Annotated in this window: 49 protein-coding genes (2 of these 49 only partly in view); 21 read left to right on the forward strand and 28 right to left on the reverse strand. The window is 61.2% G+C overall.

Features of this window, described 5'->3' with window-relative positions; translation table 11 throughout:
- Nucleotides 1–366 carry the 5' portion of a molybdenum cofactor guanylyltransferase MobA gene (gene mobA / locus ASG55_RS17160; protein ID WP_056788518.1) on the reverse strand. 237 nt of this gene lie to the left of the window's left edge, so the window shows 366 of its 603 coding nt (coding positions 1–366); the start codon lies at nucleotides 364–366; the stop codon falls past the left edge of the window.
- Nucleotides 367–447: 81 nt separating this feature from the next.
- Here mobA and moaB point away from each other — a divergent pair, with 81 nt between their 5' ends.
- Together moaB and ASG55_RS17170 are read left to right on the forward strand one after the other, a co-directional pair.
- Nucleotides 448–987, forward strand: a complete 540-nt coding sequence (moaB, locus tag ASG55_RS17165) for a molybdenum cofactor biosynthesis protein B (RefSeq protein ID WP_016770598.1) — start codon at nucleotides 448–450, stop codon at nucleotides 985–987.
- Nucleotides 971–2,197: a molybdopterin molybdotransferase MoeA gene (locus ASG55_RS17170; protein WP_056788519.1), complete on the forward strand. Its 1,227-nt coding sequence runs from the start codon at nucleotides 971–973 to the stop codon at nucleotides 2,195–2,197. The genes moaB and ASG55_RS17170 overlap by 17 nt, the downstream gene beginning before the upstream one ends.
- A 59-nt stretch (nucleotides 2,198–2,256) precedes the next feature.
- On the opposite strand, the gene ASG55_RS27070 is transcribed toward ASG55_RS17170, so the two are convergent.
- Nucleotides 2,257–2,565: a hypothetical protein gene (locus ASG55_RS27070; RefSeq protein ID WP_172834003.1), complete on the reverse strand. Its 309-nt coding sequence runs from the start codon at nucleotides 2,563–2,565 to the stop codon at nucleotides 2,257–2,259.
- 315 nt (nucleotides 2,566–2,880) lie between these two features.
- Between ASG55_RS27070 and yegS the strand changes: the two genes are divergently transcribed.
- Complete coding sequence (yegS, locus tag ASG55_RS17180; RefSeq protein WP_041478444.1) at nucleotides 2,881–3,798, forward strand: lipid kinase YegS; 918 nt, start codon at nucleotides 2,881–2,883, stop codon at nucleotides 3,796–3,798.
- On the opposite strand, the gene ASG55_RS17185 is transcribed toward yegS, so the two are convergent.
- From ASG55_RS17185 to ASG55_RS17195, 3 genes are all read right to left on the reverse strand, one after another.
- On the reverse strand, nucleotides 3,782–4,441 hold the full coding sequence (locus ASG55_RS17185) for a response regulator (RefSeq protein WP_056788523.1): 660 nt from the start codon (nucleotides 4,439–4,441) through the stop codon (nucleotides 3,782–3,784). The two genes, yegS and ASG55_RS17185, sit on opposite strands and share 17 nt — an antisense overlap.
- Complete coding sequence (locus ASG55_RS17190; protein ID WP_024013690.1) at nucleotides 4,438–5,331, reverse strand: sensor histidine kinase; 894 nt, start codon at nucleotides 5,329–5,331, stop codon at nucleotides 4,438–4,440. Before ASG55_RS17190 ends, ASG55_RS17185 begins: the two co-directional genes overlap by 4 nt.
- 463 nt (nucleotides 5,332–5,794) lie before the next feature.
- Complete coding sequence (locus ASG55_RS17195) at nucleotides 5,795–6,265, reverse strand: hypothetical protein (RefSeq protein WP_056788632.1); 471 nt, start codon at nucleotides 6,263–6,265, stop codon at nucleotides 5,795–5,797.
- Between the two features lie 454 nt (nucleotides 6,266–6,719).
- Between ASG55_RS17195 and ASG55_RS17200 the strand changes: the two genes are divergently transcribed.
- Entirely contained in the window at nucleotides 6,720–7,655 is a 936-nt protein-coding gene (locus ASG55_RS17200) for a chemotaxis protein CheV (protein ID WP_016770829.1), read from the forward strand.
- Nucleotides 7,656–7,845: 190 nt separating this feature from the next.
- A complete protein-coding gene (locus ASG55_RS17205) occupies nucleotides 7,846–8,652 on the forward strand; it encodes an MOSC domain-containing protein (protein ID WP_056788525.1) in 807 nt (268 codons plus the stop codon).
- A gap of 73 nt (nucleotides 8,653–8,725) precedes the next feature.
- Here the strand turns inward: ASG55_RS17205 and ppnP are convergent, their stop codons facing one another.
- From ppnP to ASG55_RS17245, 8 genes are all read right to left on the reverse strand, one after another.
- Nucleotides 8,726–9,010: a pyrimidine/purine nucleoside phosphorylase gene (gene ppnP, locus ASG55_RS17210; RefSeq protein ID WP_039759849.1), complete on the reverse strand. Its 285-nt coding sequence runs from the start codon at nucleotides 9,008–9,010 to the stop codon at nucleotides 8,726–8,728.
- Nucleotides 9,011–9,081: 71 nt separating this feature from the next.
- Nucleotides 9,082–9,624 (reverse strand): exonuclease domain-containing protein, encoded by a 543-nt coding sequence (locus ASG55_RS17215; RefSeq protein ID WP_024013686.1) that lies wholly within the window; start codon nucleotides 9,622–9,624, stop codon nucleotides 9,082–9,084.
- A gap of 70 nt (nucleotides 9,625–9,694) precedes the next feature.
- On the reverse strand, nucleotides 9,695–11,656 hold the full coding sequence (locus ASG55_RS17220) for an acetyl/propionyl/methylcrotonyl-CoA carboxylase subunit alpha (RefSeq protein WP_056788528.1): 1,962 nt from the start codon (nucleotides 11,654–11,656) through the stop codon (nucleotides 9,695–9,697).
- A gap of 202 nt (nucleotides 11,657–11,858) precedes the next feature.
- The gene (locus ASG55_RS17225) at nucleotides 11,859–12,656 is read right to left on the reverse strand and encodes an enoyl-CoA hydratase/isomerase family protein (RefSeq protein ID WP_056788531.1); all 798 of its coding nucleotides are present in this window, start codon (nucleotides 12,654–12,656) and stop codon (nucleotides 11,859–11,861) included.
- Nucleotides 12,653–13,810 carry a citronellyl-CoA dehydrogenase gene (gene atuD, locus ASG55_RS17230; RefSeq protein ID WP_056788533.1) on the reverse strand — a complete coding sequence of 386 codons (1,158 nt, stop codon included), beginning with the start codon at nucleotides 13,808–13,810 and terminating at the stop codon, nucleotides 12,653–12,655. The genes ASG55_RS17225 and atuD overlap by 4 nt, the downstream gene beginning before the upstream one ends.
- A 30-nt stretch (nucleotides 13,811–13,840) precedes the next feature.
- Complete coding sequence (locus ASG55_RS17235; protein WP_056788535.1) at nucleotides 13,841–15,457, reverse strand: acyl-CoA carboxylase subunit beta; 1,617 nt, start codon at nucleotides 15,455–15,457, stop codon at nucleotides 13,841–13,843.
- 3 nt (nucleotides 15,458–15,460) lie between these two features.
- A complete protein-coding gene (locus tag ASG55_RS17240; RefSeq protein WP_056788538.1) occupies nucleotides 15,461–16,345 on the reverse strand; it encodes an SDR family oxidoreductase in 885 nt (294 codons plus the stop codon).
- 12 nt (nucleotides 16,346–16,357) lie between these two features.
- Nucleotides 16,358–18,142 (reverse strand): acyclic terpene utilization AtuA family protein, encoded by a 1,785-nt coding sequence (locus ASG55_RS17245; RefSeq protein ID WP_056788540.1) that lies wholly within the window; start codon nucleotides 18,140–18,142, stop codon nucleotides 16,358–16,360.
- Nucleotides 18,143–18,326: 184 nt separating this feature from the next.
- Here ASG55_RS17245 and ASG55_RS17250 point away from each other — a divergent pair, with 184 nt between their 5' ends.
- The 3 genes from ASG55_RS17250 to ASG55_RS17260 all read left to right on the forward strand — a co-directional run bounded on the left by ASG55_RS17250 (nucleotide 18,327) and on the right by ASG55_RS17260 (nucleotide 20,940).
- Nucleotides 18,327–18,950, forward strand: coding sequence for a TetR/AcrR family transcriptional regulator (locus tag ASG55_RS17250; RefSeq protein WP_056788543.1), 624 nt, complete (start codon nucleotides 18,327–18,329; stop codon nucleotides 18,948–18,950).
- Nucleotides 18,951–19,043: 93 nt separating this feature from the next.
- Nucleotides 19,044–19,841 carry a substrate-binding periplasmic protein gene (locus ASG55_RS17255; protein ID WP_041478456.1) on the forward strand — a complete coding sequence of 266 codons (798 nt, stop codon included), beginning with the start codon at nucleotides 19,044–19,046 and terminating at the stop codon, nucleotides 19,839–19,841.
- An 85-nt stretch (nucleotides 19,842–19,926) separates the two neighbouring features.
- Nucleotides 19,927–20,940, forward strand: coding sequence for a GNAT family N-acetyltransferase (locus tag ASG55_RS17260; protein WP_056788546.1), 1,014 nt, complete (start codon nucleotides 19,927–19,929; stop codon nucleotides 20,938–20,940).
- Between the two features lie 136 nt (nucleotides 20,941–21,076).
- Here ASG55_RS17260 and ASG55_RS17265 read toward each other — a convergent pair whose 3' ends face one another.
- Nucleotides 21,077–21,631 (reverse strand): RNA polymerase factor sigma-70, encoded by a 555-nt coding sequence (locus tag ASG55_RS17265; protein WP_008088195.1) that lies wholly within the window; start codon nucleotides 21,629–21,631, stop codon nucleotides 21,077–21,079.
- A 370-nt stretch (nucleotides 21,632–22,001) separates the two neighbouring features.
- Between ASG55_RS17265 and ASG55_RS17270 the strand changes: the two genes are divergently transcribed.
- The 3 genes from ASG55_RS17270 (at nucleotide 22,002) to ASG55_RS17280 (ending at nucleotide 37,241) form a co-directional block, all read left to right on the forward strand.
- Nucleotides 22,002–35,000 carry a non-ribosomal peptide synthetase gene (locus ASG55_RS17270; protein ID WP_056788548.1) on the forward strand — a complete coding sequence of 4,333 codons (12,999 nt, stop codon included), beginning with the start codon at nucleotides 22,002–22,004 and terminating at the stop codon, nucleotides 34,998–35,000.
- Between the two features lie 227 nt (nucleotides 35,001–35,227).
- A complete protein-coding gene (locus ASG55_RS17275; RefSeq protein ID WP_056788552.1) occupies nucleotides 35,228–36,040 on the forward strand; it encodes an alpha/beta fold hydrolase in 813 nt (270 codons plus the stop codon).
- A gap of 172 nt (nucleotides 36,041–36,212) precedes the next feature.
- Nucleotides 36,213–37,241 carry a ParB/Srx family N-terminal domain-containing protein gene (locus ASG55_RS17280; RefSeq protein WP_056788554.1) on the forward strand — a complete coding sequence of 343 codons (1,029 nt, stop codon included), beginning with the start codon at nucleotides 36,213–36,215 and terminating at the stop codon, nucleotides 37,239–37,241.
- A gap of 30 nt (nucleotides 37,242–37,271) precedes the next feature.
- Here the strand turns inward: ASG55_RS17280 and dsbG are convergent, their stop codons facing one another.
- The 4 genes from dsbG to ASG55_RS17300 form a co-directional block, all read right to left on the reverse strand.
- A complete protein-coding gene (dsbG, locus tag ASG55_RS17285) occupies nucleotides 37,272–38,042 on the reverse strand; it encodes a thiol:disulfide interchange protein DsbG (protein WP_056788557.1) in 771 nt (256 codons plus the stop codon).
- On the reverse strand, nucleotides 38,018–38,899 hold the full coding sequence (locus ASG55_RS17290) for a TlpA disulfide reductase family protein (RefSeq protein WP_056788560.1): 882 nt from the start codon (nucleotides 38,897–38,899) through the stop codon (nucleotides 38,018–38,020). Before ASG55_RS17290 ends, dsbG begins: the two co-directional genes overlap by 25 nt.
- Nucleotides 38,899–40,632, reverse strand: a complete 1,734-nt coding sequence (gene dsbD, locus ASG55_RS17295; RefSeq protein ID WP_056788562.1) for a protein-disulfide reductase DsbD — start codon at nucleotides 40,630–40,632, stop codon at nucleotides 38,899–38,901. The genes ASG55_RS17290 and dsbD overlap by 1 nt, the downstream gene beginning before the upstream one ends.
- A 97-nt stretch (nucleotides 40,633–40,729) precedes the next feature.
- Nucleotides 40,730–41,422 (reverse strand): hypothetical protein, encoded by a 693-nt coding sequence (locus tag ASG55_RS17300; protein WP_056788565.1) that lies wholly within the window; start codon nucleotides 41,420–41,422, stop codon nucleotides 40,730–40,732.
- A 253-nt stretch (nucleotides 41,423–41,675) separates the two neighbouring features.
- Here ASG55_RS17300 and ASG55_RS17305 point away from each other — a divergent pair, with 253 nt between their 5' ends.
- The 5 genes from ASG55_RS17305 to ASG55_RS17325 all read left to right on the forward strand — a co-directional run bounded on the left by ASG55_RS17305 (nucleotide 41,676) and on the right by ASG55_RS17325 (nucleotide 46,244).
- Nucleotides 41,676–42,356, forward strand: coding sequence for a response regulator (locus ASG55_RS17305; RefSeq protein ID WP_016770812.1), 681 nt, complete (start codon nucleotides 41,676–41,678; stop codon nucleotides 42,354–42,356).
- Nucleotides 42,356–43,678, forward strand: coding sequence for an ATP-binding protein (locus ASG55_RS17310; protein ID WP_056788566.1), 1,323 nt, complete (start codon nucleotides 42,356–42,358; stop codon nucleotides 43,676–43,678). The genes ASG55_RS17305 and ASG55_RS17310 overlap by 1 nt, the downstream gene beginning before the upstream one ends.
- 217 nt (nucleotides 43,679–43,895) lie before the next feature.
- Entirely contained in the window at nucleotides 43,896–44,381 is a 486-nt protein-coding gene (locus ASG55_RS17315; protein ID WP_056788569.1) for a GNAT family N-acetyltransferase, read from the forward strand.
- A gap of 142 nt (nucleotides 44,382–44,523) precedes the next feature.
- Nucleotides 44,524–45,936 carry an aspartate aminotransferase family protein gene (locus ASG55_RS17320; protein ID WP_056788570.1) on the forward strand — a complete coding sequence of 471 codons (1,413 nt, stop codon included), beginning with the start codon at nucleotides 44,524–44,526 and terminating at the stop codon, nucleotides 45,934–45,936.
- Between the two features lie 83 nt (nucleotides 45,937–46,019).
- Complete coding sequence (locus ASG55_RS17325; RefSeq protein ID WP_016770808.1) at nucleotides 46,020–46,244, forward strand: MbtH family protein; 225 nt, start codon at nucleotides 46,020–46,022, stop codon at nucleotides 46,242–46,244.
- Between the two features lie 176 nt (nucleotides 46,245–46,420).
- Here the strand turns inward: ASG55_RS17325 and ASG55_RS17330 are convergent, their stop codons facing one another.
- The 10 genes from ASG55_RS17330 to soxR form a co-directional block, all read right to left on the reverse strand.
- Nucleotides 46,421–47,326, reverse strand: a complete 906-nt coding sequence (locus ASG55_RS17330) for a metal ABC transporter substrate-binding protein (RefSeq protein ID WP_056788574.1) — start codon at nucleotides 47,324–47,326, stop codon at nucleotides 46,421–46,423.
- Nucleotides 47,327–48,226 (reverse strand): metal ABC transporter permease, encoded by a 900-nt coding sequence (locus ASG55_RS17335; RefSeq protein WP_007917717.1) that lies wholly within the window; start codon nucleotides 48,224–48,226, stop codon nucleotides 47,327–47,329.
- Nucleotides 48,226–49,077, reverse strand: coding sequence for a metal ABC transporter ATP-binding protein (locus ASG55_RS17340; protein ID WP_056788577.1), 852 nt, complete (start codon nucleotides 49,075–49,077; stop codon nucleotides 48,226–48,228). The genes ASG55_RS17335 and ASG55_RS17340 overlap by 1 nt, the downstream gene beginning before the upstream one ends.
- Nucleotides 49,074–50,003 (reverse strand): metal ABC transporter substrate-binding protein, encoded by a 930-nt coding sequence (locus ASG55_RS17345; protein ID WP_056788579.1) that lies wholly within the window; start codon nucleotides 50,001–50,003, stop codon nucleotides 49,074–49,076. The genes ASG55_RS17340 and ASG55_RS17345 overlap by 4 nt, the downstream gene beginning before the upstream one ends.
- Nucleotides 50,004–50,038: 35 nt before the next feature.
- A complete protein-coding gene (locus ASG55_RS17350; protein ID WP_056788582.1) occupies nucleotides 50,039–50,614 on the reverse strand; it encodes a DUF6162 family protein in 576 nt (191 codons plus the stop codon).
- A complete protein-coding gene (locus tag ASG55_RS17355) occupies nucleotides 50,611–50,952 on the reverse strand; it encodes a hypothetical protein (RefSeq protein ID WP_056788584.1) in 342 nt (113 codons plus the stop codon). Before ASG55_RS17355 ends, ASG55_RS17350 begins: the two co-directional genes overlap by 4 nt.
- On the reverse strand, nucleotides 50,949–51,491 hold the full coding sequence (locus ASG55_RS17360) for a hypothetical protein (protein ID WP_056788587.1): 543 nt from the start codon (nucleotides 51,489–51,491) through the stop codon (nucleotides 50,949–50,951). The genes ASG55_RS17355 and ASG55_RS17360 overlap by 4 nt, the downstream gene beginning before the upstream one ends.
- Nucleotides 51,488–52,687: a PepSY-associated TM helix domain-containing protein gene (locus ASG55_RS17365; protein WP_016770800.1), complete on the reverse strand. Its 1,200-nt coding sequence runs from the start codon at nucleotides 52,685–52,687 to the stop codon at nucleotides 51,488–51,490. The genes ASG55_RS17360 and ASG55_RS17365 overlap by 4 nt, the downstream gene beginning before the upstream one ends.
- 214 nt (nucleotides 52,688–52,901) lie before the next feature.
- Nucleotides 52,902–53,360 carry a VOC family protein gene (locus ASG55_RS17370; RefSeq protein ID WP_056788589.1) on the reverse strand — a complete coding sequence of 153 codons (459 nt, stop codon included), beginning with the start codon at nucleotides 53,358–53,360 and terminating at the stop codon, nucleotides 52,902–52,904.
- A gap of 111 nt (nucleotides 53,361–53,471) precedes the next feature.
- Complete coding sequence (soxR, locus tag ASG55_RS17375) at nucleotides 53,472–53,924, reverse strand: redox-sensitive transcriptional activator SoxR (protein ID WP_056788635.1); 453 nt, start codon at nucleotides 53,922–53,924, stop codon at nucleotides 53,472–53,474.
- A 102-nt stretch (nucleotides 53,925–54,026) separates the two neighbouring features.
- Between soxR and ASG55_RS17380 the strand changes: the two genes are divergently transcribed.
- From ASG55_RS17380 to ASG55_RS17400, 5 genes are all read left to right on the forward strand, one after another.
- Entirely contained in the window at nucleotides 54,027–54,389 is a 363-nt protein-coding gene (locus ASG55_RS17380; protein WP_056788591.1) for an antibiotic biosynthesis monooxygenase, read from the forward strand.
- A 101-nt stretch (nucleotides 54,390–54,490) separates the two neighbouring features.
- Nucleotides 54,491–54,760 (forward strand): hypothetical protein, encoded by a 270-nt coding sequence (locus ASG55_RS17385; protein ID WP_056788593.1) that lies wholly within the window; start codon nucleotides 54,491–54,493, stop codon nucleotides 54,758–54,760.
- A gap of 101 nt (nucleotides 54,761–54,861) precedes the next feature.
- The gene (locus ASG55_RS17390) at nucleotides 54,862–55,476 is read left to right on the forward strand and encodes a LysE family translocator (protein WP_041478477.1); all 615 of its coding nucleotides are present in this window, start codon (nucleotides 54,862–54,864) and stop codon (nucleotides 55,474–55,476) included.
- 206 nt (nucleotides 55,477–55,682) lie between these two features.
- Entirely contained in the window at nucleotides 55,683–56,849 is a 1,167-nt protein-coding gene (locus ASG55_RS17395; protein WP_056788596.1) for an aminotransferase class V-fold PLP-dependent enzyme, read from the forward strand.
- Nucleotides 56,850–56,917: 68 nt separating this feature from the next.
- Nucleotides 56,918–57,671: the start of an aminopeptidase P family protein gene (locus tag ASG55_RS17400; protein WP_056788600.1), read on the forward strand. The gene runs 1,055 nt beyond the window's last position; only the first 754 of its 1,809 coding nucleotides appear in the window; the start codon lies at nucleotides 56,918–56,920; its stop codon lies off the right edge, out of view.

The following is a 57,671-nucleotide window of genomic DNA, read 5'->3' on the forward strand; positions in this document are numbered from 1 at the left end:
CAGATCGGCAGTGGTCAGCATGGCTTCCAGCAACGCCGTGTCGATTCGCGGCACATCGCATGGCAACACCAGCAAATGCGCATGGCGCGCCGCTTTCAGTCCAGCACGAATACCGGCCAGCGGCCCGGGGAAATCGCCTTCATCATCCATTACCAACTGATCGGCAAACCCGGCATAACGCTCGCGATTGCGGTTGCACGAGATGATCAGATCGTCGGTCAGCGGCCGTACCTTGCGCTGGAGATGCGCGATCAACGGCTCGCCCAGCCACTCGATGAGGCCCTTGTCCTGACCGCCCATGCGTTGACCGCGTCCACCGGCCAGAAGCAGGACGGAGCAGGGTGGCAACGGCTTGTTCGAGGGCATGACGACTCTCCAGAGGGGCGGCGGAAAAATGAGCCGCTGTGATATAACACCGGGCTGTTTCCCCTACAACTGGAAGAGCCTATGAAAGCCAAGGCTGATGTACCTTTCGTGCCGCTCAATATTGCGGTGCTGACTGTCAGCGATACCCGAACCCTGGAAACCGATACCTCCGGCCAGGTCTTCGTCGATCGCTTGATCGCGGCCGGTCACGCGCTGGCCGAGCGTGTTTTGCTTAAAGATGATCTCTACAAAATTCGCGCGCAAGTCGCCAATTGGATTGCCGACGATGTGGTCCAGGTTGTGCTGATCACCGGCGGCACTGGCTTTACCGGGCGTGACAGCACGCCGGAAGCGGTGGCTTGCCTGCTCGACAAACAGGTCGACGGATTCGGCGAACTGTTCCGCCAGATCTCCGTGGCCGATATCGGCACTTCGACCGTGCAGTCCCGGGCCTTGGCTGGTCTGGCCAACGGCACGCTGGTGTGCTGCCTGCCGGGTTCGACCAATGCAGTGCGCACCGGCTGGGACGGCATTCTCGCTGAGCAACTGGACGCCCGTCATCGTCCGTGCAACTTCGTCACCCACCTGAAGCAGGCGGCGCCGTGTGAATCCCGTGGGTAAGCCGGGCAAGACCGGCAGTCTGCTGCCTGTCGAAACGGCGCTCGAGCGTTTGCTGGCCATGGCCGATGCGTCGCGCATTGTCGAGCGCGAATACTTGCCGCTGTCTCAAGTCGAAGGGCGGGTGCTGGCTGAAGATCTGATCTCGACGCTGGATCTGCCGCCGTGGCCGAACAGCGCCATGGACGGCTACGCCTTGAACCTGGCTGATTGGCAGGGCGAGCCGCTGCCGGTCAGTCAAAAGGTGTTTGCCGGGCAATCTCCGCAGTCGTTGGAACCAGGTACCTGCGCACGCATCTTTACCGGGGCGCCGTTACCGGCGGGCGCTGACTGTGTCGAGATGCAGGAAAACGCCGAAGTTCAGGCCGACGGCCGAGTGCGCTTTCTTGAGCCTTTGAAGGCCGGGCAGAACATTCGTCCGCAGGGCCAGGAAACCACGGTCGGTGAATTGGTGCTGCAAGCTGGAACCCGGCTCGGACCGATTGAGCAAGGCCTGGCTGCTTCGCTTGGCTGTGCCGGGGTTAACGTCGTGCGCAAGCCGCGGGTCGCGGTTCTGTCCACTGGGGACGAACTGGTTGAACCCGGTCAGGCATTGGGGCCGGGCCAGATCTACAACAGCAATCGCGTACTTCTGTGCAGCTGGCTGCAGCGTCTGGGCTGCGAAGTCATCGATGGCGGAATTCTTCCGGACGATCTACCCGCGACGCGGGCGCGGCTGGGCGAGCTGCAAAATGTCGATCTGATTCTGTCTACTGGCGGTGTCTCGGTCGGTGAAGCGGATTTTCTCGGCATTGCCTTGCGAGAGAAAGGCGAACTGGCCTTGTGGAAGCTGGCCATCAAGCCTGGAAAACCGTTGACGTTCGGTCATTTCCGCAACGTGCCGGTGATTGGCCTGCCCGGCAATCCCGCCTCTACGCTGGTGACGTTCGCCTTGCTGACGCGGCCTTATCTGTTGCGACGCCTGGGTGTGCAAGATGTCGAGCCGCTCAAGTTTGCAGTGCCAGCAGGCTTTGTCTGGCCGGTGGCCGGCAACCGTCGTGAATATCTGCGCGGGCGCTTGGAGCAGGGGCGGGCGATCATTTACCGCAACCAGAGTTCGGGTGTGCTGCGTAGCGCGGCGTGGGCCGACGGATTGGTGGAAATCCGAGAAGGCCGCACGCTGAGCGAGGGTGATGAAGTGAGCTTCATTCCCCTCAGTGACCTTCTGGGGTAGAGCATCTCGCCCATGCACGCGTCGGCTGATACGCACGGCGCGTGCAACGAATGATTCGGTCAGTTGCTGATCAATGTCACCAACTGGTCGAATCGGCTGTTGGCCACCCATCCCAGCAGTCCGAGGATGACAGCGGTGGCACCCGCCGAATACGCCAGGCGGTGTTTGATCGTCCGGACATCATTGAGCACTTCGTCCATATCGCGGCGCATGTATTTGAAGTGAGTCTCCAGCTCGCTGACTCGGGGTTCCATATCAAACTCTCCAGGGGTCTTGGCGCTGTTACAGAAGTCTGGTTTCTTGCTGGCACGACTTTCGGCGAGAGCGGCGACCGGGCTCACCGGTGCCTTGGTTTCATGGTTGTGCATGGAAGTTCTCGCCGATCGTATCAACTGCACGCTTGCTGGTTTTGCCATTGCTCGATTCATGGAAATAAATCGGGGGGTATCCGTTCATTACCGGCACATCCTTGTGTTAATGGGTTGAAGGTTGATGCTGCTGGCACACGGTGACCCAATGGTCGGACGGGGTCAATTAAGCCGATTCCTCTTGTTTCGTAAGAAAAAATACCGCTGTGTAGGACGCCAGCAGTTGGACGAAGAATTAATTGCCAGCGCGGTGGCTTTTTTAAGGCGCACAGTGGTCAAGATGTTTCAATCGATTTCAATTCTTGGAGTGACGTTATGAGTGAACGCCGGGCACTGCTGATCTTGCATGGCAAACAGGCACTCAACGAGGATGTCCGCGCTGCCGTCGAAGCCAAGCGTGAGCAAGGCTGGGAGCTGGCTGTGCGAGTGACCTGGGAGGCCGGCGACGCCCAGCGTCTGGTCGAGGAAGCGTTGGCGGCCGGCTACAGCAAAATCATCGCCGGTGGCGGTGATGGCACGTTGCGCGATATTGCCGAGGCGCTGGCTCAGCATCCGCAAAAAGCCAGTCTTGTGTTGCTGCCGCTGGGAACCGCCAACGATTTCTCCCGCGCCGCCGGTATTTCCCTGGAGCCTGCCGAAGCCCTTGAGCTACTGGATGTTCAGCCCTCGGATATCGATCTGGGCGAAGTGGGCGGGCAGATTTTCCTGAACATGGCGACCGGCGGATTCGGCAGCCAGGTGACCGCCAATACTTCGGAAGATCTGAAAAAGGTCTTGGGCGGCGCCGCGTATCTGTTTACCGGCCTGACCCGGTTCAGCGAACTGCATGCCGCTTACGGCGAGTTGCAAGGCCCGGATTTCCATTGGCAGGGTGAGCTGCTGGCGCTGGGTATCGGTAACGGGCGGCAGGCGGGTGGCGGCCATGTGCTGTGCCCCGAGGCACAGGTCGATGATGGTTTGCTGGACATCAGTATCCTGCCGGCACCGCAAGAACTGGTCGGCACGCTGAAGAATCTGCTGAGCGAGGGCTTCGGCCTCGACAACATGTTCGTGCGGGCGCGATTGCCGTGGGTCGAGATCAAGGTCGCCGAAGGGCTGAGCATCAATCTCGACGGCGAGCCACTGGAAGGTGACAGTCTGCGTTTTGTTGCGAAACCCGCAGCGTTGCAGGTGCACTTGCCAAAGGACTCGCCGCTATTGAGTCAACTGACGCCAGTCAGTCATCAAGACTGATGATCTGCTCGCGCACGGCGAACAGCACCAGGCCCGCCACGTCATAGATCTGCAGGCGCTTCATGATCTGTGCGCGGTGGGTTTCCACGGTCTTGACGCTCAAGCCCAGGCCGTTGGCGATTTCCCGGGTCGATTTGCCGCGCACGATCAGGCGAAGGATTTCCAGCTGGCGCGCGGTCAGATTGTGCGAATCGGCGATGTCCGGCTGGCTTTTCTGGTTGCGGGTCAGTGCCTGATTGATCACGGTGTGAGCGATGGCCGGGCTGAGATAGCGTTCGTTGTTGCGCAGGGCTTCCAGCGCGTGCTCGAGCTCGGTGGCCGTGGTGTCCTTGAGCAGGTAGCCATGGGCACCGGATTCCAGCGCCTGCATGATCAGCGCCGGATCGGTGTGCATCGACAGAATCAGCACTTTGCTCTGCGGCCGCACACGCTTGAGGCGTTGCAGCGCTTCCAGGCCACCGGTTTCCCGCATCGAGATGTCCAGCAATACGATGTCGGGGCTCAGTTGCTCGACCATTTCGAGCAATTGCGAACCATCACTGGCTTCGCCGACTACCGCGTAACCGGGAATATCCAGAACCAGAGCACGCACGCCGGCTCTGATCAGCGAGTGGTCATCCACCAGAAGTAAGTTACAAGTCAACGCATAACCTTATTCGTACTGGCCCGTTCGAGCGCTCGCGGCGCCCACGGGAAAAGTGCTTCGATTCGAGTGCCTTTGCCCGGCTCGCTGATAACGCTCAATGTGCCGCCCAACTGTTCGATGCGCTCGGCCATTCCGGCCATGCCGCGTTGACCTTCTCTGGCCGGGTCGGCCGCCGGGGCAAAACCCAGGCCGTCATCACTGATCAACAGCGTCAGACCTTGCGGCAATCGCTGTACCCGAATCAACAGGTTTTTTGCCTGTGCGTGGCGCAGGATGTTGGTCACCGCTTCCTGGGCGATGCGAAACGCGGCGACGGCCATTTCCTCGGGGATGCCGTTGAGCCGCTGCTGGCAATCGAGACTCCAGTTGACCGGCGTGTTGGCCAGTGTTTTGAGCAAATGCGCACGCAGGCTGGCTTCGAGTCCCAGGCTGGTCAATTGACGTGGATTGAGAATCGCCGAGACGTCACGCACCTTGGTCAGGGTTTCATCCAGTGTGTCACAGAGCACCTTGCATTGTTCCTGCAGATCCTCCGGCAGGCGGCGTTTGAGCCAGTCACTTTGCAGCTTGGCGGCAGTGAGCAACTGGCCGATATCGTCGTGCAATTCCCGGCTGAGGCGATGGCGCTCGTTTTCCTGAACTTGCAACAGTCGATCAGCCAGCTCTTGTGGTTGAAACTTGATCGATTTGCGCGACAAGCGATATTGCACCCAGACGCACGCGGTGGCGGCGATGTCGAGCGCCAGCAATCCCAAAGGAAGGCGTGCGGAAACAACATACGCCAGCAGACTGCCCAAGGTCGCCAGAACACACAGAACAAGTGTGAAGCGCCGGGCGTTTTCCCGAGAAGGTGGCCATGTAATGAGTGACTTGAGACTGGCGTACATAACGGATGGAGCCAATGGATGTTCGCTGCGGGCAGACCGACCGGTGACTGGCGGATCTCTGTGTGGAAATACTGTCATTTATGTTATTGATTCAAACCGCATTCATTAAGCGATCATTGACCGGCAATAACATCGAAAAGGTAACACTGAAGTCAGTATGCCATTAACCGGCAGGCAACTAACCGGCGGCATAATACCACTTAACATACCGTTGGTCGCGGTTGCTATATATGTCTATTCAGTCAGGAAATATCGGATCGTGGACGCAAGTTCCATATTGGAAAAAGCTGGAGTTGTTGTATTTGGGCCACTTCGATTTGCCTGGAAGTGTCGCTCGGTGGGCACAGGGAAAACCCTGATGGCGGCACCTGAAAATTAGCCGTTGGTCGGGCTGATTATTTGCCCCGGATTGTCGCTTTCAGGCACGAAGTATTCATTTACGACAATATCGCGACTTACCGGCTCAAGCCTGGCGCGCGGTAAAGGATGAAGAGAGCAAACGTTTGCTCACCATCTTGGGCTCGAACGAGGTTTGGCCCATTTGTGCCGCGAAGGCCTCGAGCAGATCAGTCTGTTCGCTTTTATCCAGGGTCAGCTGCCCGGTCCTGGGATCGACCAGCTCGAGCTGCCACGCCATCAAGGTCAGGCAGTCACGTAACGCATCGAGGGCCTGCTCGTGCAGATCTACGTGATCCTGCTGCAAATTGAGCAGGCTGTAGATGTGCAGGGAAAACTCGGAGATCGCTTCCAGCGCCAGTGCTTCGGCCCGGCCGGCCAGCTTCAGCAGAGTGCCGAGCATGCAGTCGATGGCATCCTTGTCATTGCTGATCAGTTGCAGATGGCTCAGGCATTCTTCGGACTTGGCGAGAAGCGTTTCGGCCTCGACCAGAAATTCGGGGAAGCGTTGCGCCCAGTCTTTACGGTCGATTGGCATGTTCATCTCCACCACGTCGTGTTGGTTGACGGATGGCCGTGTGTGGCGACGATCGTGAATCGTCGGCAGATCGCGCCCGGCGGTGCAGGTGCACGGACCGAAGGGTTCCAGAGGGTGGGTTGCCACTGAATTGCGATCGCACACAATAGCCTGACTCCGTTCATGCAATGAGAATGGCGTCACAGTAATGGCTATTGGAAATGGCGAATATCAGGTTGGGCCTGATTGATCCTAGGGGAATCCCTTAGGCGCGGGAACCTAACGTGCAAACCGAGGTCGCGCCGCAATGAATCTAGCAGATGAAATCACGATTGCCAGTAAAGCATGATGTCAGTGTGACATCAATGGCCATTTATGGCATTTTTAGCGGCGCGCTTTACAGCAATCAAGATTAGCTGAATGCAGCCGATAAACCCCCATAGTGAATTCATCAGAACAAGCCCAGGAGTCATTGATGGCCGGCATTCTCGACACGGTAGACCAACGCACGCAACTGGTGGGTGAGAATCGCCTGGAAATCCTCATGTTTCGCCTGGCCGGACGCCAGCTGTTCGCGATCAACGTGTTCAAGGTTCAGGAAGTGCTGCAACTGCCCAAGCTGACCCTGATGCCGCAGCGTCATCCCTTCGTCTGCGGCGTGGTCAATCTGCGTGGCCAGACATTGCCGGTGATCGACCTGTCCCAGGCAATCGGCATGCGCCCACTGGTGCCGGGCCCGAACAGCACGATCATCGTCACCGAATACAACCGTTCGGTGCAGGCCTTCCTCGTCGGCGGTGTCGACCGCATCGTCAACATGAACTGGGAAGCCATTCTGCCGCCGCCGACCAGTGCTGGTCGCCAGCATTATCTGACCGCGATCAGCAAGGTCGACGATCAACTGGTGGAGATCATCGACGTCGAGAAAGTCCTCGCTGAAATCGTCCCGTACAACGCCAAGGTCTCGCGGGAGAAACTCGACGATCCGGTTCTCGAGCGCGCCCGTGGCCGCGAAGTGTTGCTGGTGGACGATTCCAACGTAGCGCTTTCGCAATTGCGCGACACCCTCGGCCAGCTCGGGGTGAAAATGCACATCGCCAGCGACGGTTTGAAAGCCTTGAACATGCTCAAGGCCTGGGCCGATACCGGCGTGCACATGACCGACAAACTGCTGATGATCTTCACCGATGCGGAAATGCCGGAAATGGACGGCTATCGCCTGACCACGGAAATTCGCAACGACCCTCGCCTGCGTGGCTTGTACGTCGTGTTGCACACCTCGCTTTCCGGCAGTTTCAACGACTCGATGGTGAAGAAGGTCGGTTGCGACAACTTCCTCTCCAAATTCCAGCCGGACAAATTGGTTGATGTGGTGCGCCAGCGTCTGATGCTCGACGCTGTGCCGGCCTGAAACACGCACATCTTGCTTCCTGTGGGAGCGAGCCTGCTCGCGAAAGCGCAGGGTCGGACACATTGATGGTGAATGTGCCGGCCTCTTCGCGAGCAGGCTCGCTCCCACAGAAGTGTATTTACATTAATGACGGCTTTGATTCGGTATTGAAGCTCGTATAGGGTGGCGTTTTTCCATCAGGAAGCTGGCCATGCTGCGTCTGAGCGCGCTTTATCGTTACCCGTTGAAATCCGGCAAGGGCGAAATCCTGCAAAGCATCGAGCTGGACAAGCTCGGGCCGGTGGGCGACCGACGCTGGATGCTGGTGGACGAGGCCAGCGGGCGCTTTCTGACCCAGCGTGCCGAAGCGAAGATGAGTCAGTTGTCGGCGTTGTGGAATGTCAGCGGCGGTCTGACCCTGAGCGCTCCCGAGCAGGGTTCTATCGAAGTCGCGCTGCCCGCGGCCGACGCCGAGCTGCGCGGTGTGACGATCTGGCGTGACACCCTGCGTGTGCCGGACGCCGGTGATCTAGCCGCGCGGTTTGTCAGCGACTTCCTCGGCAAGCCGACACGTCTGGTGCAAATGCCACTCGAGCGGGCGCGCACCACGCAGTCGGGTTTCGGCAAGGATGACGATCAAGTGGCGTTCGCCGACGGTTATCCATTGCTGCTCATTGGCGAAGCCTCGCGGCTGGCACTCTCGGAAACGGTAGGGCGAGAGCTGGAGATGCTGCGCTTTCGCCCGAATCTGGTCATCGAAGGCAGCGCGCCTTACGCCGAGGACAACTGGAAACGTATTCGCATCGGCGATATCGAATTCCGCGTGGTCAAGCCGTGCGCGCGTTGCATCATGACCACTGTCGACCCGCAAACCGGTGAGCGTAGCGCCGATCGCGAGCCGTTCGCGACGTTACAGAAACATCGCTCAACCGCCGATGGCGCGATGTTCGGGCAGAATCTGGTCAACGACGGCAACGGCCGCCTGGAAGTCGGCATGCCGGTGGAAATCCTCGAATAGGTTGTCGCTGAAACGAAAAATGCCCGGGTCTTTTGGACGCGGGCATTTTTTTTGCGCAGTGAAACCGGCGGGATCAGCCGCGGTATTCGCACAGGTAAGCGGTATCAACGGCGACTTTCAGTTGGAACTTGCTGTTGGCCGGGACGTTGAACTGGCTGCCGGCGGCGAAGGTTTCCCAGTCGCTGCTGTCTGGCAGTTTTACGCTCAGCGCGCCGGAAACCACATGCATGATCTCGCGCTGGCTGGTGCCGAATTCGTATTCGCCCGGGGCCATGACGCCAATGGTCGCCGGACCTTCAGCGGTGCCAAAGGCGATCGACTTGACGGTGCCGTCGAAGTACTCGTTGACTTTAAACATGGGCGGATTCCTCGAAAAGGGCTTAAAAGGGGGCGGCCAGTATGCACAAGGCTTTTCGCGCCGTCACGCGTCTAAAGCGGCAGGACCAGCGGCAATAACCGTGCAGTATTGCGGGCATCTTCCAGCGCGCGATGTTGTTGGCCGTTGAACTGCATGCCCGCCAGTTGCAACGCGCCGTTGAGCCCCAGCGGTCGTTCCAGGCGCCGGGCCTTGGCGAAGCGCTGTTTGAGGTTCATGTGCGGGACTTTGCTCAGGCCGCTGTCGATGTTCAGGCGCTGCCACTCCTGGAGCAACTGCTGGCGATCGTAACCGCCCCAACTGGCCCAGCCTTCAAGGCGAGCCTGATGCTGCGCCAGCCAACGCTCAAAGGCCGGCCAGACTTCGCTCAGCGGTTGCGCCGAATCGATGTTGGCCTGAGTGATGTGCGTCAGCTCCCGACAGAATGGCGTCAGCAATGGCCGGCGGGTCGGTTTGACGAAGCGCTGGAAGTGATCCTGCTCGCGCCCGGCGCGGTCGACCAGGGTCGCACCGATCTCGATTATTTCCATCTCCGTGACCGGCCAGCCACCCTCGTCTGTGGTGGCTTCCAGATCTATGACCAGCCAATGGGGCATCGCAGGGTTCCTGATTTCCGCGTTCTGATTTATCAGAGCGTAGTCAAACCCCGCGCTTGTGCCCGGGCGACTACTCGACCTGCAACAGAACCTGACGATTTTTTACCTGATCGCCGACCTTCACTTGCACCCGTTTGAGCACGCCATCGATGCCGGCCTTCAACGGATGCTCCATTTTCATTGCCTCCAGTACCACCAGCAATTGACCCTTGCTGACGGTACTGCCTTCGCTGACCAGCACGTCGACAATAGCACCGTCCATCGGCGCTTTGAGGGTGCCGGAAGCGACGCTGGTCTGACTGTCGATCGGCGCATGAGTTCGATCCTCCAGGCGCAGGCTGCCCGGATGGGTGAACAGCCACAGCTGCCGATCGTGCAGACGATAGGCGTGGCGTTGGCGCAGGCCGTCGATTTCCATGGTTACCGATTGCGCGGTGTGCTTGATGATTTTCAACTCTAGCGTGCGTTCGCCCAGCTGCACGACACATTCGCCGGATTTGCGCGCCAGCACCGACAGCGTCCAGTCCTGCTCGTCACTGCCGAGTCGATAGTGCAACGGCACGCTGGCGTTGTTGCGCCAGCCGGTCAGCGGGGCGCGATGGGGCAGGGCGCTGGCCTGATAGAACAACACCACAGCAATCGCCAGTTGCTCCGTCGTCGGCACATAAGTGTTGAGGCTGGCATGGCTGGAAAAATGGTGCTGGATGAAGGCGGTGCTGAAATCGCCGCTGATGAACTGCGGATGTTGCAGCAGGCCCTCGAGCAAACGTTGATTGCTTTGCACGCCGAGCAGCACGGTGTCCTGCACCGTACGCAACAGCTTGCGCCGCGCCTCTTCGCGGGTGGCGCCGTGTGCGATCAGTTTGCCCAGCATCGGGTCGTAGAACGGGCTGACCGACTGACCTTCAAGCAGACCGTGATCGATCCGTGCGCCGTGATCAGAAGCCGGCTGCCATGCGGCAATTCGGCCGGTTTGCGGGAGAAAATCCGCAGCGGGATCTTCAGCGTAGAGGCGCACTTCCATAGCGTGACCGTCGAGACGGATCTGCTCCTGGGTCAGCGGCAGCGGCTGGCCCTCGGCAACCAGCAGTTGCCACGCGACCAGATCGAGGCCGGTGATCAATTCCGTCACCGGATGCTCGACCTGCAGACGGGTGTTCATCTCCAGAAAGTAGAACTGCCCGCGCGCGTCGAGCAGGAACTCCACGGTGCCAGCGCCGACGTAATCCACCGCGCGCCCGGCCTTAAGCGCCGCTTCGCCCATGGCCTGGCGCAGCTCGGCGGTCATCACCGGGCACGGCGCTTCTTCGATGACTTTCTGATGGCGGCGCTGGATCGAGCAATCACGTTCGCCGAGATAGACCAGATGCCCGTGCTGGTCGCCGAACAGCTGTACTTCGACATGGCGTGGCTCGACCAACGCTTGCTCGAGAATCAACTCGTCACTGCCGAAACCGTTCATTGCTTCGGACCGCGCGGTACGCAGTTGCGCCGCCAGTTCGCTGGCCTCGTGCACCAGACGCATGCCGCGTCCGCCGCCACCGGCGCTGGCCTTGATCATCAGCGGATAACCGATCCGCGCGGCTTCGGCCAGCAGCGTCGCGTCGTCCTGCGCTGCTCCTTGATAGCCGGCAATGCATGGCACGCCCGCGTCGAGCATGGCAATTTTCGACAGGCGTTTGCTGCCCATCAGTTCGATGGCTTTGACGCTGGGGCCGATGAAAATCAGCCCGGCTTCGGCGCAGGCGCGGGCGAAATCGGCGTTTTCCGAGAGGAAGCCGTAGCCGGGGTGAATTGCATCGGCGCCGGCGCGTCGGGCGGCGTCGATGATCGCCGCGATGTTTAGGTAAGACTGCTGCACCGGCGCCGGGCCGATGTGCACGGCCTGATCGGCCATTTGCACGTGTAGCGCATCGGCGTCGGCGTCGCTGAACACGGCGACGGTGCGATAGCCCAGCGCCTGGACCGTGCGCTGGATGCGGCAGGCGATTTCACCGCGGTTGGCGATCAGGATTTTGTGGAGGGTAGGCATGGTGGGGTTCCTGAAATGATAGCGGTGAAAGGGATGGCCTCTTCGCGAGCAGGCTCGCTCCCACATTTGGAACGCATTTCAACCGCGAATTCGGGCGCTCCTGAGTTTTGGGCGGCGAAGGTGCGGGCCTCTTCGCGAGCAGGCTCGCTCCCACATTTGGAAYGCATTTCGACCTGTGGGAGCGAGCCTGCTCGCGAAGCTTTTAGCTGACCCACCGAGGGTTACGTTTCTGCATAAATGCCATGGTCCCCTCGATTCCTTCGTCTCCGGTCACCGCCGCGCTGAACCACTGCGCCGCCTCATCGAGCAATGCGCTCGACGGCTGTCCGGCACTCGCCAGCAACAATTTTTTCGTCATCGCATTCGCTTCCGGTGCGCAGCGCAGCACCTGTTGCAACACCTCATCCAGTCGCTCGGCCAACGCTTGCGCATCCTGTTCAACGAAATGCACCAGCCCCAATCGCTGCGCCTCGGCGCCATCGAAACGCGCCGCCGTCAGCGCGAGTCGGCGGGTTTCGGTCAAGCCGAGCCGTTGCACCACAAACGGTGCGATTTGCGCCGGGATCAGGCCAAGGCTGGTTTCCGGCAAGCCGAACTGCGCCTTGTGACCGCTAATCGCAATATCGCTGACGCAAGCCAGGCCGAAGCCGCCGCCGAGCACGGCGCCTTGCAGCACAGTGATCAGCACTTGCGGCGCATGTTGGGCTTGTTCCAGCAGCGCGCCAAACGCCCGGTTCAACTCGCGGTAAGCGTCCGCGCCCTGAGCCCGGGCATTGGCCATGTCCTTGATGTCGCCACCGGCGCAGAAGTGCCCGCCGGCACCGCTGAGCACCAAGGCCCGCACTGAGCGGTCATCACGCACCGCCGCCAGCACCGCGCGCAGTTCGGCGACCATTTGCAGGCTCATCGCGTTGCGGCTGTCCGGGCGGTTGAGGGTGATGTGCAGCACGCCACCATGCAGCTCCAGCAACAGCGTCTGGCAATCGGGCAGGCCGCTCATTTCTTTTTCCCCGGCAGGATGCCCATCAGTTTGCAGATGATCCCCAGCATGATTTCGTCGGCACCGCCGCCAATCGAGACCAGGCGCACATCGCGATAGGCGCGGGCCACCGGGTTGTCCCACATGAAGCCCATGCCGCCCCAATATTGCAGGCAGCTGTCGCTGACTTCACGGCCGAGGCGTCCGGCCTTTAGCTTGGCCATCGACGCCAGGCGCGTTACGTCCTGACCTTTGATGTATTGCTCGGTGGCCTGATAGACCAGGGCGCGCAGGCATTCGATTTCGGTCTGCAATTCGGCGAGGCGGAAGTGGATCACCTGGTTGTCGATCAGCGCGTTGCCGAAGGTCTTGCGCTCCTTGCAGTACTCGATGGTGCTGTCGATGCAATATTCCAGGCCCTTGATCATGTTCGCCGCGCCGAACAGACGTTCTTCCTGGAACTGCAGCATCTGCATCATGAACCCCGCGCCTTCATGGCCGATGCGGTTGCGCTGGGGCACGCGCACGTTGTCGAAGAACACCTGCGCGGTTTCCGAGCTGCGCATGCCGAGCTTGTCCAGGTGCGAACTGAGGCTGATTCCCGGGGTGTTCATCGGCACCATGATCAGCGACTTGTTGATGTGCGGCTTGTCGTCCGAGGTGTTGGCCAGCAGGCAGATGAAATCGGCGCTCGGCGAGTTGGTGATCCACATCTTGCTGCCGTTGATCACGTAGTCATCGCCGTCCTTGCGTGCCGTGGTTTTCAGCCCGGCGACATCGGAGCCGGCGCCGACTTCGGAAACGCCGATGCAGCCGACCTGTTCGCCGGTGATGGCCGGCCGGAGGAACTCTTCGCGCAGTTCATCGGAGCCGAAGCGCGCCAGCGCCGGGGTGCACATATCGGTCTGCACGCCGATCGACATCGGAATCCCGCCGCAATGAATGGTGCCGAACTCTTCGGCGGCGACGATCGAATAGCTGTAATCGAGGCCCATGCCGCCGAATTTTTCCGGCTTGGAAATGCCCAGCAGGCCCAGCTCACCGGCCTTGCGGAAAATTTCGTGGATGGGAAAACGTCCGGCCTTTTCCCACTCTTCGACGTGCGGGTTGATCTCGTGCGTGACGAACTGGCGGACGGTGCGGCGCAGGGCTTCGTGTTCCGGGGTGAAAATCATTGTTGTTGTTCTCCGTAGGATCCGTGGCGGTCAGAAGCGGCTGACGCCGAAGCTGTTGGGTTGCAGCGTACGCCTGTCGGCTTCGTGGCATATATCCAGCAAGTAGCCAAGCAGGGTGCGGGTGTCGCGCGGGTCGATCAGGCCGTCGTCCCACAGGTTGGCGCTGCCGTACAGTGCGGTGGACTGGCTGTCGAGTTTCTGCGCGGTCATCTGTTCGAGCATGTCGAGCATTTTCGGATCGGGCTCGATGCCGTCCTTGAGCTGTTTGGCCTCAGTGACGATGCGCAGAACCTTGCCGGCCTGAGCGCCGCCCATCACCGCTGTGCGGCTGTTGGGCCAGGCGAAAATGAAACGCGGATCGAGCCCGCGTCCGCACATGGCGTAGTTGCCGGCGCCGTAGGAGCCGCCGACGACGATGGTCAGTTTAGGCACCCGTGCGTTGGCCACCGCCTGGATCAGTTTCGAGCCGTGCTTGATCACGCCTTGCTGTTCCGATTCGGTGCCGACCATGAAACCCGTGGTGTTGTGGAAAAACAGCAGCGGCGTCTGGTTCTGGTCGCACAACTGGATGAACTGCGCCGCCTTGCTCGCACCTTGCGGGGTGATCGGGCCGTTGTTGCCGATGAAGCCGCAGGCGCGGCCCTGGATTTTCAGTTGGCCGCAAAGGGTTTGCTGATCGAACTCGCCTTTGAATTCGAGAAAGTCCGACTCGTCAGCAATCCGCGCGATGATTTCGCGCACGTCGTAGGGTTTTTTTGCATCATCCGGGATCAGCCCGAGCAGTTCGTCGATGGGGTAGAGCGGTTCTTTGAATTGCGGCTCCGGCAGCCACGGCAACTGCTCGTTCCATGGCAGCATGCGCATGATGTCGCGGACTTGGCGTATGCCGTCAGCGTCGTTTTCAGCGAGATATTCGGCAGTGCCGGCGACTTGCGCGTGCATTTCGGCGCCTCCGAGTTCTTCATCGGTGGCCACTTCGCCGGTCGCCGCTTTGAGCAACGGTGGGCCAGCGAGAAACAGCTTGGCCTTGCCGCGCACCACCACCACGTAATCCGACAACCCCGGTTGATAGGCGCCGCCTGCGGTGGCCGAGCCGTGCACCACGGTGATCTGCGGCAAACCCATCGCTGACATGCGCGCCTGATTGGCGAAACTGCGCGCGCCTTCGACAAAAATCTCCGCCGCGTAGTTGAGATTGGCACCGCCGCTTTCGGCGAGGGTGATCATCGGCAGTTTGTTTTCCCGAGCGATCTGTTGCAGGCGCAGGGATTTTTTCAGGCCGCTCGGCGAGATCGTGCCACCCTTGATCGCGCTGTTGTTGGCGACCACCATCGCGCGGATGCCGCAGACATAACCGATGCCGGCAATCAGCCCGCCACCGGCCGAACTGCCGTCCTTGTCGTCATGCAACTTGTAGCCGGCGAGGCTGGCCAGTTCGAGGAACGGCGCGCCGGGGTCGAGCAAAAGGTTCAAGCGCTCGCGGGGCAACAGTTGCCCGCGTTTGCTGAATTTTTCTTTGGCTTCGGCGGCCTTGTTCAACAGGTTCTGTTCAAGCTGCTGCACCTGCTCGATGGCGGCGAGCATGGCCGCGCGGTTGCGCGCGAACGCTTCGCTGTGCGGATCGAGTTGCGACTGAATCTGCGCCATGGCTTATTCCTTGTCCTTGAGCACGTCGGGACGCAACACTTCTGGTAAATACGCGCGGTGGAAACCATTGAACGATTCGCTGTGGCTGGCCTTGTGCAGCGGCCAGGCGCGACTGCCGAGGCTGGCGGCGCCGTCGATTTTCACTGTGGTGCCGCTGATGAATGCCGCCGCCGGGCTGAGCAGAAACACGATCGCCGCACTGACTTCCGATTCGGTGCCGATACGCTTGAGCGGCACATGCTCGCGCAGGGTCGGAATCACCGCTTTGAATGCGCCCTCGTAAGTGTCCATGCCGCTGGACGCAATCCAGCCCGGCGCCACGGCGTTGACCCGGACCCCGGCGTAACCCCACTCGAACGCGGCGGTCTTGGTGAAATTGTCCATGCCCGAACGCGCTGCCCCCGAGTGGCCCATGCCGGGCATGCCGCCCCACATGTCAGCGAGCATGTTGACGATGCTGCCGCCGTGTTTGCTCATCGACTGGTTGAACACTTCGCGGGCCATCAGAAAGCCGCCGACCAGGTTGGTCCGCAGCACGGTTTCAAAGCCCTTCTGATTGATCGAGGCCAAGGGCGACGGGTACTGGCCGCCGGCATTGTTGACCAGACCGTGGATCGGCCCGTGTTCGGCGATCAGCTCTTTGACCAGTTGCTTGACCGCTTCTTCATCGCGGATATCGCAGGCCTTCCAGTGCGCGCGGCCGCCGTCGTCGGTGATTTCGGCGGCGACTTTTTCCAGCTTTTCCGGCTTGCGCCCGACCAGCAGCACATTGGCGCCGAGGGCCGCCAGTTCATGGGCGGTGCAGCGACCGATGCCGCTGCCGCCACCGGTGACAATCAGGTTCTGGCCGCTGAACAGATCGGCGCGAAAAATCGACGCGTAAGCCATGCACACCATCCTCTAGTCGAGCTGTTCGGCGATGCTCTGCGGCACCGGGATCTGGATTTCCAATAATTGCTGAGCGAAGGCTTTGCCTTGCGGGTCGATGCGCAGACTGGCGACACCGCCACCGCCGAGGGCGTTTTCCAAAAGGAAGTTGAGGCTGTGGGTGCCGGGCAGATACCAGCGTTCGACACGCCCGAGAAGCGGATCGAGGACGTGGCGCATCCAGTCGACCACCACCGAAGGGGTCAGCGCTTCGGCGATCCACGGCAGGTAATCGGGATGGCGCGGCATCACGCCGATGTTGCTGTGGTTGCCCTTGTCGCCGGAGCGCGCCACCGCCAGTTTCACCAGCGGCACACTGGCATCGGCGCGGCCCTGGGGTTTGGGTGGCTGATGGGCGATCGGCAAATCTGCGCTGTCGAGGGCCACTGGGTCGGGGAGGGCGCACGGATGGCGCTCACCGGCCATATCGATTTGCAGGGTGCAGGCGCTTTTATCGATGAGGAAAGAGAACAGACGGATGAGGGGGTATACGGTCGGACGACCGCCGACGATGCCGGTCAAACCCGGCGCCATGCCGGTCGCGGCCTGGGCGATCTCTCTGGAAAACAGTACCAGCGCGCGTTTGTCAGGATGGCGCACGGCGATTTTGATCACCACTTCACGGCTGTCGCGGCGCTGGCCGTGGGGGCCGTAGGTGGCTTCGCTGCCGAGCAGTTCGACATGGGTTTCGCTGTACGGCGCCCAGCCGCGCAGGCTGAACATCTCGGCGGTCTTGTCGATGATTGCCTGACTGACCCGCCGTGCCTTGTCCACTGCGTCGATGCCGGCCATCAGGCAACTGGCGGTGCAGCGAAAACCGTCCGGGTACGTGGCGCTGACCTTGTATTTATCGGTAGGCGGCAGGCCTTTGGCACCGTGCACGTGCACGACGTTTTTGCCTTGTTGCTGGAGTTTGACCTGGCTGAAATCGCAGATCACGTCGGGTAACAGATAGGCCTGCGGATCGCCGATTTCGTAGAGCATCTGCTCGCCGACCGTCAATGGCGTGACCAGTCCGCCGGAGCCTTCGGGTTTGCTGACGAGGAACTGGCCATCGGCGCTGACCTCGACGATCGGAAAACCGATGTGCTCGTAATCCGGCACCTCGCGCCAGTCGGTGAAATTACCGCCCGTGCACTGCGCGCCGCATTCGATGATGTGCCCGGCCAGTGCGGCCTGGGCGAGTTTGTCGTAGTCATGCCACGACCAGCCGAATTCGTGAACCAGCGCCGCACTGACCACGGCGCTGTCGACCACCCGGCCGGTAATGACGATGTCGGCGCCCAGGCGCAAAGCTTCGACGATCCCCGGCGCGCCGAGGTAGGCGTTGGTCGACACGCACATCCGCGGAAGTGGCGCACCGCTGAACATTTCGCGGATGTCGGCGGGGCTTTTGAGCTGTCCTTGCAGGTCATCGCCGAGCAACACGGCAATCTTCAGCTGGACCCCAGCCTGGTCGCAGGCCGCTTGCAGGGCCGCCGCGCAAGCCTGCGGATTGACCCCGCCGGCATTGCTGATCACGCGGATCTTCTGTTCGGCCAGTTGCGTCAGCAGCGGCGCCAGCACTTCAACGAAGTCACCCGCGAACCCGGCCTGTGGGTCTTTAAGACGCGCACCAGCCATGAGCGACATGGTGATCTCGGCCAGATAATCGAACACCAGATAATCCAGGTTTCCGCTGGAGACAAGCTGGGCGGCAGCGGTGGAGGTGTCGCCCCAAAAGGCACTGGCGCAGCCGATACGCACGGTGGTTGGCATTTTTATCTCCGACTCAGGGACCTGCGACAGAAGTGTCTGGAGGCTACCAAGCAAGCGCTTGGTTTGTAAACAGGCGAAACATTCTTCTGCCCAAGCGCTTGCTTGGTGCCCGCGCGCGGCTTAAATTGCGCGCAACCCTGCGGTTACAGGGGGCAACACACTGATCGACTGTAGGAGAGAACGGGTGGACGAGCAAAAAGCCCTGCGGGTCATGCGCGAACTGGTCGACCAAGGCCAGTTGACCGACCCGGACAGCGCCCGTGGCAAATTGCTGCAAGTGGCGGCTCACCTGTTTCGCAACAAAGGCTATGAGCGCACCACAGTGCGTGATCTGGCCAGTGCTGTGGGCATTCAGTCGGGCAGTATTTTTCATCACTTCAAAAGCAAGGATGAAATACTCCGCGCGGTGATGGAGGAAACCATCCGCTACAACACCGCGTTGATGCGCGCAGCCTTGGCCGAGGCGAGCAATGTGCGCGAAAGGGTGCTGGCACTGATTCGTTGCGAGTTGCAGTCGATCATGGGCGGCAGTGGCGAGGCGATGGCCGTGCTGGTGTACGAATGGCGCTCATTGTCCGAGGACGGCCAGGCTAAAGTCCTCGCTTTGCGTGATGTTTATGAAGACATCTGGCTGCAGGTTCTGGGCGAGGCCAAGGACGCCGGCTTTATTCGCGGCGACGTTTTTATTACCCGACGTTTCCTTACCGGCGCACTGTCCTGGACCACCACCTGGTTCCGTGCCGGCGGCAGTTTGAGCCTCGATCAACTCGCCGATGAAGCGTTGATTCTGGTCCTCGAAGCGCGTTGAACGGTTGTCGGACCGGCCGGGAAACTGGCTAAGTCGGCGAAACCGCCTAGCTTGAATGCATTGATCGCTATTTTTTTCGGGGAGTGGGGTGTTTTGAAGTCTTCGCCAATTCGGACAGCCGCCGGGCTGCTGCTCGCTGCGCTGGCTGCGTTATGGGTATTGCCCGCTCAGTCAGCGCAATTGGTCCGGGTCGGCGCCGCGCATTTCCCGCCTTATACGATTCGCCCGGAAAACGGCGCCGACACCGGCCTGTTGCCGCAATTGGTCGAGGCGCTGAACCGCTCGCAGAGCGATTATCAATTTGTCCTGGTGCCGACGTCGATCCCGCGCCGCTTCGGTGATTTCAAGCAAGGCCGCATCGATATGGCGATCTTCGAGAACCCCGAGTGGGGCTGGAAGGACATTCCCCACGACGACGTCGACATGGGCCTGGAAGACGCCGAGATTTTTGTCGCGCAACGCGAAGACGGCCGCCAGCAAAACTACTTCTCGAGCCTGTCGGGCAAACGTCTGGCGCTGTTCAGCGGTTATCACTACGAATTCGCCGACTTCAACGCCGACCCGAAATATCTCGCGAAAAACTACAACGCGACGCTGACCTATTCCCACGACAGCAACCTGCTGATGGTCCTGCGCGGGCGCGCCGACATTGCCCTGGTCACCCGTTCCTATCTGTTCGATTACCTGCTGCGCAACGAGAAGGTCCGCGATGAGCTGTTGGCGTCGCAGCGTACCGATCAGATCTATCACCATTACGCGATTCTGCGGCCAAGCGCTCCTATCACCGGCGAAGCCTTCGGCAACCTGTTGCAGCGTTTGCGCGACAACGGCGAATTGCTGAGGATTTTCGAGCCCTACAGGATTGCCGTGATGCCGGCGCCTCATCACTGAAGCGCTAATTGCCTCTCGCGCTTAAATTTCCCCTCCCGGCTCACGTCACTTCGTTGAACTGTCGACGATTACGTGAGCCCGACCCATGTCCAATCTGAATGACCTCACTGCCCTGGCATTGCCCTCGGGCAGTCGATTGATCGCTGATGCTACCGAGAGCCGGCTGAGCCTGTGCCTGGACGGGCAACCGCTGATTCGGCTGCGCCTGGACCGCGAGGCCAATGGCCCGATCCAGCTTGATGAGCGTTTTGCCCTGCCGCCCGGCCAAGCCTTGTGGGCGGCCTGTTATTGGCTGTTCGCCCGTGATCCGGCATGTCAGCAATTGACCTGGCAACTCGATCAGCCACCAACCGAAGCCTTGCGCAGTGGTTTGCTGATCAACACCGAAGTCGCCGGCGAATATCGCTGCGAGCGCACGCTGTTCTGGCAATTGCCGCAGCCGTGGCTGGGCACTTCACTGACCGGCAGCTATCCGCAGCAAATGGTCATCAGCCACGGCAGGCGCCATCCGCTGCGACCGGTGAAACCGCGCGGTGAAGTCTACCGGCGTTTCGATGCGCGGCTCGGCGCATGGATTTCCTTGCGAACGCTGGAAATCGAAGAAGATCTGTCGCGCTTCAATCGCTGGCAGAACAGCCCGCGCGTGGCGAGTTTCTGGCAGGAGGAGGGCAGCCTTGAGCAGCATCGCGAATACCTCGGCAAGCTCGAGGCCGATCCGCACACGCTGACGCTGATTGGTTGTTTCGATGACCAGCCTTTCGCTTACTTCGAAGCCTACTGGGCCAAGGAAGATCGCATCGCGCCGTTCTACGATGCCGGCGATTACGACCGTGGCATTCACATGCTGGTCGGCGAGGAAAGTCATCGCGGCCCGCATAAAGTGGCGAGCTGGTTATCGGCGCTGGTGCATTACCTGTTTCTCGATGATCCACGCACCCAGCGCGTGGTCGCCGAGCCGCGTGCCGACAACGCGAAGATGATCGGACATATGCACAACCAATGTTTTCACTGCGAGAAGGAATTCGATTTTCCGCACAAGCGCGCGGCGCTGATGATTCTGGGGCGGGAGCGGTTTTTTGATCGGTGCCGGTTGGCCTGATGTGTTCGGCCTCGGAATTTCGTTGGGTCTGAGGCCGCTTTCGCGAGCAGGCTCGCTCCCACACTGGGTTTGTGTCGTTGATCAAACCCTGTGGGAGCGAGCCTGCTCGCGAATGGCTTGACGCAGAATCCGGATCCTAACGACGACCCGCAATCACCGCATCCCGCCGACTGCCCGAGACCTTGCGGCAGTGCACCAAAGCATCACGAATCATGAAGTTGACCAGGGTGGGCGATACGCCCAGTTCCTTGGCGATGTCTTTCTGCGGCACGCCGTGCAGACGGTACATCTCGAAGGCATAGCGGGTGCGGCTGGGCAGCTCGGTCAGCGCATCGGCGATGTGTTCCAGAGTCGAGAAGTTGATGTGCGAAGTTTCCGGCGAAGCGCCCTGAATCACCACGTTCAAGCCTTCCTCTTCCGGGCCTGAGTATTTCTGTTCGAGCGCCTGCTTGCGGTAGTGATCGATGGCGAGGTTGCGCACGATCTGGAACAGGTAGCTCAGCTGAGCCTTGATCGACGACGTGATCGGCGGCGCCGATTGCAGTCGGAAAAACGCATCCTGAACCACGTCTTCGGCACGAGACCTGCAACCGGTAATGCGGGCTGCAATCTTGACCAGAATCAGTCGATTGTCGACGAATGCCTGAAGTAGCGGTGAATCGCACCTGCTTGTGGATACTTGTTCCGTCATGGAAATCACCTTGCTGCCAATAGGTTAGTGGGAGGGCCTCGGGGGACGGCGCCGTCCTACACATCGAGCGACAAATTATGTTGAATGATAATGATTGTCAAATGAGAAAGAGAAGTAGTGCTGTGAGTCGATGTGTTTTGCGAACTGCGACACGCCGCCGCACCCCAGCCCCGCTGGACGTCGCGCCTGCCGACTAATTATTTCCCCACTCCATCCGTTCTCATTGGTGAATGGCCCGGGTGCAGATCCCCGGCCTCAGCGCATTCCGATGCCTTGCGCGGTCGGCACAGACCGCGCCCCGCACGCCTCTCGACAGGTGTGACGCAGCCACCCGATTCCACTTGCAAGCCGAATTCAGGCAGGAAACCTCATGACCGACGCGTTCGAACTCCCCAGCACCCTGGTCCAAGCCCTCAAGCGTCGCGCAGCCCTGACGCCGGACCGACTGGCCTTGCGTTTTCTCGCCGAAAACCCGGAGCAGGCTGTGGTGCTCAGCTATCGCGAACTGGATCAACGCGCGCGCACCATCGCCGCTGCGCTGCAGGCCGAGGCCGGATTCGGTGAGCGTGCGGTGTTGCTGTTTCCCAGCGGCGCGGATTACGTCGCGGCGTTTTTCGGTTGCCTGTACGCCGGTGTGATTGCGGTACCGGCCTATCCGCCGGAATCCGCGCGTCGTCATCATCAGGAGCGTTTGCTGTCGATCATCGCCGACGCCGAGCCCAAGCTGCTGTTGACCAGCGCCGATCTGCGCGATGCCTTGCAACAAATCGACGGCGCGCCGCCGCTGTTGTGCGTCGACACTCTGGACAGCGCACTGGCCGAACAGTGGGTTGAGCCGCCACTGCCGCCCGAGCACATCGCCTTCCTGCAATACACCTCCGGCTCCACCGCGCTGCCCAAGGGCGTGCAGGTCAGCCATGGCAATCTGGTCGCCAATGAACTGCTGATCCGTCACGGTTTCGGCATCGACGTCAACCCGGACGACGTCATCGTCAGCTGGTTGCCGCTGTACCACGACATGGGGCTGATCGGTGGTCTGCTGCAACCGATTTTCAGCGGCGTACCGTGCATTCTGATGTCGCCGGCGTACTTCCTCGGCCGGCCGTTGCGCTGGCTGGAAGCGATTGCCGAATACGGCGGCACCATCAGCGGCGGCCCGGATTTCGCCTACCGTTTGTGCAGTGAGCGGGTCAGCGAGTCGGCCCTTGAGCGCCTCGATCTCAGTCGATGGCGCGTGGCCTATTCTGGCTCCGAGCCGATTCGCCTCGACACCCTTGAACGCTTCGCGGAAAAGTTCGCTGCTTGCGGTTTCAGCGAAAACAGCTTCATGGCTTCGTACGGTCTGGCCGAGGCGACCCTGTTTGTCGCCGGCACGCCGCGCGGCACCGGCATCCCGGCACTGCGCGTGGACGATCAGGCGCTGGCGCAAAACCGCGCCGAGCCGGGCGACGGCAGCGCGATCATGAGCTGCGGCATCAGTCAGCCTGAGCACGCGGTGCTGATTGTCGATCCCAACACGCTCGAGGAACTGACCGACAATGCCGTCGGTGAAGTCTGGGCCGCCGGCCCGAGCATCGCCCACGGTTACTGGCGCAACCCCGAAGCCAGCGCCAAGACCTTCGTGCAGCACGCCGGCCGCACCTGGTTGCGCACCGGCGATCTGGGTTTTATCCGTGACGGCGAACTGTTCGTGACCGGGCGCCTGAAAGACATGCTCATCGTCCGTGGCCATAACCTGTATCCGCAGGACATCGAGCAGACTGTCGAGCGCGAAGTCGAAGTGGTGCGCAAGGGGCGTGTGGCGGCGTTCGCGGTCACTCACAACGGCGAAGAGGGCATCGGCATCGCTGCGGAAATCAGCCGCAGCGTGCAGAAAATCCTTCCGCCAGATGCGCTGATCAAAGCCATTCGCCAAGCCGTGGCCGAGGCGTATCAGGAGGCGCCAAGCGTGGTGGTGCTGCTCAATCCGGGCGCGTTGCCGAAAACCTCCAGCGGCAAACTGCAGCGCTCGGCGTGCCGCAATCGTCTGGCTGATGGCAGCCTCGACAGTTACGCGCTGTTCCCTTCGATTACAGCGGCAACGGAAACCGCGACCAGCAGCACTTCGGATCTTGAAGCGTTGATCGGGCAAATCTGGGCCGAGCAACTCAACGTCAAGCAGGTCAGTGGCGACGACCATTTCTTCCTGCTCGGCGGCAACTCGATCGCCGCCACGCAAGTGGTTGCGCGGGTTCGCGAAGCACTCGATGTGGAGCTGAGCCTGCGCCTGCTGTTCGAAGCGCCAACCTTGTCCGCCTTCGCCGCCGCCGTGGCGCAGCAGCAACAGACTGGCGGCAGCGCCCAAGGTGCAATCAGCACGTTGCCGCGCAGTGAGCCGATGCCGCAGTCGCTGGCACAAAATCGTCTGTGGATCACTTGGCAACTCGATCCACAGAGCAGCGCCTACAACATTCCCGGTGGTCTGCGCCTGCGTGGCGAACTCGACGAAGACGCCGTGCGCAAAAGTTTCCAGCAACTGATCGAACGCCATGAATCACTGCGCACACGTTTCTTCGAGCGTGACGGCGTGGCATTGCAGCAAGTGCTCGCTGATGCCGAATTCAACCTGCAACTGATCGACATCAGCGACCTGCCAATGTCCGAGCGTGAAGCCCGTGCCGAGCAGATTCGCGAAGACGAGGCGCGCACCCGGTTCGATCTGGAAAAAGGCCCGTTGCTGGCGGTGACACTGGTGCGTCTCGATGACGAAGAACATCAACTGCTGGTGACCCTGCACCACATCATCGCTGACGGCTGGTCGCTGAATATCCTGCTCGACGAATTCTCGCGTCTCTACGCGGCGGCAACCCAAGGGACGCCGGCGACACTGGCAGCGCTGCCCACGCAATACGCCGATTACGGCAACTGGCAGCGGCAATGGCTGGCGCAAGGCGAGGGCGAGCGGCAACTGGCGTACTGGCAAGCGCAACTGGGCGAGGAACATCCGCCACTGGAACTGGCCACCGATCACCCGCGCTCGGCCAGACACAACCACAGCGCCGCGCGCCACAGCGTGCGCTTGAGTACCGAACTCAGCGAGGCGATCCGCCAGACTGCGCAGGCCCACCAGGCCACGCCGTTCATGCTTCTGCTCGCTGCCTTGCAAAGTTTGCTGCACCGCTACAGTGGTCAGCGCGACATTCGCATCGGCGTGCCCAACGCCAACCGTCCGCGCCTGGACACCCAAAGCCTGATCGGCTTCTTCATCAATACCCAGGTGTTGCGTGCGCAAATCGATTCGCGCCTGACATTTGCCGAGCTGCTGAACCAGACCCGCCAGGCCGCACTCGGCGCCCAGGCCAATCAGGATCTGCCCTTCGAACAACTGCTCGAAGCTTTCCCGCAGGCCCGCGAACAGGGACTGTTCCAAGTCATGTTCAACCATCAGCAGCGCGACCTCAGTGCGCTCAAGCGCCTGCCGGGTCTGCTCGCCGAAGAACTGCCGTGGCACAGTCGCGAAGCCAAGTTCGATCTGCAGTTGCACAGTGAAGAGGATCGTAACGGGCGCCTGAGCCTGTCGTTCGACTACGCCAGCGAGCTGTTCGACGCCGCGACCATCGAGCGCCTGGCCGAGCATTTCCACAATCTGCTCAGCGAGGTCTGCGAACGGCCTCAGCAGGCCATTGGCGATCTGCGCTTGCTGACCGCCAGCGAGCAGAATCAGCAGAAAGACTGGAGCGTGGCCCCGTGCAGCCCGGCGCAACAATGGCTGCCGGAACTGCTCGAGCAACAATCGCGCAAAACCCCGCAACGCACCGCGCTGGTGTGGGACGGCGGTACTCTGGATTTCGCCGAGCTGCACGCGCAAGCCAACCGGCTCGCCCATTACCTGCGCGACAAGGGCGTCGGCCCTGACGTGTGCGTGGCCATTGCCGCCGAGCGATCGCCGCAACTGCTGATCGGCCTGCTGGCGATCATCAAGGCTGGCGGCGCCTATGTGCCGCTTGATCCGGATTATCCGGCCGAACGTCTCGCGTACATGCTCCGCGACAGCGGCGTCGAACTGCTCCTGACCCAGACGCAATTGCTCGAGCGTCTGCCGGCCAGCGATGGCGTCAGCGTGATCGCCATGGATGCGCTGCACTTGGATAAATGGCCGAGCCAGGCACCGGGACTGCGAGTGCACGGCGACAACCTCGCCTACGTGATTTACACCTCGGGTTCCACCGGGCAACCGAAAGGCGTCGGCAACACTCACGCCGCGCTGGCCGAGCGCCTGCAATGGATGCAGGACACTTACCGCCTCGACGAAACCGACGTGCTGATGCAAAAAGCGCCGATCAGCTTCGACGTCTCGGTGTGGGAATGCTTCTGGCCGCTGATCACCGGCGCGCGGCTGTTGCTTGCCGCGCCCGGCGAGCACCGTGACCCGTATCGCATCGCGCAACGGGTCCAGCAATACGGCGTGACCACGCTGCACTTCGTGCCGCCGCTGCTGGCGCTGTTCATCGATGAGCCGCTGAGTGCCGAATGCACCAGCCTGCGCCGGGTGTTTTCCGGCGGTGAAGCCTTGCCCGCCGAGCTGCGCAATCGGGTACTGGCGCAACTGCCGGCGGTGCAGTTACACAACCGCTACGGCCCGACCGAAACCGCGATCAACGTCACCCATTGGCATTGCAGTGCCGCCGATGGCGAGCGCTCGCCGATTGGCCGGCCGTTGGGCAATGTGATCTGCCGCATCCTTGATGCCGATCTCAATCCAGTGCCGGCGGGCGTGCCGGGCGAGCTATTCATCAGCGGTATTGGTCTGGCTCGCGGTTACCTGGGTCGTCCAGCGTTGACCGCCGAGCGTTTTGTCGTCGATCCACTGGGCGAGCAGGGCGCCCGTTTGTACCGCACCGGCGACCGTGCGCGCTGGTCCTCGGATGGCGTGATCGAATATCTCGGCCGTCTCGATCAGCAGGTCAAGCTGCGCGGCTTTCGCGTCGAACCTGAAGAAATCCAGGCGCGACTGCTGGCGCAAAATGGCGTCGCCCAGGCCGTGGTCCTGGTGCGGGAAACCGCTGCCGGCGCGCAACTGATCGGCTACTTCACGGCGAGCGATGCGCATGAGAATGCCGATGAGCAAATCATTCGGCTGAAAGCTGCCCTCGCTGCCGAGCTGCCGGAATACATGGTGCCCGCACAATTGCTGCGCCTTGATACGATGCCGCTGAGTCCCAGCGGCAAACTCGACCGCCGCGCCTTGCCCGAGCCGCAATGGCAGGTGCGTGAACACGTCGAACCGGTCAGCGAACTGGAGCAACAAATCGCCGCGATCTGGCGCGAAGTGCTGGGTCTGAAGCGGGTTGGCCTGCGTGATGATTTCTTCGCCCTCGGCGGTCACTCGCTACTGGCCACGCAAATCATTTCGCGCACACGTCAGGCCTGTGACGTCGAACTGCCGCTGCGCACATTGTTCGAGCACAGCGAACTGGGCGATTACGCCGAACAGATTCGCCTGATCCAGGTCAGCGGCCGCACCAACCCCCAGCTGCCGATCAGCAAAGTCGACCGCAGCCAAGCGGTGCCGTTGTCCTATTCGCAGCAGCGCATGTGGTTCCTCTGGCAGATGGAACCGGACAGCCCGGCGTACAACGTCGGCGGCATGGCGCGCTTGCGCGGCGTGCTGCACGTCGAGCATTTCGAGGCGGCGTTGCAGGCACTGATCCTGCGTCATGAAACCCTGCGCACTACGTTCCCCAGCATTGACGGCGTCGCCCGCCAACAGGTGCATGCCGAGACCGGCGTGCGCATGGGCTGGAAAGATTTCTCCAGCCTGCCGGCAGAAGTCCGGGAGCTACAAGTCCAGCAACTGGCCGATGCAGAAGCGCACCAGCCGTTCGATCTGGAAACCGGTCCGCTGCTGCGCGCCTGTCTGGTCAAGACCGCCGAGCACGAGCATTACTTCGTCCTGACCTTGCACCACATCGTCACCGAAGGCTGGGCGATGGACATCTTTGCCCGTGAACTCAGCGCGCTGTATGAAGCGTTCGTCTATGAGCGCGCCTCGCCGCTTGAGCCGCTGCCGGTGCAATACCTCGACTACAGCGTCTGGCAGCGCAACTGGCTGGAGTCCGGCGAGCGCCAGCGCCAGCTCGATTACTGGACTGCGCAACTCGGTCGCGAACATCCGCTGCTGGAACTGCCCGGCGACCGTCCGCGTCCACCGGTACAGAGCCATCAGGGCGAGCTGTTCCGTTTCGATCTGAGCGACGATCTCGCCGCGCGGGTGCGGGCGTTCAACGCGCAAAACGGTCTGACCCTGTTCATGACCATGACCGCCGCGCTCGCCACGTTGCTGTACCGCTACAGCGGCCAGACCGACCTGCGCATCGGCGCGCCGGTGGCGAACCGCATTCGCCCGGAAAGCGAAGGGCTGATCGGGGCGTTTCTCAACACCCAAGTGCTGCGTTGCCGGCTCGACGGGCAGATGTCGGTCGGCGAACTGTTCGAGCAGGTGCGCCACACCGTGATCGAGGGCCAGTCCCATCAGGATCTGCCGTTCGATCATCTGGTCGAAGCCTTGCAGCCGCCACGCAGCGCGGCTTACAACCCGCTGTTCCAGGTGATGTGCAACGTGCAGCGCTGGGAATTCCAGCAGAGCCGCACGCTCGCTGGGATGACCGTCGAGTACCTGGCCAACGATGCGCGGGCGACCAAGTTCGATCTCAATCTGGAAGTCACCGACCTCGACCATCGCCTCGGCTGCTGCCTGACTTACAGCACCGATCTGTTCGACGAGCCGACCATCGAACGCATGGCCAGGCACTGGCGCAACCTGCTTGAAGCGTTGATCGCTGATCCGCAGCAACGCCTCAGTGAACTGCCGCTGCTCGATAAGCCTGAGCAACAGCAGCTGCTCGACAGCCTCGGCATCGAGCCGGGCGAGCATCGTCTCGATCAGTGCATCCATCATCTGTTCGCCGAACAGGCACTGGCGCGCAAAGACGCACCAGCACTGACTTTCGCTGGGCAGACCCTGAGCTACGCCGAACTCGATGCCCGTGCCAATCGTCTGGCCTGGGCGCTGCGTGAACGCGGGGTCGGCCCGCAAGTGCGGGTGGGTCTGGCGCTGGAGCGTTCGCTGGAAATGGTCATCGGCCTGCTGGCGATTCTCAAGTCGGGCGGCGCCTATGTGCCGCTGGATCCGGAATACCCGCTCGACCGCCTGCATTACATGATCGAAGACAGTCGCATCGGCCTGCTGCTCAGCGATCGGGCGATGTTCGAAGCCCTCGGTGAGTTGCCGCCAAGCGTGGCGCGCTGGTGTCTGGAAGATGACAGCGCCGGGTTGGCCGACTACCCGGCCAGCGAGTTGCCGTTTATCAGCCTGCCGCAACATCAGGCTTATCTGATTTACACCTCCGGCTCGACCGGCAAACCGAAAGGCGTGGTGGTCTCCCACGGTGAAATCGCCATGCACTGCCAAGCCGTGATCGAGCGCTTCGGCATGCGCCCGGACGACTGTGAACTGCATTTCTATTCGATCAACTTCGACGCTGCCACCGAACGTCTACTGGTGCCGCTGCTCAGCGGTGCGCAGGTGGTACTGCGGGCGCAAGGGCAGTGGGACGCGGAAGAAATCTGCGGCTTGATTCGCACGCATCGAATCAACGTCCTCGGTTTCACGCCGAGCTACGGCAGCCAGTTGGCGCAGTTCCTTGCCACGCAGAATGAAGTCCTGCCGGTGCGCATGATCATCACCGGCGGTGAAGCGCTGACCGGCGAGCATCTGCAGCGCATTCGCGCGGCATTCCAACCGGCGCAGTTTTTCAATGCTTACGGCCCGACCGAAACCGTGGTCATGCCGCTGGCCAGTCTGGCGCCGCAGGTGCTGGAAGAGGGCGCGGGCAGTGTGCCGATCGGTAGCGTGATCGGGTCGCGGGTCGCCTACATTCTCGACGCCGATCTGGCCGTGGTGCCGCAAGGCGCGACCGGTGAACTGTTCGTCGGTGGCGCCGGTCTGGCCCAGGCCTATCACGACCGTCCGGGCATCAGCGCCGAGCGTTTCGTCGCTGACCCGTTTGCCGCTGATGGCGGACGCATGTACCGCACCGGCGACCTGGTGCGCCAGCGTGCCGATGGTCTGGTCGAGTATCTGGGGCGGATCGACCATCAAGTGAAAATCCGGGGCTTCCGCATCGAACTGGGCGAAATCGAAACGCGCCTGCTCGATCACCCTTCGGTCCGCGAAGCAGTGGTGCTGGCGCTGGATGCGCCGAGTGGCAAGCAGTTGGTGGGTTACCTCGTTACGGAGGTCGCCGGACACGGCGAAGCGCAACAGGCTGAACTGCGCGAAGCGCTCAAGTCGCACCTCAAGGCGCAACTGCCGGATTACATGGTGCCGACTCACCTGCTGCTGCTGGCGAGCATGCCGCTGACCGCCAACGGCAAACTCGACCGCCGCGCCTTGCCGGCGCCGGATCTGGAGCTCAATCGTCAGGACTATGTCGCGCCAAGCAACGAGCTGGAACAGACCCTGGCGCAGATCTGGTGCGATGTGCTTAACGTCAGGCAGGTCGGCCTCAACGACAACTTCTTCGAACTCGGCGGCGACTCGATTCTGTCGATTCAAGTGGTCAGCCGCGCGCGTCAGCAGGGCATTCATTTCAGTCCGCGCGACCTGTTCCAGCACCAGACCGTGCAGACCCTCGCCGCAGTCGCCAGCCGCACCGAGCAGGTGATGGCCGAGCAGGGCCTGGTGGATGGCGAATCGCGCCTGACACCGATTCAGCACTGGTTCTTCGATACGGACATTCCCCAGCGTCAGCACTGGAATCAGGCGCTGTTGCTGGAACCGACTGTGCGCCTTGAGCCGCAACGATTGCAGCAAGCCTTGCTGGCAGTGATCGAACAGCACGATGCGCTGCGTCTGCGTTTCACTGAAACCGATGATGCATGGCAAGCGACGCATCAAGTGCTGTCGAGTGATGATCTGCTCTGGCAGTTCAGCGTCGAGTCGCTGGACCGGTGCGAAGCCCTGTTCGCCGACGCGCAACGCAGTCTGCATCTGCACAACGGCCCGTTGCTGCGCGCAGTGCTGGTCGATGTAGCGGATGTTCAGCAACGCCTGTTCATCGCCATCCACCACTTGGTGGTCGACGGTGTTTCCTGGCGCGTGTTGCTGGATGATCTGCAAACCGCGTATCGCCAACTCGACGCTGCGCAGCCGCTGAAACTGCCGGCGAAAACCAGCGCCTTCAAGGACTGGGCCGCGCGTTTGCAGGCCTACGCCGGCAGCGAATCGCTGCGTGAGGAATTGAGCTGGTGGCAGGCGCAACTGGCCGGGCCGAGCGCTGATCTGCCTTGCGAAAACCCGCAGGGCGGCAGGCAGAATCGCCATGCGCAAACCGTCAGCGTACGGCTCGATGCCGAGCGCACCCGACAGCTGCTGCAACAGGCACCGAGCGCTTATCGCACTCAGGTCAACGACCTGCTGCTGACCGCGCTGGCCCGTGTGCTGTGCCGCTGGAGCGGCCAGCCCTCGGCACTGATTCAACTGGAAGGCCACGGTCGCGAAACCCTGTTCGACGAGATTGATCTGACCCGCACCGTCGGTTGGTTCACCAGCGCTTATCCGCTGCGCCTGACTCCGCACAATGTCGAAGAGGCCGCCGGGCAGGGCGCTTCGATCAAGGCGATCAAGGAACAACTGCGCGCCGTTCCGCATAAAGGTCTCGGTTATGGCGTGTTGCGTTATCTGGCCGATGACGGCTGCCGCCAGAGCATGGCCGCGCTGCCACAGGCGCCGATCACCTTTAACTACCTCGGCCAGTTCGACCAGAGCTTCGGCGCCGATGCGCTGTTCCGTCCGCTGGATGAAGCGGTCGGTGCCGCCCACGATCCGCAGGCGCCGTTGCCCAACGAGGTGAGTGTCGACAGTCAGATTTACGGTGGTGAATTGCTGCTGCGCTGGACCTTCAGTGATGAGCGTTACGAGGCGCAAACCATTAACGATCTGGCCGCCGCCTACCTCGGTGAGTTGCAAAGCCTGATCGCCCACTGTCTGCAAGACGAGGCCGGCGGCCTGACACCGTCGGACTTCCCGCTGGCGAAACTGACTCAGGCACAACTCGATGCCTTGCCGGTGCCGGCCGCGCACATCGAAGATGTCTACCCGCTGACGCCGATGCAGGAAGGCATGTTGCTGCACACCTTGCTCGAGCCGGGCACCGGTCTGTACTACATGCAGGATCGATATCGCATCAACAGCGAGCTCGATCCCGAGCGTTTCGCCCAGGCCTGGCAAGCGGTGGTCGCTCGCCATGAAGCATTGCGGGCCTCGTTCTGCTGGAACGTTGGCGAAGACATGCTGCAAGTGATTCACACGCCGGGGCGTACGCCGATCGAGTATCTGGACTGGAGCGCCGTCGCCGAAACCGAGCAGGAACCACAGCTGCAAGCGCTGCTGAAAAGCGAGCGCGAAGCCGGCTTCGATCTGCTCGATCAGGCGCCGTTCCACCTGCGCCTGATCAAGGTCGGCGCGGCGCGTTACTGGTTCATGATGAGCAACCACCACATCCTCATCGACGCCTGGTGCCGTTCGCTGCTGATGAACGATTTCTTCGAAATCTACAGCGCCCTCGGTGAAGGTCGTGAAGCGCAGTTGAGCGTGCCGCCGCGTTATCGCGATTACATCGGCTGGCTGCAACGCCAAAGCCTGGCCGAGGCGCGGCAGTGGTGGCGGCAGAATCTGCAAGGCTTCGAGCGCACCACGCCGATCCCGAGCGACCGGCCGTTCCTGCGCGAACACGCTGGTGAAAGCGGCGGCATGATCGTCGGCGACCGTTACACCCGGCTCAATGTCGAGGACGGTGCACGGCTGCGGGAACTGGCGCAGGCACATCAACTGACCGTCAACACCTTCGCCCAGGCTGCATGGGCTCTGGTTTTGCGGCGTCTGAGCGGCGATCGCGACGTGCTCTTCGGCGTCACCGTGGCCGGGCGTCCGGTGGAGATGCCGGAAATGCAGCGCACCGTCGGCCTGTTCATCAACAGCATTGCCCTGCGGGTGAAGATGCCTGCGGACGATCAGCGCAGCAGCGTGCGCCAGTGGCTCAGCGCTTTGCTCGACAGCAACATGCAACTGCGCGAGTACGAATATCTGCCGCTGGTGAATATCCAGGAACAGAGCGAATTGCCCAAAGGCCAGCCGCTGTTCGACAGCCTCTTCGTCTTCGAAAACGCCCCGGTGGAAGTCTCGGTGCTTGATCGTGCACAGAGCCTGAATGCGACCTCGGATTCCGGTCGCACCCATACCAACTTCCCGCTGACAGCGGTGTGCTACCCGGGCGATGACCTTGGCTTGCACCTGTCCTATGACCAGCGTTACTTCGACGAGGCGACGGTCGAGCGCATGCTCAGTGAGTTCAAGCGCCTGCTGCTGGCGCTGGTCGACGGCTTCCATGGCGACATGGCCGATTTGCCGCTGCTAGGCGACGAAGAACGCGATTTCCTCCTGCACGGTTGCAACCAGAGCGGCCACGACTATCCGCTGGAGCAAAGCTATGTGGCGCTGTTCGAAGCGCAGGTCGCGGCGCATCCGCAGCGCATCGCCGCCAGTTGCCTCGACGAGCAATTGAGCTACGCCGAGCTGAACCACAACGCCAACCGCCTCGGCCATGCCCTGGTCGCCGCCGGGGTGCGAATGGATCAACCGGTGGCGCTGCTGGCCGAGCGTAATCTCGACCTGCTCGGCATGATCATCGGCAGCTTCAAGGCCGGCGCTGGTTATCTGCCGCTGGATCCGGGCCTGCCGAGCCAGCGTCTGAGCCGCATCATCGAGCTGAGCCGCACGCCTTTGCTGGTGTGCAGCGCAGCCTGCCTTGAGCAGGCGCAGACCTTGCTCGAAGAGTTTGGCTGTTCGAATCGTCCGCGCCTGCTGATATGGGAAGAGGTCCAGGCATCGGTGGCAGCGACGCACAATCTCGGCATCCACAGTGGCCCGGACAATCTTGCCTATGTGATCTACACCTCGGGTTCGACCGGGCTGCCTAAAGGCGTGATGGTCGAGCAGCGCGGCATGCTCAACAACCAGTTGAGCAAACGTCCGTACCTCGACTTGATTGAGGCCGATGTGATTGCGCAGACCGCCTCGCAAAGCTTCGACATTTCCGTCTGGCAGTTCCTCGCCGCGCCGTTGTTCGGCGCGCGGGTCGACATCGTCCCGAACGCGATTGCCCACGATCCGCAAGGTCTGCTGGCGCATGTGCAGGCGCAGGGCATCACTGTGCTGGAGAGTGTGCCGTCGCTGATTCAGGGCATGCTCGGCTCCGAGCGTCTGAGCCTCGACGGCTTGCGCTGGATGCTGCCGACCGGTGAAGCGATGCCGCCGGAACTGGCGCATCAATGGCTGCTGCGTTACCCGGATATTGGTCTGGTCAATGCTTACGGCCCGGCGGAATGTTCCGACGACGTGGCGTTCTTCTGTGTCGACATGGCCTCGACGCGCGGCAGTTACTTGCCGATCGGCACGCCGACCGACAATAACTTGCTGTACCTGGTCGATGGCGCGCTGGATCTGGTGCCTTTGGGCGCGGTGGGTGAGTTATGTGTTGCCGGCACTGGTGTCGGTCGCGGCTACGTCAGCGATCCGCTGCGCACCGCGCCGGTGTTTGTGCCGAATCCGTTCGGCGCGCCGGGCGAGCGCTTGTACCGCACCGGTGACCTGGCGCGGCGCCGCGCGGACGGCGTGCTGGAATACGTCGGCCGCGTCGATCATCAGGTGAAGATTCGCGGTTACCGCATCGAACTCGGTGAAATCGAAGCGCGCCTGCATGAACAACCGGAAGTGCGTGACGCGGCGGTTGGTGTGCAGGAGGGCGTCAACGGCAAGCATCTGGTCGGTTATCTGGTCGCGGCCGACGCAGCGCTCAATCCGGGTGAACGCCTGGAGCGGATCAAGCAGCGCCTGCGCGCCGAACTCCCCGAATACATGGTGCCGCTGCACTGGCTATGGCTGGAGCAGATGCCGCTCAATGCCAACGGCAAACTCGACCGCAAAGCCTTGCCGGCCTTGGAGATCGGTCAGTTGCAGAGCGAGGATTATCTGGCCCCGCGCAACGAGCTGGAGCAGACCCTGGCTGATATCTGGGCTGAGGTGCTGAAAGTGGAGAGGGTTGGCCTGCGCGACAACTTCTTCGAACTGGGCGGGCACTCGTTGCTGGCTACGCAGATCGCTTCGCGGGTACAGAAAGCCCTGCAACGCAATGTGCCGCTGCGCGCGATGTTCGAATGCAGCACGGTGGAGGAACTGGCCGAGTACATCGATGGGCTGGCGGCCAGCGACATTACAGAGGAGAAGGTTGACCGGTTGAATGATCTGATGGCGGAGTTGGAGGGGTTGTAGTTCTCCGGCGCCTGGGCCGGCCCCTCGCTGGCAAGCCAGCTCCCACAGTTTTTGCGGTGAGCACAAATCTTGTGAACGACGTTGAACCCTGTGGGAGCTGGCTTGCCAGCGATGGCGTCGGTGAATTCAACACAAATCACCAGTACATGACTGTACATTTCCATCCTTGACGATCATTAACCGGCAGCTCAGTCTGCCGGTTCTGTTTTTTCTCGCGGAGGTGGTCGATGCCCTTTTTCACGGTTGACGGACAAGCACTGCACTACATTGATCAAGGCACCGGCCCGGCCGTGTTGCTGGCTGGCAGTTATCTCTGGGATCAAGCGATGTGGGCGCCGCAGATCGCCGCGCTGACCCCGCATTATCGCGTCATTGCCCTGGATTTGTGGGGGCATGGCGAGTCCGGCAAGTTACCCGAAGGCACCACATCGCTGGACGACATTGCCCGACAGTCGCAGGCCTTGCTCGATCATCTGGACATCGACCGCGTCACCCTCGTCGGGCTGTCGGTCGGCGGCATGTGGGGCACGCGCCTGGCACTGTCCGCACCGCAACGTCTCAACGGTCTGGTGCTGATGGACACCTACGTCGGTGTCGAGCCGGAACCGACCCGGCAGTATTACTTCTCGTTGTTCAAGCAGATCGAAGACAGCGGCACCATCTCCGAACAATTGCTCGACATCGTTGTGCCAATCTTCTTCCGCCCGGGCATCGACCCGCAGTCGGCGCTGTATCAGGACTTTCGCGCGAAATTGAAGGGCTATTCGCCCGAGCGTCTGCGCGAAAGCATCGTGCCGATGGGGCGCATCACGTTTGGCCGCAACGACCTGTTGCCACGCTTGGGCGAGCTGAACCCGGCGACGACGCTGGTGCTGTGCGGTGATCAGGACAAACCACGGCCACCCTCGGAAGCCCGGGAAATGGCTGAGTTGATTGATTGCCCGTGTGTGCTGGTGCCGGAGGCGGGGCATATCTCCAATCTGGAGAATCCCGGGTTTGTCACTGAGGCGCTGCTGGCGTTTCTCCGCGAGCGCAACTGACACACCGAGTGAGCTTCATTCGCGAGCAGGCTCGCTCCCACAGTTAATCGCATTCTTACTGAGGGAATGCAGTCAACTGTGGGAGCGAGCCTGCTCGCGAAAGGGCCTCTCAGGGCACAATACAATCGCGAGTGTGAAACTCATCGATAAAAGCATTTGATAAGGGAATGACGTGCAACAGTTCTGGTGGCGTGACTTCAGGGATCTTGAGGACAAGTGGGTCGGGTTGAGTATTGAGGTCAACCGTCCGAAATCAAGCAAACCGCCGCTTCATCTGCAAAGTGGCAACAACGGGCGGATGAAGTTGATGCTCAATGAAAGCCCACTCTTCTGGGCGACCATTGCCACCTCATATTACGGTGCTTGGCTGGTTCGCAATCCGCGGCCCGTTCAACTGGAATCGCCATCCGTGCCACCCATCGGTTCGGCTGACGTTCAGGAGCACTTTGAATTACCCGTCCAAGAGCGCTTCCCGCGCTGGTGTCGTTATTTCATCAACCAGTTGATGAACAATCAGGCGGACTTTCTCTATCCCGGCCACTGGGTGGCGCGCCCTTTATTACCAGCAGTTAGCCGATACAAACCCGTCGCAGGTCGGCATGGCTGGTATTTTTCCACCCCGGCCGATGCATCCAGTCATCTGCCAAACTGGTACGCGCGCGGCGAGGGCATTCTCGACAATGTGCAACCGCACACCGTGCATTGGCTTGATTGGGATTTGGGACACTTGATCGGTCTGCACACGGTGGACCCTTTTGCAGGTCGCCTCAAATGGTGGCGCAAAAAAGCCAGGGAGGGCAGCTTGCCGCCGATCCTGCTCTGGTATGTGGGCGGACTGTGTTCTTACGTGGTCATCGATGGACATTACCGATTGCAGGCCGCGCTCGATGAAGGTGTCAAACCTGATTTCATTGTCCTGAGCTCGACCAAAGCCCAGCAAATCAAACCATGCGAAGTAACGCAACAACGCGTGTTCAGTTCGTTGATGTTGCAGAACGCGAGAAACCCCAAGTTCAACGTTCACACATTCAATCAGGCGCTGATCAATACGTTTGACGACCGTCCCTGGCATTGGGCGGGGACGCACGCTTGGGCCGGTATTCCTTCAGACCAAGCGTGGTGCGCTGAGGTGACAAGCTTTCTCACGGAACAGGGAAAGACCGAGCACTTGCAGGACATTATCGAGCGGTGTGAGTACTGACAGACCCGCACCGGCCAGTGCTTGTAAAGGCTATTTCGGCCCGAGAATCTTCACCAGCTTGTCCGGCGAAGGCGCGCCTTGCTGTTGTTGCAACTCGCCTTTGTCGTCCATATAGAAAATCGCCGGGGTGGCTTGCAGTTCGAGGTCTTCCATCAACTGCATGTTCGCCGCGAGTTTGCTCTGCACGGCGACCGGAATGTCTTTCAAGGCCTTGAGGGCGCTGCTCTTACCGGCGCTCTCATGATCTTGCAGGGCCTTGGCCGGGTCTTTCGCCGCCAGCAGTGCGGCTGACTTGCCCGGGCTGTCTTCGCGGATGATGCCGACCATGATGTGGCGCAGCTGCACCTTGCCGGCCTTGACCCATGGTCGCGCCTGTTCCCAGAACATGTTGCAGTACGGGCAGTTCGGATCGCTGAACAGGTACACCGTGCGCGGTGCATCCTTGTTGCCGTCCTGAATCCAGTTGCTCGCCTCGAACTTGGCCCAGACTTCCTTGGACATCGGCGCGTAGACCAGTTTCTGCAAAGGCTCGCTGCTCAGGTCCTTGCCGTCGGCGTCGTACAGATTACCCACCACGACGTGTTTGCCGTCCGGGGTCAGGTACAGCGCCATGCCGCGATTCTGGTATTGCGCGGCGTACCCGCGCAGGCCATCGGGGGCGTCGAACTGGCCGACGATTTTCGCGCCCTTGGCTTCGATTTTTTTGATCGCTGCGGGTAGTTCTTCAGCGGCCTGCACCGACGGCAAGTGCAGTAGGGCAGTGCCCAGGGTCAGCGTCAGCAGGTGGCGGAGGCGGGGCATGGCAGTTTCCTTGCAGAGTTGGCCGGGGCAACGGCCTGATTCGGGCTTGAGGGCGAAGTGTCGAAGGTTTCCAGAGCGCGGGCCAGGCTGGCGTTCGACAGTTCACCGAGGTGACTGGTCAGCAAGCGACCGTCCGGGCTATAGAACAGCGTAGTCGGTAACGCCATGGAACCCACGGCCTGACCGAGACGGCCGCCGCGGTCGAACAGCACGTTGTTCAGGCTCAGGCCCTGGGTTTCCAGGAACGTCGCCACGCTTTGCATGCTTTCGGCCTGATTGACGAACAAGAACGTCAGATCAGGGCGCTGTTGCTGGGCATTCTCCAGTACTGGCATTTCTCGCCGGCACGGCGGGCACCAGGTCGCCCACAGGTTGATCACCAGCGGGCCGCCCTGATAGTCGCTGAGCTTGATCTTTTCCCCGGCGGCGTTGCGCAGGGCAATATCCGGCAGCCGGGTGCCCTGTTCGTAGATATTCAGCGACAGGGTGGCAAGCAGCCATAACGCCACGCCACTGACCACGCCGAAGCCCAGCGGACGGCGCAAAGCAGGCCGGCGCCAGCCGCGATACAACGCCGCCAGCAACAGCACGATGACCCCGGGCCAGGCGAGGAAACCGCCGTCACGCAGATCGATGATCTGCCACGGGTCATTGCGATAGTGCGACCAATACAGCGCGACAAACGCAATGCGCGCCGCAAGCATGCCCAGCAAGAACAGGCTGAACAGCGCCGACTCGGGGTTCTCGCCGCCGCGCTTGGCCACTCGCCAGCCGACAAACGTCGCCAGTGCCAGAGCACTGATCAGCAGCAGGTGATTGAGCGCGATGGCGAAAGTGCCGAGGGTGAACGTCAGCATCAGTTGGCGTCTCGGGTGGTGGACCAGCGTTGCAGGAAGGTCTCGGCATCGACCTCGCCGGTGATGCGCTGGCTGCGGCGTTCTTCACCGTCGGCGCCGATCCAGATGAACGTCGGCGGCCCCGGCACTTTATAACGGCTGAGCAGCTCGCGGCTGGCGGCGTTATCGGCGGTCACATCCAGGCGCAGCAGGCGCACATCGCTCAGGGCCTGCATGACCTTGGCTTCACCGAACACCTTCTTCTCCATGACCTTGCACGACACGCACCAGTCGGCGTAGTAATCGAGCAGCACCCACTGACCCTGGGCCTTGGCCGCGTCGAGTTCGCGTTGCAGGACGGCCGGTTCCTTGATTGTGCTGAAGGCATCGTGGCCCGTCGGCGCTGCGCTGGCGACAGGGCCGGCGCTGTAGACCTGCAATGGCTGATACGGATCATCGCTGCCACCCGCCGCACCGATCACCAACAAGCTGCCCCACAAACCGAGCAACAGGGACAGCGCGCCAAACATCTGTGCGACGCGGCCAAAACCTTCGGATTGTTTCCAAGCGCTGTAAGCGGCGATCAACAGCAGAGCGCCGCACAGCCCCAGCCACAACGACGGGTCCAGTACCGGGCGCAGCATCAACAATGCAGTGGCAAGAAAGAGGAAGCCGAATATGCCCTTGAGCAGATTCATCCACGCGCCGGGTTTCGGCAGGAAACGGTTGCCCACAGTGACCAGCAGCAACAGCGGCACACCGATGCCGATGCCCAGTGCAAACAGAATCAGACCGCCGTGCAACGCGTTACCGCTCTGCGCGATGTACAGCAGCGCGCCGGCCAGTGGCGCGGTCATGCACGGCCCGACCAACAGACCGGACAATGCGCCCAGCACGCCGGCGCCGATCAGGCTGCCGCCGCTGCGGCTGCGCGACGCATGTTCAAGGCGATCACGCAGGGCCACCGGCAGTTGCAGTTCGAAGAAGCCGAACATCGGCAATGCCAGCACCACGAAAATGGCGGCAAATGCGCCGAGCAACCAAGGATTCTGCAACCACGCCTGCAGGTTTGCACCGAGCAGCGCAGCAATCACGCCCATCGCCGCATAGACCAGTGCCATGCAGATCACGTAGCTGCTGGCCAAGGCAAACCCGCGCCGTGGTGTGGCGCCACTGCCGACGATCATCCCCGCCAGAATCGGCAGCATCGGCAGCGAACACGGGGTAAACGCCAACAGCAGGCCGAGTCCGAAGAACACCAGCAGACTCCAGCCCAGCGCCCGTTGTTGCAGACTGCTGGCCAAAGCCTGATCCGGGGCTTCAGCGCCCGTTACTGCTGCGGCTTTGCCACCCAGATCGATCACCCTGGTTTGCGGTGGATAACACAGACCGGCATCGGCGCAGCCCTGATAACTGACTTTGATCTGACCGCTGGCCGCCGCCGGGATTTTCACTTCAAGCCCTTGGCGATAGACCGGCTGCTCGCCGAAGAACTCATCGCTGTGGGATTCGCCTTCAGGCAACACCGGCTGCTGATCGGCGGCCAGTCCGTCGAATTTCAGGCGTTTCTGATACAGGTAGTAGCCGTCAGTGATCTGCCAGAACAGCTGGGTTTCGCCTGAATCCAGACGCTCGGAAGTCAACACGAACGCCTGGTCGACCGGCAAGAAGTCCGGTTTCGTATCGAAAGGATTGTTTCCGGCCTGAGCCAGACCGGAAACCAGTAGAGCAAACAGAAGAAAAAAATGACGCATGGAGGAGCCTTGTCCCTGTGCAAGTGGGGTGCAGGATGGGCGGCGGCGATTAACCGATAATTAACCCTATCCTACTAGGCTCGCCGGGATTGACCAATCAACCACGCAGCAGGCCGGGCCAATTGCCGTCATCAATGGTTCTGGGGCCGGCAACGAGTCGATCGGACTGAATGTTGTAAGTGAGGTACTGATTATTGGTCAGGAAGATATACCAGTAACTGTCTGCAAATGTCCGGTCATTCTGCGCCGCTGTGATTATCCGGTCCTTGTAAGGTTTCAGCGCGCCCAGCTGATATTCGCCGAAACGGTTGTACTTGACGGTCTTGGCCTTGTAGTCGAAAGACAAGTAGTGGCCGTCATCGAGGATGAATCGAAACAGGAAAGGGTAGCCGGTCAGTTGAAACCAGGTGCCAGCGATGATCTTGTCAAAATATGGAAGAATCGGCTTCCACACCGAGTCGGCTACCTTGTAGAAGCCGGCAACTTTATCGCTGTCCTGATCGTATTTGCAGACCATCGGAGTTGTTCCGTCATAAAAGAAAAGCCAGGCAATATCCTCGTCACTTTCGGCGTTCCAGCCGAAGGAAGTGGTAGTCAAGCCAAAGCGCAGATCTTTGGTATACGGGGCGAAGTTGTCCCAGTTGCCTGCCGTGGCGGCTGGATAATTGGACGGGACACTATTATCGCCAATATCAAATCGCGTATAGGTATCGGTGTCCTTGAAGAAAAAATAAATTCGATCAGGGCCGGAGCGCCAGTCTATGGCAACAAAGTTATTCAAGTTGGTCATGTTTAAAAGTCCATTTAAGTTTGGGGTTGAAGTTGCCAGTTGAAACTAGATGAAGTTGCGTTGGCGATAAAGGCTGGAATTGTTTCTGAATGGATAGCGGGGTAATAAAGTTTGCTAGGCGTGCTCGCGTCGGTTGCTGGGCTGCGACAATCTGACTGCATTCTTGTGCAGCTTTGCGAAGTCGACGTGTGCCGCCATAATTGCCCCTTAATCCTTGCATGCTTTACTCGCCTTTTTTATTTCCGGAGCCCCTATGCACGTACTGGTTTGCGAAGACGATGAGCTGATCGCCAGCGGCATCGTCGCCGGACTCAAGGCTCAGGGTCTGACCGTCGAGCACGTCAACACCGCGTCCAAGGCGCGGGCGATGCTCAAGGTCGCCGAATTCGATGTGATGGTGCTCGATCTCGGCCTGCCGGACGAAGATGGCCTCAAGTTGCTGCAACAGTTGCGGCAGAGCGGCCTGGAAATTCCGGTTCTCATCCTAACTGCCCGTGACTCGGTGACCGATCGTGTCGATGGTCTGCAGGCCGGCGCCGACGACTATCTGCTCAAGCCTTTCGACCTGCGCGAACTGTTCGCTCGCCTGCAAACCCTGTTGCGCCGCGTGGCCGGGCGCAGTGTCAATCTGATTGAGCACGGCGCGCTGACCTACGACCCGAGCAGCCGCGAAACCCGTCTGGCCGGGCAACCGGTGGACCTGTCGCGCCGTGAGCAGTCGCTGTTGCAGGCGCTGCTGCACAATCGCGGCCGGGTGCTGTCCACCGAGCAACTGAAGGACAGCGTCTACGGCTTCAACGACGAACTGGAAAGCAACGCGCTGAACGTGCATATCCATCATCTGCGCAGCAAGCTTGGCAAAGGCATCGTCGAAACCGTGCGTGGTCTGGGCTATCGCCTCGGCCCCGCCGATGGCGGAGAGCAAGGCAAGTGATGAGTCTGCGCCTGCGCCTGAGCCTGACGCTCGGCGCCGCCTTCGCGTTGATCTGGGCGCTGGCGGCGGCGTGGATGCTCAGCGACCTGCGCAATCAGATGATGTTTTCCCTCGACCAGCGTCTGGTGGCCTCGGCGCGCATGGTCGCCGGTTTGCTCGAGCAATTGCCGACGCTGCCGAGCAAGGGCGAGGGCACCCATTTCAGCGCAGAACAGCTGAATATTCCCGGTGGCATGGCTTGTCAGGTCAGCTCGTTGCGCGGCGAGATTCTCGCGCGAAGCCATAACAACCCCGAGCAAGCGCTGGAAGCGGAAAAAATGGGCTTCCACGATCAAATGATCGACGGCGCACCGTGGCGCAGTTTCACCCTGGCCCGGGGCGATGTGCGCATCACTACGGCGGATAGGCAAATCGAACGCGAAGCCTTGAACATGTCGATTCTGCTCGCTGCTTCGGTGCCGGTCGGCGTGGCCTTGCTGGGTTGCCTGTGCCTGCTGTGGCTGGGCATCGGTCAGGGTCTGGCGCCACTCAATCGACTGCGCGAGGCGCTGATGCGGCGCAATGCCGACTCTCTTGAACCATTGCAGTTGCAGGCGTTTCCCAGCGAATTGAAGCCGTTGCTGGAAACTCAGAATCAGTTGTTTCAACGCATCGGCAAGACCATCGAACGTGAACGTCGTCTGACCGGCGACGCCGCGCATGAGCTGCGCAGTCCGCTGACGGCGATCAAGACCCACCTGCAAGTCGCGCGCATGACCGACGGCAGTGCCCGCGATCAGTCGCTCGCGCGCGCCGAGGAGGGCGCCGATCGCTTGCATCGCACCCTTGAGCAATTGCTGTTACTGGCGCGGGTCGAAGGCAGTCTGTCGTTTGATGACGGCTCGCAATGCAGCGCCGAACAAGTGGCCAGACTGGCGATCCAGGACGCCACCGGCGGCGAGCGGCTGCGGATCAAGCTGCACGTGCCGGACGACCTGCCCGCCGCGCCGCTGCAAATGCCTGCGGTGCTGGCGATTGCTGCATTGCGCAACCTGCTCGACAACGCCCTGCGCCACACGTCAGAAGATTGTGCGGTCGAGGTTAGCCTGGAGAGCATCGGCAATCGTGTGCGTTTTGTCGTGCGCGACCATGGTCCGGGCATTGCGCCGGATGACTTGCAGCATCTGACTCAGCGCTTCTGGCGCAACGGGCAGAGCACCGGTTGCGGGCTGGGTCTGGCGATTGTCCAGGCGATTGTTCAGCGCTGTGATTGTGCCCTGCATTTCGACAGCCGCCCGGACGGCTTGCGGGTCGAACTGACCATGCCGTTGCAACCGCTCTGATCTCACCTCGGATCCTCTGTGGGAGCGAGCCTGCTCGCGAATGCGGTAAGTCATTCAACATCGACGTTGACTGGTCCGACGCTTTCGCGAGCAGGCTCGCTCCCACAAAAAAAACATGTTCTGGCACATCAAATGTAACTTCTCGGCGTTCGCTATTCGCCAGGGGCGGGGCTAAGGTCAACGCAGCTTTGACTCAAAGGATTGAGGGAACTGCGCCATGGAAGCACCCGTCTGCGTTCGTTCGGCCACTCTGGCCGACACCGGCATCATCAACCGTATTGTCGAGCGCTCGATCCGTATCGGATGTGCTCTCGATCACCGCAACCATCCACTTCTCGTCAGCGACTGGCTCAACCGCTCCTCCGCCGATTTCATCGGTAGCCGGCTCGCCGACCCACACTTCTATCTCTGTATCGCTTCGTTCGAAGACAAACCGGTCGGTGTCGGCATGGCCCGGGTCAGTGGCGAAATCCTGCTGTGTTACGTCCAGCCTGAATCCTTTCGTCGCGGCGTCGGCCGGGCGCTGATGCACAATCTCGAGGGTTGGTTGCGCATTCGTGGTGTGCAGCATGTGCACCTCAACAGCACCCGCACCGCCGAGGCGTTCTATCGGCACCTGGGTTACCAACAGGCAGCGCCACCCGGCCTCTCCACCGGCGTGCAGACCCTGCCGCTGCACAAACCTTTGTCCTCACCGGCCTGACAACTCGATCAAGGGTGTAAATCCGTGCCGCGCTGAAGCGTTTCCAGAACAGGAAAACCTGCAAGTGCGCCCCGCGACCGGAACGCGCACCTGTCGGTGTGCTGTTCTGGTCACTATCCATAGCGAATTGAGGGGTCGAGAGATGTCAGTCGCCACCAGTCTTATCGAAGCGTCGTCGGCCCGGGTCGCCTCGGCGCCAGCGGAGACGTTGTACGAATTCAACGAATCACCGTTACTGGCGCGCCAGAGTCGTCAGGAGTCCAACGCGCGCAGCTATCCTCGGCGTATTCCGCTGGCGCTCAAGCGTGCCAAGGGCCTGTATGTCGAGGATGTCGAAGGGCGTACCTTCATCGACTGCCTGGCTGGGGCCGGCACGTTGGCGCTGGGGCATAACCACCCGGTGGTAATCGAGGCGATCCAGCAAGTGCTCGCCGATGAGTTGCCGCTGCACACCCTCGACCTGACCACGCCGGTCAAGGATCAATTCGTCCAGGATCTGTTCGGACTGCTGCCGACGGAGCTGGCGGCGCAGGCGAAAATCCAGTTCTGCGGCCCGACCGGCACCGACGCCGTGGAAGCCGCGCTGAAACTGGTGCGCACCGCAACCGGACGCAGCACCGTGCTGTCATTTTCCGGCGGTTATCACGGCATGAGTCAGGGTGCGTTGAGCCTGATGGGCAGCCTGGGGCCGAAAAAACCACTGGGTGCCTTGCTCAGCAATGGCGTGCAGTTCATGCCGTTCCCCTACGACTACCGTTGCCCGTTCGGCCTCGGCGGCGCGGCGGGCGTCAACGCCAATCTGAGCTACCTGGAAAACCTGCTCAACGATCCCGAGGCTGGCGTGCAATTGCCGGCGGCGGTGATCGTCGAAGCGGTGCAGGGCGAGGGCGGGGTGATTCCGGCCGATATCGAGTGGTTGCGTGGCTTGCGCCGAATTACCGAAAGGGCCGGGGTGGCGCTGATCGTTGATGAGATCCAGAGCGGGTTCGCCCGCACCGGCAAGATGTTTGCCTTTGAACATGCGGGCATCGTTCCGGATGTGGTGGTGTTGTCCAAAGCCATCGGTGGCAGCCTGCCCTTGGCGGTGGTGGTGTACCGCGACTGGCTCGACACCTGGCAACCGGGCGCCCACGCCGGCACGTTCCGTGGCAATCAGATGGCCATGGCCGCCGGTTCAGCGGTGATGCGCTATCTGGTGGAGCACAAGGTTTGCGAGCACGCCGCCGCCATGGGTGATCGACTCAGCGAGCATCTGCACATCCTGCAACGCGACTTCCCGCAGCTGGGCGATATTCGTGGTCGCGGCCTGATGCTCGGCGTTGAACTGGTCGACCCGAACGGCGCGCCCGATGCGCTCGGTCACCCACCGGCATTTGCACGTCTGGCGCCACTGGTCCAGCGTGAATGCCTCAAGCGTGGCCTGATTCTGGAACTGGGCGGCCGCCATGGCGCGGTGGTGCGCTTCCTGCCGCCGCTGGTGATCACTGCCGCGGAAATCGATCGGGTGGCCGAGATCTTTGGTCGCGCATTGGCCGCTGCCGCCGCCACGCTGTAAATTTTTCCGCGCGGCGAACGTTCTTTCTACATACCCCGGCTGCATCCGTTGTGCGGCCGACCTTACAACGATGGAGAACCAGCATGACGTCAGTATTCGACCGCGAGGACATCCTCTTTCAGGTCGTGGTCAACCACGAAGAGCAATATTCGATCTGGCCCGATTACAAAGCTGTGCCGCAAGGCTGGCGTACCGTGGGCAAGAGCGGCCTGAAAAAGGAATGCCTGGCCTACATCGAAGAAGTCTGGACCGACATGCGTCCGTTGAGCCTGCGTCAGAAGATGGATGCGCAAGTCGCGGCGCAATAAGCGACCGGGCATAAAAAACCCGCTGGACCAGTGAGGGTCAGCGGGTTTTTTCATGTCTGGAGAGTGACGTTGTGGGTGCGGGCCTCTTCGCGAGCAGGCTCGCTCCCACAGGGGATCGCATTTCAACTGTGGGAGCGAGCCTGCTCGCGAAGAACGATTACGCGGACTTACTGAAACTACGCTCCGCTCAACCCCTTGAGCAACAAATCCACATTCCCCTCCAGCTCCGCCAGCGGATCCGCCGCATCGGTACTCAACACCACCAGGCGGCTGCCGGATTCGGCAATCGCCGCTTTCACCGGCTCCGCTGGCTGGCGATGGTGCAGCACCACCGCCACGTCATTGTCCTTGAGCGTCGCTGTCAGCTTCTTTAATTCATCTGGCGTCCACTCGGCATCAGGCCGTGCGTCCTGTCCAGCCAGTTCAAGGTTGAGGCTGCCAATCAGATAGCCGAAGTGATCGCTCAAGCTCATCACACTCAGGTTGTCCGCCTCGGCCAGGCGCGCTTCGGTGTCTGCGCTGAGTTTCAGCAGACGCTGTTTCAACGCCGCCAGGTTGGCTTCGATCGCAGGCTTGGCGCTCGGCGCCAGGCGCACGAGGTCCGCGGCCATCACATCGGCCATGCGCCCCATATTGTTGCTCGCCAGCCATGGCTGACTGTTCAGGCCATCAACCAGCAGGCCCGGTTGCACGGCAATGCCGGGCAGCGCGCCGTCGACCGGGCGCGCAGCGTCGACTTCGACGATACGAATATTGCTGCGCCGCGCGATCGGGTACAGCGGATCATCGGCCCACAGTGAGCGCAGACCAATCACCGCGTCCGCGTCAGTGGCCAGTTTGCTCAGCGTCGGAGCGCCACGGCCGGTGAAATACGCAGTCTGACGGCTACCCGGAAGGTTGGCCGGCGCCGCGCGTTCGAGTTTGACGTCGGTACCCTTGAGCAATGCTTCGCCCAATCCATAGGTGATCGGTAACGAGGCCAGGACGCGCAAGGGTTTCGCGCTTTCAGCCGCCAGCAGCGGGGTGCAGACCACGCCACACAGGGCCATGGCCAGAGTCAGGTTACGCAGTGAAAAAGCCATTTATCCAAGATTCCCTTTCAGGCTGGGGACGACGCCGCGCGCGATGGCGGCGAGGGCGAAAGCGATGCCGGCGACCAGAATGATCGCAGCGCCGGACGGAATCGGCAGGTCAAAGACGATCGGCGCGAGAATCCCGCACAGCGTACTGACGGTAGCGATCAGCACCGAACACCAGAAAAATCCTTTGAGCGACTGGCTAAGCAAGCGCGCCGCTGCCGCCGGAATCACCAGCAAGGCACCGACCAGAATCGCGCCAATCACCTTCACGGCGGCGACGGTGATCAGGGTCACCAGAATCACGAACAGGTAATCCAGGGTCTTGACCGCTACGCCACGCACCGCCGCCAGTTGCGGATTGAAACTGGCGAGCATGATGCGGTTGTACAGCGGCAGGGCGAGGGCCATGACCAGCGAACCGACGATCGCCAGCACCGCCAGATCATTGCCGTTGACGGTCAATACCGAACCGAACAACACGTTTTCCAGAATGTGCACGTTGATCTTGCCGGCGAGAATCAGCAGCAGGCTCGCGCCCAGTGCCAGCGACACCGAGAGAAACACACCGATCAGCGTATCCGGCGCCAGCCCGGTGCGGTTGCGCAGGTAATTGAGCAGGATGCCGAACAGCAGGCAGTAGCCGAACAGGCTGCCGTACGGGCCGGTGTAGGGTTCGCCGAGCAGAATGCCGATGGCGACACCGGTCAACGCGGCATGGCCGACTGCTTCGGAAAAGAATGCAAAGCGCTTGACCACCACCAGCGTGCCGAGCCCACCGAGCACGGGGCCGATCAGCAGGCCGGCGAGCAGGGCGTTGACGACAAAACCGTAGGCCAGCGCTTCCGGCAGATAACCGGAAGACGCCCAACCCTGGACCATCAAACGAAAGGCTTCGTAACTCATCAGACCGCGCTCCGTGGATGGGTGGAAAACAGCGTCAGCAGACGCTCCGGAGTCAGTGCCTGTTGCGGTGTGGCATCGAACAGCACGCGGCGGTTGAGACCGGTGACCCGATCGGCCAGCCGACCCACCGCTTCCAGATCATGCTCGATCCACAGCACGGTGATGCCCGCCGCGCGCCAGTCAGTGAGCAGACGTTCGAACACCTGGATCCCGGCCTCATCGAGGGCCGACATCGGCTCGTCGAGCACCAGCAATTGCGGTGCCGGGATCAAGCCCTGCGCGAGCAGTACCCGCTGCCGCTCACCACCGGACAGCGCGCCCATGCGCCGCTTGCGCTTGTCCTGCATGCCGACGCGCTCCAGTGCCTCGCCGATGGCACCGGCGTAGTGTTTGCTCAAACCGAGAAAGGCCGGACGGCGTTGACACATGGCGGCCATGAAATCGTCGACGGTCATCGGCAAGCCGCGATCGAACTCCAGCGCCTGCGGAACGTAACCAATGGTGCCGGGCTCGCCGTGCCAGTGCAGGCTGAGCCGGCCCTGATGCGGCATCTGCCCGAGCAGGGTCTTGATCAGCGAACTCTTGCCACCACCATTGGGGCCGACCAGCGCATGCACGCTGCCGGGCTGCACCTGGAAAGTGACCTTGTCGAGAATCGTCGTGCGCCCCAAGGTCAGGCTGATATCCGCAAACTCCAGCGCCGGCCCGGTTATCCCCTGTGGGAGCGAGCCTGCTCGCGAATGCGGTGTGTCATTCAACGAAGATGTTGCCTGATCCGGCGCCTTCGCGAGCAGGCTCGCTCCCACCGGGTTATTGGTGTTGTCAGGGATCAGGGTTTCTTTCGACGTCATGCCCCTGACTCCTGAATCGCCCGAACCACGGTGTTGAGGTTGCCGGTCATTTCCTTTTCGTACTTGTCGGCGGTGTATTCGCCGTAGGAAATGTGCGACAGCGGGTACAGCTTCACCCCGGATTCGCGCTGGATGGTGTCGACGTAGCTGGACGGGAAATCCATTTCCGAGAAAATCACTTTCACGTCGAGCTCGCGCAGCTGGTCGATGGTCTTTTTCAGCTGACTTGGGCTTGGCTCGATGCCGTGGGCGGGCTCGACCACGGCCGTCACTTCCAGACCGAATTCACGCAACAGATAGTCGTAAGCCGCATGCACCGTGGCCACGCGCAGTTCTGCGTTCGGTGCCTGGGTCAGTTTGGCCAAAGCGTCGGCGCGCATCTGCCGCAGGCGTTTGCCATAGGCACGCGCGTTCTGGGTGTAGGTCTTGGCGTTGTCCGGATCGATCTTGCCCAGCTCGCGGGCGATGTTGTTGACCTGGGCGATGGAGGCGCTGATCGACAGGAACGTGTGCGGATTGACCACTTTGCCAGCGCCGCGCGCAGCGACACCGGTGGCCGCCAGCAACGGCACATTCTCGTTGGCTTCGATGGTTTTGACATTGGGCGTTTCGCTGGCGGCGATCATCCGGTCGGCGAAGTCGTCATGGCCGACGCCATTGAGCACGATCACGTCCAGCCCGCTGATGCGCTTGATGTCTTCAGCTCGAGGCTCGTAGGCGTGCGGATTGAACCCAGCAGGAATCAGCGGCACCACTTCGGCCTTGTCGCCGACGATGTTGGCGACGTAGCTGTAATACGGATGCAGAGTGATGCCGATACGCAGGCGTTTGCCTTGCTCGGCGCTGGCCAGCGGGCTCAGCAGGCAGGCGCACAGGCCAAGCAGAAACAGGCGTAACAATGGACGGCGAGGAGATGAAATGGACATGGGCAAGCAGTCTTCTCTCGGATAAAGGCGAGGAATCAATGGCGATGTTCGCGGGTAACCCCGGCATCGAATTGCGCGACGATCTGTTTCCAGCCAGCGGCGGACAGCGCCGCGTCGGACAGATCCTCCGCAGGCGCGAGGTCGGCGCTGCGGTTCAGCCAGATGTCCGGCGCCGCGTTGGCGTCAGTGCCGACACGCATCAAAAACGAACCGGCGACATCAGGCGTCGCACTCCGACCGAAATAGGCACGATCGGCGAACATCTGCCATGCGTGACCGCCACGGCTGACCGAACTGGCATCCTGCGCGAACGGCGCGAAACCTTCTTCGGCGAGCATTTGTGGTGTCGGCAGGGCTTTTTGCTCTTCGCGCAACAAGCGGATTTCGTCGAGGGTCACGCGCAGGTCGGCATAGATGCCTTGCTCGGCGGCGCTGAGATCGCGGCGGGCGTCGTACTGGTTGCTGGCGACCGGCTCCGGTTCATGGGAAACCCCGCGCCACGCCACCACCGAGCCGGCGACCGCGAGGATCAGCAGGCACAACAGCAGCACATTGAGGGTTTCATGACCGGCGCCGGCCGGGCGTACCACTTGCGTCGTCGGGCTACTCATGGGGCTTCGATATCCGCCTGGTCGATTTCCACAACGTGGCCGGGGCCAGCGTCGAACAGCACATAGAACTCGCTGCCGGGCTTCTTGAACGTCAGGGTCGAGTCTTCGCCCAGTTTGCCCGGCACCAGAATGGTTTCGTCGTAGCCGATCACGTCGAGCGTCACCCCCGGCGCGCCGCTGCCATCGGAGAAACCGCCGGTGCATTTGATCTGTTCGGCATCGATGGCTTTGCATTCGCACATCGGATTGTGCGCCAGGGCGCTGGCACTGAACCCGGCGCTCAGCACCAGCAGTGCGGCACCAGCCAGCAGGCGGGGGTGGAAGGGTGAGCGAGTCATGGTTTGGCTCCTTGTTTGTTCAGCCACGCAACCGTGGCGGGGGAGGCTTGGCTCAGGGGAATCGCGGCTTGGTGCATGCTGCCGTCCCAGCCTTCCATGGTGATCCACAGCTCGGCGTCAGGTTTGGTCTTTGCCGGGATCGGCATCTGCGTGCCCATGCGGTAAGGGGTACCGAAGAAGATCGTGCCGGCGGCACGCAGACTGCGCGGTTTGCCGATGCGCAGGTAAGTGGCCTTGACCTGTTCGACGCAGGTATCACAAACGGCGGCAGTGAAATCCTTCATATAGCCGGCCGGACCGCTAAGGTGCGGCGCCTCTTCGCGTAACTCGGCCAGACGCAGGCTCCACGGGCCAACCTGAACGGTGCCTATTTCACGTTGGCCCAGGCCGCTGTCGCCGCGAAACAGCGAGGCATCGGCAAAGTATTTCGGCATGAAACCCAGCGGAATCAGCAACAGCAGAACATTGATGTGGAAACGCCACTTGTGCCAGAAACGCGACAGGAGCGACGGCGGTGTGACCGAGATGGCTTTGTTCACAGGCTGGCCTCCGAAGGTTCACGGCGCAGCGCCGGTTGGGCGGTGACGCGGTTTTTCTTGTCCTCGCGTTTCAGCGCATTGGCGGTGGCCAACGCGGTGCGCTTGGTCCAGATCAGCAGGCCGCTGAGGATCATCATGCTCAGCAACAGACCGAAGAAGAACCAGATCAACTTGATCCAGATGCCGCCGAAGTCACCGGTGTGCAGCGGGCGCATGGATTCGGTGACGAATTCCAGCGAGGATCGATCGGACAGCAAGCGAGAAGAAGCCATTTCGCCGTTGTACGGGTTGAGTGTTGCGGTCTGGTACATCAGCGGATACCAGCCGCGGCCGCTGACGCTCATGTGTGAGTAGGCATTGCCAGGCAGATTGACGTAACTGGCCTCCAGCCCCGGAATCTTCTGCTGGGCGATTTCGATGGCGCGGTCCAGGCTGATACGCGGCGGCGGGGTGCCGGCGGCCGAGATCGGCACACTTTCGCGGGACATCGCCGGAATAATCGGTTCGCTGGAAATGGAAATCTGGTTATCGAACAGGATCGCCTTGATCAGGAACCAGATGCCGGTGATCGAGATCACCGCGATGAACCAGATCGACCAGATGCCGCACAGGCGATGAAAGTCGCCCCAGAAGATCCGCGCACCGTGGCGTACGCGCAGGGTCGGGCGCAGAAAACCTTTCCAGAAGCGCTTGTACACCACTAGCCCGGTAATCAGCGACACCAGCATCGGCACGCCGAGCAATGACACCAGATACCAGCCCCAGCTATAGCCATTGGTGAACGGCACCAGCCACCAGCCATGCAGGGCGCGGGTAAAGGCCTTGAAATCGAAGGCTGGCGCGGTGCCCTGAATGACCCCCGTGTACGGATTGACATAGACCGTCAACGAGCGCCCGTCGGGGTAGCTGACTTCGACATCGAGGGCAAAGTGCGACTCGTCCGGACGATTGATGCTCTGCACCAGGGTTTGCGGCTCGGCCTGTTTGATCGCGGCGAGAATCTGGTCGTAGCTAAGTCGCGGCGCATCGTCCGACGGCTGACTGGCGCGCATTTGCGGGTTGGCCAGCCAGACAATTTCCTGGCTGACCACCGCCAGCGTGCCGGTAACACAGACGATCAACACAAAGAACCAGATCGGCAACGCCAGCCAGCTATGCACCAGGAACCACAGTTTGGAACGGGATTTCTTCGACATGATTGCGCGTCTTGATTGCGGTGGAAGGGGCCGGGCTACGGGCTTCGCAGCACGGAACTCCCCCGGGAGGCCGTTCGTGGCTTTTGCCTACGCGAACGGCCTGCATTCCTATAAGACGGATGAGCGAAGAAAATCCCGAAAGCGGATATGAAAGTAAATGTTTCGCAATTACATCGGCAGTGCATTTTTGCCGGTTGATTCGAGGTGAAAAACCTCAACCTTGGTTAAACATCTCCATCGCCCGCTGGCGAATCTGCTCTTCGCTCAGATCCTCTTTGTGCGTGGCGAGAAACCACAGATGGCCGAACGGATCTCTCAAGGTACCGCTGCGGTCACCGTAAAACTGGTCTTTGACCTCGGAGACGCTTTGCGCGCCGGCATCCAGCGCTTGTTGAAAGGACTGGTCGACATCGGTGACATACAGGTGCAAGCCGATCGACACCGCCTGCTGTGGATTGCTCAACGGCCCTTGGTCGCAGGGCGTGCCGAGCATGATCGCGCTGTCGCCGATACGCAGTTCGGCGTGGCCGATATTGCCGTCGGGCATGGTCAGGCGCATGACTTCGCTGGCATTGAAGGCTTTCTTGTAGAACTCGATGGCCTCGGCGGCCTGTTGGATGCCGAGATACGGGGTAATGCTGTGATACCCCTCGGGAATGGGTTTGACGCTCATGACGTTCTCCCTGTTTTTGTTTTCAACAGATGTGGTTACACCGGATTTACCCGGAGCAATCACTATAGAACCGTCCTTGCTGCGCAAATTGTTCGCCGACGAGCAGCGTCATCACTCATCGCGAAAGTGCGGGCCTGGCCCTCGGTCACCGAGCATGTCGCCTTTATTGCGTAACGGACACGCCTCCATGGACAGACAGCCGCAGCCGATGCACCCGGTGAGCTGATCGCGCATCAGCGTAAGTTGCCTGATCCGTTCATCGAGCTCGCGCTGCCATTGTTCAGACAGCATTTTCCAGTCCGCCGCCGACGGCGCGCGATCCTGCGGCAGGATCTTCAGCGCTTCGCCGATTTCCGCCAGCGGTATCCCCAGCCGTTGCGCAACTTTGATCAACGCCACCCGGCGCAGGACGGCGCGCGGATAGCGGCGCTGGTTGCCGGCATTGCGTTCACTCTTGATCAAACCTTTGGCTTCATAAAAGTGCAGCGCCGTGACTGCGACGCCACTGCGCGCCGCAACCTCGCCCACGGTGAGAGGCTTGTGCACCTGGTCTTTGCTGATCATGCTGATCATGCTGAAAATGCTCTTGACCTTGACTTAACTAGAGGTTTTACCCTGCAGCTCTTCGGGTCGCAAGGCTCGCTTCAACATGAGTGGGGGCTTTCCATGAGCAATCGCAGCTTTACCCAATTGATCGAATTCGAAATCGAACCCCGCCAGCAAGCAGCGCTGGTCTCGGCACTGGCGACGCAGACCGAGGGGCTGGCCCAGCGTTACGACGGGTTTCTCAGCGCCAGTGTGCAGGCCAGCGACGACGGCCGTCGCGTGTTGAGCTTTTTGCAGTGGCAAAGTCGCGAAGCGGGCGAGGCGGCATTTCGCAGTTTCGAACGCGGCGAAGAGGATTTCTGGCAGTTGATCCGTACGCATCGGGCGAAAACCGTGACCTTCAACTCGTTCCAGGTGCACAGCAGCATTGCCCGCAGCCACGACGACGCGCTGCACTGCCGTCTGCCGGTCAGCCAGTATTAGTGCCAACCTGATAGCCACTATTGAGAGCGTTGATTTCTGCGCGAGCGTGCCCGGGCGTAGCCTTTCTCCATCGACCCCACATTGCTCGCCAGGACGCTCCCATGAACCGTTTACTGACTGTTTCGCTGATGCTCGCTGTTTCCGTACTCGCCGGCTGTGCCAGCCACGTTTCGCCAGAGCTGCGCCCCTATACCGCTGAAGAATCCCGCGAGCTGGCGCTGGAAGCGCTGAACCGCAGCGGTTTGTCGTTCGACGAATACCACGCGAAAAAAGCCCAATTGCTCGGCCAGCCGCAGAAAACTTTCGGCTTCGATCAACAGGGTGAGATGAGCGCCGAACGTGCCATACAGCTGCACGGTCGTCCAAGCTGAAAGCAAACTGTACTGCTTGAAGTTTTCCCTAACTGTCCGTGGGTTTGCCGGGCCGTGTGGGATAGGGTCAATAGCTGAATGACCCTGGATGGACTGCCTCGATGAACCTCTCGCTTGATCTGCTGTTGGCCTTTGCCCTGTTTGCCCTTGTCACCTCGATCACACCGGGGCCGAACAACACCATGTTGCTGGCGTCCGGAGTGAATTTCGGTTTCAACCGCACCATTCCACACATGCTCGGCATCAGCTGCGGCTTCTTTCTATTGGTGGTAGCGGTGGGCTTCGGCCTTGGTGCGGTGTTTCAGGCCTACCCGATTCTGTATACGGTGCTGCGGTATGTCGGCGCGGCGTATTTGTTGTATCTGGCGTGGAAGATCGCCCACTCCGGCCCGGTCGGCGACAGTGTCGACGGCGAGGCGAAACCGATCAGTTATCTGGGCGCCGCGGCGTTCCAGTGGGTCAATCCCAAGGCATGGATCATGGCAATCGGTGCCATCAGCACGTACACGCCGATGCAGGGCTATTTCTACAACGTCGTGATCATCGCGGCGGTCTTCGCCATCATCAACCTGCCCAGTGTTGGCCTCTGGGCCGCATGCGGCACGCTGTTGCGCAATGTGCTGAAAGATCCGCGCTGGTTGCGCGTGTTCAATTGGGGCATGGCAGCGCTGTTGGTGATCTCGCTGTATCCGTTACTTCTGGAAAGCTTTCACTGACGCATTGCTTCAAACGCCGGCCCGATGCCTGTTAAGCTCGGTTTCAGGAGCGTTCCTACGCACTTTTAAATGAAGCCCCACTTCTTTAACGGCATCCGATCAGGTATTGATGACGCTCTCGAACCCCATGCACAGCTCACGAGGCTGTGCATTGTCGTTTGCAGATACGAGCCTCCTGATCCCGGAACACGCTCTGCGAGTCCTTTATGAACACACGTCCGTTGTATTTCGATTACGCCGCCACCACCCCGGTGGACGAGCGGGTCATCCAGGTGATGATCGAATGTCTGGGTTTTCACGGTAACTTCGGTAACCCGGCGTCCAGCTCCCACGCTTTCGGCCAGCAGGCCCGGCAGACGGTCGAGCAGGCGCGCCGGCAAGTTGCCGATCTGGTCGGCGCGCAGCCTGAGCAGATTGTCTGGACCTCCGGGGCCACCGAATCCAACAACCTCGCCCTCAAAGGCGTCGCTCAGGCCCGTGGCGTTTGCGGCGGGCACATCATTACCAGTCAGATCGAACACAAGGCCATTCTCGACACCGCCCGGCAATTGCAGGATTCGGGCATTGCCGTGACCTATCTGGTGCCGGACGCCCAAGGCTTGATCACGCCGCAAGCGGTCAGCGAAGCGATGCGTGACGACACCTTTCTGGTCTCGCTGATGCTGGTCAACAACGAGTTGGGCACGGTCAACGATGTCGAGGCGATTGGCGAAGTGGTGCGCAGTCGACAGGCGTTGTTTCATGTTGATGCGGCGCAAGGCGCCGGCAAAGTCGCGATCGATCTGAGCCGCTGGCCGGTGGATCTGATGTCCTTTTCCGCACACAAACTCTACGGCCCCAAGGGCATCGGCGCCTTGTATGTCGGCCCGCAGGCGCAGCAACGCTTGCAGGCACAGATCCACGGCGGCGGTCATGAAGGTGGCTTGCGCTCCGGAACCCTGGCGACTCATCAGATTGCCGGGATGGGCGCTGCATTCGCGCTGGCCGCCGACGCATTCGATGAAGAGAAAAAATCCATCATCGCTTTGCGCGAACGCTTGCTCGAACAGCTTTTGAAGTTGCCCGGCGTGCGCCTCAATGGCAGTGCCTCGCAACGTATTCCGCACACCCTGAGCCTGACCTTCAGCGAGGGCGAGTTCAACAGCGCCGCATTGAGCCATTCGATCGCGTTTTCCGCGACGTCGGCGTGTAATTCCGCAAGCAATGCGCCGTCCCACGTGCTGCTCGCGCTCGGGCACGATGCGCGGCTGGCGGGGCGCACCATTCGCTTGAGCCTCGGGCGGTTTACCAAAGTCGAGGATGTCGACAAGGCCGTTGACCTGATCACAACCGCCTGCGCCAGTGCTCCGGCATTCTGGGCGACAGGGCTCTAAACAGCAGACGCTTTCCATGGCCGCGAAGGCTACGAACAATAACGATGACGCGATTAGCAGGAGACATGATGAGTTCCCACACCTTGACCGAAGGATCGGTGCCTCAGCGCCTGGCGCATACCCGTGAACTGATGCGCCGCGAAGGCATCCATGCGCTGCTGGTGCCGTCCGCCGACCCGCATCTTTCGGAATACCTGCCGGGTTATTGGCAGGGCCGGCAATGGTTGTCGGGTTTCCATGGCTCGGTCGGTACGCTGATCGTCACCGCTGATTTCGCAGGCGTATGGGCCGACAGTCGTTACTGGGAACAGGCGACGAAAGAGCTCAACGGCAGCGGCATCGAACTGGTCAAACTGCAACCGGGGCAGCCGAGCCCACTGGACTGGCTGGCGGAGCAAACCCCCGAGGACGGCGTGGTTGCGGTGGATGGCGCGGTAATGGCGGTGGCTTCGGCGCGCACACTGAGCAGCAAGCTTGAGGCACGCGGCGCTCGCCTGCGCACCGATATCGACCTGTTGCAGGAAGTCTGGCGTGATCGCCCGAGCCTGCCGAACGCGCCGATCTATCAGCATCTGCCGCCGCAAGCGACTATCAGTCGTGGCGAGAAACTGGCGAAATTGCGCGAAACCTTGCAAGAACGTGGTGCCGACTGGCACTTCATCGCCACCCTGGATGACATCGCTTGGCTGTTCAACCTGCGCGGCGGAGATGTCTCCTTCAATCCTGTGTTTGTTTCGTTCGCTTTGATCAATCAGCAACAGGCCACGCTGTTTGTGGCGCTGAGCAAGGTCGATGCCGATCTGCGTGCCGTGCTCGAACAGG

The organism is Pseudomonas sp. Leaf434 (genome assembly GCF_001425545.1).
GTDB lineage: Bacteria > Pseudomonadota > Gammaproteobacteria > Pseudomonadales > Pseudomonadaceae > Aquipseudomonas > Aquipseudomonas siliginis.

Coding starts and splice junctions, on each gene's coding strand:
- dsbG (WP_056788557.1), bottom strand. CDS start 38,042: ATGCCCCGCCTCCGCCACCTGCTGACGCTGACCCTGGGCACTGCCCTA.
- ASG55_RS17190 (WP_024013690.1), bottom strand. CDS start 5,331: ATGTACGCCAGTCTCAAGTCACTCATTACATGGCCACCTTCTCGGGAA.
- ASG55_RS17330 (WP_056788574.1), bottom strand. CDS start 47,326: ATGGCTTTTTCACTGCGTAACCTGACTCTGGCCATGGCCCTGTGTGGC.
- ASG55_RS17365 (WP_016770800.1), bottom strand. CDS start 52,687: ATGTCGAAGAAATCCCGTTCCAAACTGTGGTTCCTGGTGCATAGCTGG.
- yegS (WP_041478444.1), top strand. CDS start 2,881: ATGAGTGAACGCCGGGCACTGCTGATCTTGCATGGCAAACAGGCACTC.
- ASG55_RS17300 (WP_056788565.1), bottom strand. CDS start 41,422: ATGACCAACTTGAATAACTTTGTTGCCATAGACTGGCGCTCCGGCCCT.
- ASG55_RS17395 (WP_056788596.1), top strand. CDS start 55,683: ATGAACACACGTCCGTTGTATTTCGATTACGCCGCCACCACCCCGGTG.
- ASG55_RS17325 (WP_016770808.1), top strand. CDS start 46,020: ATGACGTCAGTATTCGACCGCGAGGACATCCTCTTTCAGGTCGTGGTC.
- ASG55_RS17390 (WP_041478477.1), top strand. CDS start 54,862: ATGAACCTCTCGCTTGATCTGCTGTTGGCCTTTGCCCTGTTTGCCCTT.
- ASG55_RS17370 (WP_056788589.1), bottom strand. CDS start 53,360: ATGAGCGTCAAACCCATTCCCGAGGGGTATCACAGCATTACCCCGTAT.
- ASG55_RS17290 (WP_056788560.1), bottom strand. CDS start 38,899: ATGCTGACGTTCACCCTCGGCACTTTCGCCATCGCGCTCAATCACCTG.
- ASG55_RS17270 (WP_056788548.1), top strand. CDS start 22,002: ATGACCGACGCGTTCGAACTCCCCAGCACCCTGGTCCAAGCCCTCAAG.
- ASG55_RS17195 (WP_056788632.1), bottom strand. CDS start 6,265: ATGCCAATCGACCGTAAAGACTGGGCGCAACGCTTCCCCGAATTTCTG.
- ASG55_RS17345 (WP_056788579.1), bottom strand. CDS start 50,003: ATGTCCATTTCATCTCCTCGCCGTCCATTGTTACGCCTGTTTCTGCTT.
- ASG55_RS17315 (WP_056788569.1), top strand. CDS start 43,896: ATGGAAGCACCCGTCTGCGTTCGTTCGGCCACTCTGGCCGACACCGGC.
- ASG55_RS17200 (WP_016770829.1), top strand. CDS start 6,720: ATGGCCGGCATTCTCGACACGGTAGACCAACGCACGCAACTGGTGGGT.
- moaB (WP_016770598.1), top strand. CDS start 448: ATGAAAGCCAAGGCTGATGTACCTTTCGTGCCGCTCAATATTGCGGTG.
- ASG55_RS17310 (WP_056788566.1), top strand. CDS start 42,356: ATGAGTCTGCGCCTGCGCCTGAGCCTGACGCTCGGCGCCGCCTTCGCG.
- ASG55_RS17385 (WP_056788593.1), top strand. CDS start 54,491: ATGAACCGTTTACTGACTGTTTCGCTGATGCTCGCTGTTTCCGTACTC.
- atuD (WP_056788533.1), bottom strand. CDS start 13,810: ATGATTTTCACCCCGGAACACGAAGCCCTGCGCCGCACCGTCCGCCAG.
- ASG55_RS17380 (WP_056788591.1), top strand. CDS start 54,027: ATGAGCAATCGCAGCTTTACCCAATTGATCGAATTCGAAATCGAACCC.
- ASG55_RS17225 (WP_056788531.1), bottom strand. CDS start 12,656: ATGAGCGGCCTGCCCGATTGCCAGACGCTGTTGCTGGAGCTGCATGGT.
- ASG55_RS17260 (WP_056788546.1), top strand. CDS start 19,927: ATGTCCAATCTGAATGACCTCACTGCCCTGGCATTGCCCTCGGGCAGT.
- ASG55_RS17215 (WP_024013686.1), bottom strand. CDS start 9,624: ATGCCCCATTGGCTGGTCATAGATCTGGAAGCCACCACAGACGAGGGT.
- dsbD (WP_056788562.1), bottom strand. CDS start 40,632: ATGCGTCATTTTTTTCTTCTGTTTGCTCTACTGGTTTCCGGTCTGGCT.
- ASG55_RS17305 (WP_016770812.1), top strand. CDS start 41,676: ATGCACGTACTGGTTTGCGAAGACGATGAGCTGATCGCCAGCGGCATC.
- ASG55_RS17240 (WP_056788538.1), bottom strand. CDS start 16,345: ATGGCTTACGCGTCGATTTTTCGCGCCGATCTGTTCAGCGGCCAGAAC.
- soxR (WP_056788635.1), bottom strand. CDS start 53,924: ATGATCAGCAAAGACCAGGTGCACAAGCCTCTCACCGTGGGCGAGGTT.
- ASG55_RS17350 (WP_056788582.1), bottom strand. CDS start 50,614: ATGAGTAGCCCGACGACGCAAGTGGTACGCCCGGCCGGCGCCGGTCAT.
- ASG55_RS17275 (WP_056788552.1), top strand. CDS start 35,228: ATGCCCTTTTTCACGGTTGACGGACAAGCACTGCACTACATTGATCAA.
- ppnP (WP_039759849.1), bottom strand. CDS start 9,010: ATGTTTAAAGTCAACGAGTACTTCGACGGCACCGTCAAGTCGATCGCC.
- ASG55_RS17205 (WP_056788525.1), top strand. CDS start 7,846: ATGCTGCGTCTGAGCGCGCTTTATCGTTACCCGTTGAAATCCGGCAAG.
- ASG55_RS17245 (WP_056788540.1), bottom strand. CDS start 18,142: ATGCCAACCACCGTGCGTATCGGCTGCGCCAGTGCCTTTTGGGGCGAC.
- ASG55_RS27070 (WP_172834003.1), bottom strand. CDS start 2,565: ATGCACAACCATGAAACCAAGGCACCGGTGAGCCCGGTCGCCGCTCTC.
- ASG55_RS17340 (WP_056788577.1), bottom strand. CDS start 49,077: ATGACGTCGAAAGAAACCCTGATCCCTGACAACACCAATAACCCGGTG.
- ASG55_RS17355 (WP_056788584.1), bottom strand. CDS start 50,952: ATGACTCGCTCACCCTTCCACCCCCGCCTGCTGGCTGGTGCCGCACTG.
- ASG55_RS17235 (WP_056788535.1), bottom strand. CDS start 15,457: ATGGCGCAGATTCAGTCGCAACTCGATCCGCACAGCGAAGCGTTCGCG.
- ASG55_RS17265 (WP_008088195.1), bottom strand. CDS start 21,631: ATGACGGAACAAGTATCCACAAGCAGGTGCGATTCACCGCTACTTCAG.
- ASG55_RS17335 (WP_007917717.1), bottom strand. CDS start 48,226: ATGAGTTACGAAGCCTTTCGTTTGATGGTCCAGGGTTGGGCGTCTTCC.
- ASG55_RS17220 (WP_056788528.1), bottom strand. CDS start 11,656: ATGCCTACCCTCCACAAAATCCTGATCGCCAACCGCGGTGAAATCGCC.
- ASG55_RS17320 (WP_056788570.1), top strand. CDS start 44,524: ATGTCAGTCGCCACCAGTCTTATCGAAGCGTCGTCGGCCCGGGTCGCC.